The sequence below is a fragment of the Pseudomonas sp. I2 genome (assembly GCF_040984075.1).
GTDB lineage: Bacteria > Pseudomonadota > Gammaproteobacteria > Pseudomonadales > Pseudomonadaceae > Aquipseudomonas > Aquipseudomonas guariconensis_B.
This window is the reverse complement of the sequence record NZ_JBCGFQ010000041.1, coordinates 1-48,794: the sequence shown is the minus strand read 5'-3', so window position 1 is coordinate 48,794 and position 48,794 is coordinate 1. Positions and strand designations below refer to the sequence as shown.

At 65.1% G+C, this 48,794-nt stretch carries 42 protein-coding genes; 19 read left to right on the top strand and 23 right to left on the bottom strand.

What is annotated here, in order from left to right; all coding sequences use genetic code 11:
* Nucleotides 1-481, bottom strand: a 481-nt coding sequence (locus WCE05_RS19675) for a carbon starvation CstA family protein (RefSeq protein WP_368816415.1), incomplete at its 3' end; no start/stop codon positions are given.
* A gap of 168 nt (nt 482-649) precedes the next feature.
* Between WCE05_RS19675 and WCE05_RS19670 the strand changes: the two genes are divergently transcribed.
* Nucleotides 650-1,015, top strand: a complete 366-nt coding sequence (locus WCE05_RS19670; protein WP_225790513.1) for a PilZ domain-containing protein — start codon at nt 650-652, stop codon at nt 1,013-1,015.
* 260 nt (nt 1,016-1,275) lie between these two features.
* The gene (locus WCE05_RS19665) at nt 1,276-2,793 is read left to right on the top strand and encodes a nucleobase:cation symporter-2 family protein (protein WP_225790514.1); all 1,518 of its coding nucleotides are present in this window, start codon (nt 1,276-1,278) and stop codon (nt 2,791-2,793) included.
* A gap of 116 nt (nt 2,794-2,909) precedes the next feature.
* Here the strand turns inward: WCE05_RS19665 and radA are convergent, their stop codons facing one another.
* Nucleotides 2,910-4,277, bottom strand: coding sequence for a DNA repair protein RadA (gene radA / locus WCE05_RS19660; protein ID WP_225790515.1), 1,368 nt, complete (start codon nt 4,275-4,277; stop codon nt 2,910-2,912).
* A 176-nt stretch (nt 4,278-4,453) separates the two neighbouring features.
* Here radA and mscL point away from each other — a divergent pair, with 176 nt between their 5' ends.
* Complete coding sequence (mscL, locus tag WCE05_RS19655; protein ID WP_225790516.1) at nt 4,454-4,861, top strand: large-conductance mechanosensitive channel protein MscL; 408 nt, start codon at nt 4,454-4,456, stop codon at nt 4,859-4,861.
* 81 nt (nt 4,862-4,942) lie between these two features.
* Here the strand turns inward: mscL and WCE05_RS19650 are convergent, their stop codons facing one another.
* Nucleotides 4,943-5,719, bottom strand: a complete 777-nt coding sequence (locus tag WCE05_RS19650) for a ferredoxin--NADP reductase (protein ID WP_225790517.1) — start codon at nt 5,717-5,719, stop codon at nt 4,943-4,945.
* 199 nt (nt 5,720-5,918) lie between these two features.
* On the opposite strand from WCE05_RS19650, the gene WCE05_RS19645 reads away from it, so the two are divergent.
* Entirely contained in the window at nt 5,919-6,623 is a 705-nt protein-coding gene (locus WCE05_RS19645; RefSeq protein ID WP_225790518.1) for an autoinducer binding domain-containing protein, read from the top strand.
* A gap of 83 nt (nt 6,624-6,706) precedes the next feature.
* A complete protein-coding gene (locus WCE05_RS19640; protein WP_225790519.1) occupies nt 6,707-7,834 on the top strand; it encodes a methyltransferase in 1,128 nt (375 codons plus the stop codon).
* A gap of 81 nt (nt 7,835-7,915) precedes the next feature.
* Here the strand turns inward: WCE05_RS19640 and WCE05_RS19635 are convergent, their stop codons facing one another.
* The 3 genes from WCE05_RS19635 to WCE05_RS19625 are packed head-to-tail and all read right to left on the bottom strand — an operon-like array spanning nt 7,916 to nt 10,519.
* Nucleotides 7,916-8,056: a DUF2474 domain-containing protein gene (locus WCE05_RS19635; protein WP_225790520.1), complete on the bottom strand. Its 141-nt coding sequence runs from the start codon at nt 8,054-8,056 to the stop codon at nt 7,916-7,918.
* A 12-nt stretch (nt 8,057-8,068) separates the two neighbouring features.
* Nucleotides 8,069-9,076: a cytochrome d ubiquinol oxidase subunit II gene (gene cydB, locus WCE05_RS19630; RefSeq protein WP_225790521.1), complete on the bottom strand. Its 1,008-nt coding sequence runs from the start codon at nt 9,074-9,076 to the stop codon at nt 8,069-8,071.
* A gap of 3 nt (nt 9,077-9,079) precedes the next feature.
* A complete protein-coding gene (locus tag WCE05_RS19625) occupies nt 9,080-10,519 on the bottom strand; it encodes a cytochrome ubiquinol oxidase subunit I (protein WP_225790522.1) in 1,440 nt (479 codons plus the stop codon).
* A gap of 402 nt (nt 10,520-10,921) precedes the next feature.
* On the opposite strand from WCE05_RS19625, the gene WCE05_RS19620 reads away from it, so the two are divergent.
* The 3 genes from WCE05_RS19620 to trmA all read left to right on the top strand — a co-directional run bounded on the left by WCE05_RS19620 (nt 10,922) and on the right by trmA (nt 14,712).
* A complete protein-coding gene (locus WCE05_RS19620; RefSeq protein ID WP_368816414.1) occupies nt 10,922-12,142 on the top strand; it encodes an MFS transporter in 1,221 nt (406 codons plus the stop codon).
* A 192-nt stretch (nt 12,143-12,334) separates the two neighbouring features.
* Nucleotides 12,335-13,630, top strand: coding sequence for an NCS2 family permease (locus WCE05_RS19615; protein ID WP_368816413.1), 1,296 nt, complete (start codon nt 12,335-12,337; stop codon nt 13,628-13,630).
* Complete coding sequence (trmA, locus tag WCE05_RS19610) at nt 13,627-14,712, top strand: tRNA (uridine(54)-C5)-methyltransferase TrmA (protein ID WP_368816412.1); 1,086 nt, start codon at nt 13,627-13,629, stop codon at nt 14,710-14,712. The genes WCE05_RS19615 and trmA overlap by 4 nt, the downstream gene beginning before the upstream one ends.
* Nucleotides 14,713-14,821: 109 nt before the next feature.
* Here trmA and pcaG read toward each other — a convergent pair whose 3' ends face one another.
* Both pcaG and pcaH read right to left on the bottom strand, forming a co-directional pair.
* Nucleotides 14,822-15,427, bottom strand: coding sequence for a protocatechuate 3,4-dioxygenase subunit alpha (pcaG, locus tag WCE05_RS19605; RefSeq protein ID WP_368816411.1), 606 nt, complete (start codon nt 15,425-15,427; stop codon nt 14,822-14,824).
* A 10-nt stretch (nt 15,428-15,437) separates the two neighbouring features.
* On the bottom strand, nt 15,438-16,157 hold the full coding sequence (pcaH, locus tag WCE05_RS19600; RefSeq protein ID WP_225790527.1) for a protocatechuate 3,4-dioxygenase subunit beta: 720 nt from the start codon (nt 16,155-16,157) through the stop codon (nt 15,438-15,440).
* A gap of 200 nt (nt 16,158-16,357) precedes the next feature.
* On the opposite strand from pcaH, the gene WCE05_RS19595 reads away from it, so the two are divergent.
* Both WCE05_RS19595 and WCE05_RS19590 read left to right on the top strand, forming a co-directional pair.
* Nucleotides 16,358-17,245 (top strand): neutral zinc metallopeptidase, encoded by an 888-nt coding sequence (locus tag WCE05_RS19595; RefSeq protein WP_368816410.1) that lies wholly within the window; start codon nt 16,358-16,360, stop codon nt 17,243-17,245.
* Nucleotides 17,246-17,479: 234 nt separating this feature from the next.
* Entirely contained in the window at nt 17,480-19,399 is a 1,920-nt protein-coding gene (locus WCE05_RS19590; protein WP_368816409.1) for a methyl-accepting chemotaxis protein, read from the top strand.
* A gap of 136 nt (nt 19,400-19,535) precedes the next feature.
* Here WCE05_RS19590 and ggt read toward each other — a convergent pair whose 3' ends face one another.
* The 3 genes from ggt to WCE05_RS19575 form a co-directional block, all read right to left on the bottom strand.
* Nucleotides 19,536-21,203, bottom strand: coding sequence for a gamma-glutamyltransferase (gene ggt, locus WCE05_RS19585; RefSeq protein ID WP_368816408.1), 1,668 nt, complete (start codon nt 21,201-21,203; stop codon nt 19,536-19,538).
* Nucleotides 21,204-21,299: 96 nt separating this feature from the next.
* Nucleotides 21,300-22,205: a LysR family transcriptional regulator gene (locus WCE05_RS19580; protein WP_225790532.1), complete on the bottom strand. Its 906-nt coding sequence runs from the start codon at nt 22,203-22,205 to the stop codon at nt 21,300-21,302.
* 87 nt (nt 22,206-22,292) lie between these two features.
* Nucleotides 22,293-22,883 (bottom strand): NAD(P)H-dependent oxidoreductase, encoded by a 591-nt coding sequence (locus tag WCE05_RS19575; RefSeq protein WP_225790533.1) that lies wholly within the window; start codon nt 22,881-22,883, stop codon nt 22,293-22,295.
* A 194-nt stretch (nt 22,884-23,077) separates the two neighbouring features.
* On the opposite strand from WCE05_RS19575, the gene WCE05_RS19570 reads away from it, so the two are divergent.
* Entirely contained in the window at nt 23,078-23,392 is a 315-nt protein-coding gene (locus WCE05_RS19570; RefSeq protein ID WP_225790534.1) for a putative quinol monooxygenase, read from the top strand.
* Here WCE05_RS19570 and WCE05_RS19565 read toward each other — a convergent pair.
* On the bottom strand, nt 23,382-24,146 hold the full coding sequence (locus tag WCE05_RS19565; protein ID WP_225790535.1) for a sulfite exporter TauE/SafE family protein: 765 nt from the start codon (nt 24,144-24,146) through the stop codon (nt 23,382-23,384). The two genes, WCE05_RS19570 and WCE05_RS19565, sit on opposite strands and share 11 nt — an antisense overlap.
* A 77-nt stretch (nt 24,147-24,223) precedes the next feature.
* Between WCE05_RS19565 and WCE05_RS19560 the strand changes: the two genes are divergently transcribed.
* Nucleotides 24,224-25,108 carry a LysR family transcriptional regulator gene (locus WCE05_RS19560; RefSeq protein WP_225790536.1) on the top strand — a complete coding sequence of 295 codons (885 nt, stop codon included), beginning with the start codon at nt 24,224-24,226 and terminating at the stop codon, nt 25,106-25,108.
* Nucleotides 25,109-25,279: 171 nt separating this feature from the next.
* Here WCE05_RS19560 and WCE05_RS19555 read toward each other — a convergent pair whose 3' ends face one another.
* Together WCE05_RS19555 and WCE05_RS19550 are read right to left on the bottom strand one after the other, a co-directional pair.
* Nucleotides 25,280-25,933: a hypothetical protein gene (locus WCE05_RS19555; protein ID WP_368816407.1), complete on the bottom strand. Its 654-nt coding sequence runs from the start codon at nt 25,931-25,933 to the stop codon at nt 25,280-25,282.
* Entirely contained in the window at nt 25,915-26,931 is a 1,017-nt protein-coding gene (locus tag WCE05_RS19550; protein ID WP_368816406.1) for a hypothetical protein, read from the bottom strand. The genes WCE05_RS19555 and WCE05_RS19550 overlap by 19 nt, the downstream gene beginning before the upstream one ends.
* Nucleotides 26,932-27,126: 195 nt before the next feature.
* Here WCE05_RS19550 and WCE05_RS19545 point away from each other — a divergent pair, with 195 nt between their 5' ends.
* From WCE05_RS19545 to WCE05_RS19530, 4 genes are all read left to right on the top strand, one after another.
* On the top strand, nt 27,127-27,732 hold the full coding sequence (locus WCE05_RS19545; RefSeq protein WP_225790539.1) for a CDP-alcohol phosphatidyltransferase family protein: 606 nt from the start codon (nt 27,127-27,129) through the stop codon (nt 27,730-27,732).
* 24 nt (nt 27,733-27,756) lie between these two features.
* Nucleotides 27,757-29,511: a bifunctional alpha/beta hydrolase/class I SAM-dependent methyltransferase gene (locus WCE05_RS19540; RefSeq protein ID WP_253103468.1), complete on the top strand. Its 1,755-nt coding sequence runs from the start codon at nt 27,757-27,759 to the stop codon at nt 29,509-29,511.
* A 76-nt stretch (nt 29,512-29,587) separates the two neighbouring features.
* Nucleotides 29,588-30,211 (top strand): lysophospholipid acyltransferase family protein, encoded by a 624-nt coding sequence (locus tag WCE05_RS19535; RefSeq protein WP_253103469.1) that lies wholly within the window; start codon nt 29,588-29,590, stop codon nt 30,209-30,211.
* A gap of 1 nt (nt 30,212) precedes the next feature.
* Nucleotides 30,213-31,145 carry a phosphatidate cytidylyltransferase gene (locus WCE05_RS19530; protein WP_368816405.1) on the top strand — a complete coding sequence of 311 codons (933 nt, stop codon included), beginning with the start codon at nt 30,213-30,215 and terminating at the stop codon, nt 31,143-31,145.
* 94 nt (nt 31,146-31,239) lie between these two features.
* Here the strand turns inward: WCE05_RS19530 and WCE05_RS19525 are convergent, their stop codons facing one another.
* Nucleotides 31,240-31,515 (bottom strand): metal/formaldehyde-sensitive transcriptional repressor, encoded by a 276-nt coding sequence (locus tag WCE05_RS19525; RefSeq protein ID WP_225790543.1) that lies wholly within the window; start codon nt 31,513-31,515, stop codon nt 31,240-31,242.
* Between the two features lie 70 nt (nt 31,516-31,585).
* Between WCE05_RS19525 and dmeF the strand changes: the two genes are divergently transcribed.
* Nucleotides 31,586-32,524 (top strand): CDF family Co(II)/Ni(II) efflux transporter DmeF, encoded by a 939-nt coding sequence (dmeF, locus tag WCE05_RS19520; protein ID WP_368816404.1) that lies wholly within the window; start codon nt 31,586-31,588, stop codon nt 32,522-32,524.
* Between the two features lie 96 nt (nt 32,525-32,620).
* The gene (locus WCE05_RS19515) at nt 32,621-32,965 is read left to right on the top strand and encodes a cupin domain-containing protein (RefSeq protein ID WP_023631693.1); all 345 of its coding nucleotides are present in this window, start codon (nt 32,621-32,623) and stop codon (nt 32,963-32,965) included.
* A gap of 191 nt (nt 32,966-33,156) precedes the next feature.
* Here the strand turns inward: WCE05_RS19515 and mmsB are convergent, their stop codons facing one another.
* Both mmsB and WCE05_RS19505 read right to left on the bottom strand, forming a co-directional pair.
* Entirely contained in the window at nt 33,157-34,044 is an 888-nt protein-coding gene (mmsB, locus tag WCE05_RS19510) for a 3-hydroxyisobutyrate dehydrogenase (RefSeq protein ID WP_368816403.1), read from the bottom strand.
* A gap of 10 nt (nt 34,045-34,054) precedes the next feature.
* Nucleotides 34,055-35,581 carry a CoA-acylating methylmalonate-semialdehyde dehydrogenase gene (locus WCE05_RS19505; protein WP_225790546.1) on the bottom strand — a complete coding sequence of 509 codons (1,527 nt, stop codon included), beginning with the start codon at nt 35,579-35,581 and terminating at the stop codon, nt 34,055-34,057.
* A 132-nt stretch (nt 35,582-35,713) separates the two neighbouring features.
* On the opposite strand from WCE05_RS19505, the gene WCE05_RS19500 reads away from it, so the two are divergent.
* The gene (locus WCE05_RS19500) at nt 35,714-36,664 is read left to right on the top strand and encodes a LysR family transcriptional regulator (protein ID WP_225790547.1); all 951 of its coding nucleotides are present in this window, start codon (nt 35,714-35,716) and stop codon (nt 36,662-36,664) included.
* Nucleotides 36,665-36,725: 61 nt separating this feature from the next.
* Here WCE05_RS19500 and WCE05_RS19495 read toward each other — a convergent pair whose 3' ends face one another.
* From WCE05_RS19495 to recC, 6 genes are all read right to left on the bottom strand, one after another.
* Nucleotides 36,726-37,184, bottom strand: a complete 459-nt coding sequence (locus WCE05_RS19495) for an OmpA family protein (RefSeq protein WP_368816416.1) — start codon at nt 37,182-37,184, stop codon at nt 36,726-36,728.
* Nucleotides 37,185-37,256: 72 nt separating this feature from the next.
* The gene (locus WCE05_RS19490; RefSeq protein WP_225790548.1) at nt 37,257-38,498 is read right to left on the bottom strand and encodes a diguanylate cyclase; all 1,242 of its coding nucleotides are present in this window, start codon (nt 38,496-38,498) and stop codon (nt 37,257-37,259) included.
* Nucleotides 38,495-39,070, bottom strand: coding sequence for a YfiR family protein (locus tag WCE05_RS19485; RefSeq protein WP_253081321.1), 576 nt, complete (start codon nt 39,068-39,070; stop codon nt 38,495-38,497). The genes WCE05_RS19490 and WCE05_RS19485 overlap by 4 nt, the downstream gene beginning before the upstream one ends.
* Before the next feature lie 131 nt (nt 39,071-39,201).
* Nucleotides 39,202-41,277, bottom strand: a complete 2,076-nt coding sequence (gene recD / locus WCE05_RS19480) for an exodeoxyribonuclease V subunit alpha (protein WP_368816402.1) — start codon at nt 41,275-41,277, stop codon at nt 39,202-39,204.
* Nucleotides 41,274-44,951, bottom strand: coding sequence for an exodeoxyribonuclease V subunit beta (gene recB / locus WCE05_RS19475; RefSeq protein WP_368816401.1), 3,678 nt, complete (start codon nt 44,949-44,951; stop codon nt 41,274-41,276). Before recB ends, recD begins: the two co-directional genes overlap by 4 nt.
* Complete coding sequence (gene recC, locus WCE05_RS19470; RefSeq protein WP_368816400.1) at nt 44,948-48,430, bottom strand: exodeoxyribonuclease V subunit gamma; 3,483 nt, start codon at nt 48,428-48,430, stop codon at nt 44,948-44,950. Before recC ends, recB begins: the two co-directional genes overlap by 4 nt.
* Between the last annotated feature and the right edge of the window lie 364 nt (nt 48,431-48,794).

Genomic DNA, 48,794 nt, shown 5'->3' with positions numbered 1-48,794 from the left:
TCCGGCCCATTTCCTCGCGGACCATGTCGCCCAGCGAACGGCCGTTGCGGCGGGTGGACAGGAACAGGACCATGAAGTCCTGCACGGCACCAGCCAGCACCACGCCGGCGATCAGCCAGAGCGTGCCAGGCAGGTAGCCCATCTGCGCGGCGAGCACCGGGCCGACCAGGGGGCCGGCGCCGGCGATGGCGGCGAAGTGGTGGCCGAAGAGGATGTGCTTGTTGGTCGGGACGTAGTCCAGGCCATCGTTGTTGAGGACCGCCGGGGTGGCCCGACGCGGGTCGAGCTGCATCACCTTGGTGGCGATGAACAGGCTGTAGTAGCGGTAGGCGACCAGGTAGATGGCCACGGCGGCGACTACGATCCACAAGGCATTGATCGCCTCGCCGCGACGCAGGGCGACCACACCCAGCGCGCAAGCGCCTATGACCGCCAGCGCCAACCACGGAATGTGGCGTAGCAGGCTATTATTGTTGTTCATGGTTCACTTCCAGCTGGTGGATTGGAAAAAGACCGCCCACCGAGTCTAGGGCGTGTCATCGCGCATTGCCATACTTGCTTTGATCTAGAGCCTCCGCGGCCCGTCAGCGGTACCTGATGCACAGACACAATCAACTATAGTCAGGAAGCACCCCCGGAGGGTCTAGCCATGAGCGAACACGACGAACGCCGCCGCTTCCAGCGCATCGACTTCGACGCCCCCACCGAGCTGCGCCAGGGCACACGGCGCTGGCCGGTGAAACTGCTCGACCTGTCGCTCAAGGGCCTGCTGATCGAGCGTCCCGAACCGTGGGATGCCGACCTGACCCAGGATTTCGACGCCATCATCCATCTCGACCCGCAGACCCGTGTACAGATGCAGGTGGAATTGCGTCATGAAGAACCCACCCGGCTCGGCTTCATCTGCCTTTATATCGACATCGATTCGATGACCCATTTGCACCGTCTTGTGGAACTGAACGTCGCCGACAGCACCGAAATGATGCGCGAGCTGCGCGAACTCATCGAATATTGATATCTCTTAGCCAGCTAACATTCTTCCCGCCATGTGTTTCCTGTCTACCCAGACAGCTTTCTGTTGGGTAGCAGCTGTGTTGTACACACCCCTCTAGCATCGCCTCTGCCAGCTTGGAACGCATTCTGCATTCCATTTGCCCGCACCTTGCGAACGCCCTTGTCCGCGCTCCGATCAAAATCTTGTATACAATTCTTGTGGTATTTGTTTGTAGGAATTGTCTACAGTAGCGACACAACAATAAACAGAGAGCCTGCTCCATGACTACGTCCCCTAGCACGTCTCCCGCCAAGCGCCCCGAGGATGAATATCTCGGGCTTGGCGCCAACCTGGCCTATGGTCTGCAGCATGTGCTGACCATGTACGGGGGGATCGTGGCCGTGCCCCTGATCCTCGGCCAGGCCGCGGGTCTGGCGCCCGCGGAGATCGGCCTGCTGATCGCCGCCTCGCTGTTCGCCGGTGGCCTGGCCACGCTGTTGCAGACCCTTGGCCTGCCGTTCTTCGGCTGCCAGTTGCCATTGGTGCAAGGGGTGTCCTTCGCCGGTGTCGCCACCATGGGGGCGATCCTCAGCAGTGAAGGCGGCGGTGGCCTGCAGGGCGTGCTCGGCGCGGTCATGGCGGCCTCACTGATCGGCTTCCTGATCACCCCGGTGTTCTCGCGCATCACCAAGTTCTTCCCGCCGCTGGTCACCGGTATCGTCATCACCACCATCGGCCTGACCCTGATGCCGGTCGCCGCGCGCTGGGTGATGGGCGGCAACAGCGCCTCGCCGGAGTTCGGTAGCATGGCCAACATCGGCCTGGCGGCACTGACCTTCGCCATCGTCCTGCTGCTGAGCAAGCTGGGCAACGCGACCATCTCGCGCCTGTCGATCCTCCTGGCCATGGTGGCAGGTACCCTGATCGCCTGGGCCCTGGGCATGACCGACTTCAGCAAGGTCAGCGAAGGCCCGATGTTCGCCTTCCCCAGCCCGTTCCACTTCGGCATGCCGACCTTCCACATCGCCGCGATCCTGTCGATGTGCATCGTGATCATGGTGACCCTGGTGGAGACCTCGGCCGACATCCTCGCCGTGGGCGAGATCATCGATACCAAGGTCGACTCCAAGCGCCTGGGCAACGGCCTGCGCGCCGACATGGCCTCGAGCATCCTGGCACCGATCTTCGGCTCCTTCACCCAGAGTGCGTTCGCCCAGAACGTCGGCCTGGTGGCGGTGACCGGGGTCAAGAGCCGCTACGTGGTGGCCACCGGCGGGGTGATCCTGGTGGTGCTCGGCCTGCTGCCGATCATGGGCCGGGTGATCGCCGCGGTACCGACGCCGGTACTGGGCGGTGCAGGCATCGTGTTGTTCGGCACCGTGGCCGCCAGCGGTATCCGCACCCTGTCGAAGGTCAACTACAAGAACAACGTCAACCTGATCATCGTCGCCGCCTCGCTGGGCTTCGGCATGATCCCGATTGCCGCGCCGAACTTCTACCACCACTTCCCGAACTGGTTCGAGACCATTTTCCACTCCGGCATCAGCTCGGCGGCGATCATGGCCATCCTGCTGAACCTGATCTTCAACCACTTCACCGTGGGCAACTCGGACCAGCAATCGGTGTTCGCTGCGGGCTACGAGCGTACCATCCAGTATTCCGACCTCTCGGCCCTGCGTGATGGCGACTACTTCAAGGACGGCAAACTGTTCGATGCCGACGGCAACGAGGTGCCGGTGCTCGAACCTGACGAACAGGGCGACGAGGCGCCCAGGCGCAAGGCGCTGGCAGAGCACTGATCGCCACCTGCGGCGGTCACGCAAGGGGAGCCGATGCGCATCGTCGGCTCCCCTTTTTTCATGTCGCGAAACTATCGGCCCCAATGCCACTTCACTGACCAGCCTTGGGGCTTGGATCACTCGAAGAGTGCATCCAAGGCCTGTTCCAGCCGGGTCACGGCAATCACTTGCAAACCGGCCGGGGCTTCCTTCGGCGCATTGCCCTTGGGCACGATGGCGCGCTTGAAACCGTGCTTGGCGGCCTCCTTGAGGCGCTCCTGGCCACTGGGCACCGGGCGTACCTCACCGGACAGGCCGATCTCGCCGAACACCAGCAGGCCATCGGCCAGCGGGCGGTTGCGCAGGCTGGACATGACTGCCGCCATCAATGCCAGGTCCGACGCCGTCTCCAGCACCTTGACGCCCCCCACCACATTGAGGAACACGTCCTGATCATGGGTGGGAATACCACCGTGCCGGTGCAACACCGCCAGCAGCATGGCCAGGCGGTTCTGGTCCAGGCCCAGGGTGACCCGGCGCGGGTTGGCCAGGTGGCTGTCGTCCACCAGCGCCTGGACCTCCACCAGCATCGGCCGGGTACCTTCCCAAGTCGCCATGACCACGCTGCCGGGCACTTCCTCCTGGGCGCGGTTGAGGAAGATCGCCGACGGGTTGGAAACCTCCTTGAGGCCCCGGTCGGTCATGCCGAACACGCCCAGCTCGTTGACCGCGCCGAAGCGATTCTTCACCGCCCGCAGCAGACGCAGTCGGCCATCGGACTCACCCTCGAAGTACAGCACGGTGTCGACCATGTGCTCCAGCACCCGTGGACCGGCCAGGGAGCCCTCCTTGGTCACGTGGCCGACCAGGAACACCGCCGTGCCGCTCTGCTTGGCATAGCGCACCAGCAATGCGGTGCTCTCGCGGACCTGGGCCACGCCGCCGGGCGCGGACTGCAGCTGTTCGGTGAAGATGGTCTGGATCGAGTCGATGACCATGACCCGGGGCTTTTCCTGGCGCGCCGTGGCGATGATCGCCTCGATGCAGGTCTCGGTCATCACCTTGAGCTGGTCCTGGGGCAGGCCCAGGCGCCGCGAGCGCATGGCCACCTGCTGCTGGGACTCCTCGCCGGTGACGTACAGCGCCGGCATGCGCGCGGCGACGTTGCACAGGGTCTGCAGCAGAATGGTCGACTTGCCGATCCCCGGGTCGCCGCCGATCAGCACCACCGAACCGTCGACCAGGCCACCACCGAGCACCCGGTCCAGCTCGGTACTGCCAGTGCCGAAACGTGGGATCTCCTCGACGCTGACCTCGGCCAGGGTCTTGATCTGTGCCTGTTGCCCGGCCCAGCCGGCACGCCCGCTGGGCGCCGCGGCACCGCCGCTCTCGATCAGGGTCTCGACCAGGGTGTTCCAGGCCCCGCATTCACCGCACTGGCCGGCCCATTTGGGGAAGGTCGCGCCACACTCGGTGCAGCCATACAAGCGCTTGGCCTTGGCCATGGGCTCAGTCTCCTGGAAAAAATCGCCATGATAGCCGAGCCGGACGTGCCTCGAACGTGCCGGGAAGCGACAAAACTATTCGATCTAACCGCAGTCTCTAGCATCGGCGTAACGCATGAAGCGCATAGCTGGCTTACACTGCGAATACCTTATCCATTTGTTACAAGGAATAAACCATGGGCATGCTCAGTGAATTCAAGGCCTTTGCGGTAAAGGGAAATGTCGTCGACATGGCCGTCGGTATCATTATCGGCGCGGCCTTCGGCAAGATCGTATCGTCCTTCGTGGGCGACGTGGTCATGCCGCCGCTGGGCCTGTTGATCGGTGGGGTGGACTTCAGTGACCTGGCCATCACCCTCAAGGCCGCCGAGGGCGACATCCCCGCGGTGGTGCTGGCTTATGGCAAGTTCATCCAGACGGTGATCGACTTCCTGATCATCGCCTTCGCGATCTTCATGGGCGTGAAGGTGATCAATCGCCTCAAGCGCGAAGAAGCCGAGGCCCCGAGCGCCCCGCCCGTGCCGACGCCCGAGGAGACCCTGCTGACCGAGATCCGCGACCTGCTCAAGAACCGTCAGCCCTGAGCGACTAGCCACGAGCTGCAAGCTGCAAGAAAAAGTCGATCGGTGTGATAGCTGCTTTTTCTTGCAGCTCGTGGCTTGCAGCTACCAGTAGTTCTCCACCGCCACCTGCCCCGGCCGCCGGCTCAGGCTCAACTGCAGGTCGCGCGCCTTCAGCACCTTGCGGGTGTCGTCGATCATGTCCGGGTTACCGCACAGCATGATCCGCGAATGCTCCGGTGACAGCTCCAGCCCCGCTGCCTTCTCCAGTTCGCCATGCTCGATCAGCGTGGTGATCCGCGCATTCAACGCCCCAGGGTACCGCTCGCGGGTGACCACCGGGATGAACTGCAGCTTGCCGGCGAACTCGGCCAGGTAGTCACGCTGCTCCAGGCCGGCGATCAGGTCCAGGTAGGCCAGTTCCTTGGCCTCGCGCACCGAATACACCAGCTTGATATTGTCGAATCGCTCCCAGGCTTCGAAGTCTTGCAGGATCGACATGAACGGCGCGATACCGGTGCCGGTGGCCAGCAACCACAGGTCACGGCCACCCACGAAACGGTCGAGGGTCAGGTAGCCGAAGGCCTGGCGATCGATGAGCAAGTGATCGCCCTCGCCCAGGCGGCTCAGCTCGCTGGTGAACTCGCCGCCCGGCACGACGATGGAGAAGAAGTCGAGGAACTCGTCATGGGGGGCGCTGACCATCGAGTAAGCCCGCCATACCACGCTGCCATCGGCCTTGGTCACGCCCAGACGGGCGAACTGCCCGGAACGGAAACGAAACCCAGGGTCGCGGGTGACCCGCAGGGTGAACAGATTGGGGGTCAACGGCTGGACGTCGAGCAGGGTCTGGCGGGTGAACTTGTCGGCGCTGGCAGTCATGACGGGCTCCATCGATCAGGAACGCCCAGTGTCGCCCAAAGCGCCGGGGATGAACACCGATGGTTTGTAGGGCCTCGTGCGGCGCTCGTCGGCGAGCACGGTCTATAACAAAATATTCCGAACAAATTGCTAGGTCTTTTCCTACAATCATCCGGTAGCGGAATTTTGGATCCATCTAGAGTCCAGAGGGAGCCGACTCATGCCACAGTGGAAAACCCAACAACTGCAATTGCTGCTCGAGGAGCGGGAGCCACAACGACTGTTCGATCGCGCCCTTGGCCTGGTCCAAGATCTGGACATGACCTACCTGGGCCTGGCGCTGTACCTGCCCATCGCCGCCCATCCTCCGCAGGTGGTGCGCTACAACAACTATCCAGGCGAATGGAACGCCCACTGCCAGGGCGGCGAAGCGCTGCGCGAAGACCCGGTCGTCAACAGATGCCATCGCACCACGATGCCCGTCCTCTGGCACGATGAGTTGTACCACGAGGTTCCCCACCTGCGCGAAACGGCCTGCAGCCATGGTTTGTGTCACGGCTGGACACAATCGGTGCACGACCTGCAGCACAACGAAACCCAACTGAGCGTGGCCAGGCCACAAGGAGCGATCGACACCGCCGAATTCTACGAGAAGGCCGCCCAGGTGCTCTGGCTGTGCAATAGCCTGCATGCCCTGCTCTGCGAGTATCACCTGGCGCGGCTCGCCCCCGAGCCCAGCCTGAGCGACCGGGAGCTGGAGGTCCTCAAGTGGTCCGCCGCCGGCAAGACCGCCTCGGACATCGCCTGCATCCTTTCGCTGTCGACCAGCACCGTGAACTTCCACATCCGCAGCGTGATCACCAAGACCAACGCCGCCAACAAGGCCGGAGCGATCGCCATCGCCGCCACCCGCGGCCTGCTCTGACGCCAGGCACAAAGCCCTGTAGAATCGCGCACCTGAAGCTCGTCGTGGCCTGCGATGGGCAGTTTCGCACCCGAGCCAACGCCATGCCCCTGCTGACCAGCCCCTTCGCCGAACTCGACCTGATCCGCCAGCCGGAACAGGCCAACGATCCCCTGCAAGCCTTCGATGCCGCGGACCACTACCTGCTGGAGCACCTGGCCGGCCAGGCACCGGGGGCCGGTTGCCGGGTACTGGTGCTCAATGACAGCTTCGGGGCCCTGGCCGCCAGCCTGGCCGGGCACCTGGACGTGGTCAGCAGTGGCGACTCGCACCTGGCCCACCTGGCCCTGGAAAAGAATCTGGTACGCAATGGCAAGCCCTACGACAGCGTGCCCTTCGTGCCCGCCAGCGAACGCTGGCAGGGCCCGTTCGATCGGGTACTGGTGCGTGTGCCCAAGGCCCTCGCCCTGCTCGAAGAGCAGTTGATCCGCCTGCAGGGCCACCTGGCGCCAGGCGCCCAGGTGATCGCCGGCGCCATGATCAAGCATCTGCCGCGTGCCGCAGGCGACCTGATGGAAAAGTACATCGGCCCGGTGCAGGCTTCGCTGGCCCAGAAAAAGGCACGCCTGCTCACGGCCAGCGTCGTCGACGAGCGTCCCGCCGCGCGTTCGCCCTACCCCACCCGCTACCGCCTGGAATCCCCCGCCCTGGAGCTGGTCAACCATGCCAATGTGTTCTGCCGCGAAGGGCTGGACATCGGTACCCGTGCCTTCCTGCCGCACCTGCCCCGCGACCTTGGCCAGGCCCGTGTCGCCGACCTGGGCTGCGGCAATGGCGTGCTGGCGATCGCCAGTGCCCTGGCCAACCCCGACGCGCACTACACGCTGGTGGATGAGTCGTACATGGCCGTGCAGTCGGCCCGGGAGAACTGGCGAGCGGCGCTGGGCGAACGCGAGGTAACGATCCGCCCCGCCGATGGCCTGGCCGGGCAGGACAAGCAGTCGCTGGACGTGGTGCTGTGCAACCCGCCGTTCCACCAGCAGCAGGTGGTCGGCGATTTCCTTGCCTGGCGCATGTTCCAGCAGGCCCGTGAAGCGCTGGTGATCGGGGGCGCGCTGTACATCGTCGGCAACCGCCATCTGGGTTATCACAGCAAACTGGCGCGGTTGTTCCGTGGGGTAGAGCAGGTGGCGGCGACGCCGAAGTTCGTGGTGCTCAAGGCGCGCAAGTAGGGCCTATCAATGCAGATCCGTTAGCGTTTCTGCTGCCATTTGGGGCTGCTTCGCAGCCCCTGTTCTGGCCCCCCGAGGGACTCAATGCGTACTGAGCCCCGCCGCACTCATGAACATCCTCATCAGCCAGGCCACCACCCCAAGGGCGGCGACGCTGGCCGCCCAGATCAGCACCAGCCAACCCAGGCGCTGCCACAGTGGCTTTTTCTCTCCAACGTTCATCGCCGCGCCCCCTCAGTGATAGCCCTGATCATGGGTCACCTTGCCACGGAACACGTAGTAGCTCCAGAAGGTGTACCCCAGGATGAACGGCAGGATGAACAACGTGCCCACCAGCATGAAGCCCTGGCTCTGCGGCGGAGCCGCGGCATCCCAGATGGAGATCGACGGCGGGATGATGTTCGGCCACAGGCTGATGCCCAGGCCGCTGTAGCCGAGGAAGATCAGCACCAGGGTCAGCACGAACGGGGTGTAGTGGGCATTGCGTGCCACCGCCCGCAGCAGCCCGTAGAAGGTCACCAGCACCAGGATCGGCACCGGCATGAACCAGATCAGGTTGGGCAGGCTGAACCAGCGCTCGGCGATCTGCGGATAGGCCAGCGGCGTCCACAGGCTGACGATACCGATCACCACCAGTAGCACCAGCGCCAGGGGCCGAGCCAGGTCATGCATCTGCTGCTGCAGCGGGCCTTCGGTCTTCATGATCAGCCAGGTGCAACCGAGCAAGGTGTAGGCGACGATCAGGCCAAGCCCGCTGAACAGGCTGAACGGGGTGAGCCAGTCCAGCGAACCACCGGCATAGTGGCGATCGACCACCTTGAAGCCTTCGATGAAGGCACCCAGGGCCACGCCCTGGAAGAAGGTGGCGACCAGCGAACCCCAGATGAAGGCCTTGTCCCAGATGTGGCGCTTGGCGGCCGTGGCCTTGAAGCGGAACTCGAACGCCACGCCGCGGAAGATCAGCCCCACCAGCATGAGGATCAGCGGCAGGTACAGCGCCTCCAACACCACCGAATAGGCCATGGGGAACGCACCGAACAGTCCGGCGCCGCCCAGCACCAGCCAGGTTTCGTTGCCGTCCCATACCGGGGCGACGGTGTTCATCATCACGTCACGGTCACGCTCGCCCTTGACGAAGGGGAAGAGCATGCCGATCCCTAAGTCGAAGCCATCCATCACCACGTACATCATGACGCCGAAGATGATGATCACGGCCCAGATCAACGGAAGATCGATACCCATGGCTCAGTTCCCCTTGTTCAGGCTGGCGGCGTCGGCATCGATGCCGTCGTCATCGGCGGCGGACAACGGCCGTGCCGGCGTGCGTTTCTGCCCCGGCCCACCGGGTTTGTGCTCGTCGCCCTCGCCGGTCTGCGGCCCCTTGCGCACCAGGCGCATCATGTAGCCCAGGCCCGTGCCGAACAGGGCGAAGTAGACCACCACGAAAATCACCAGGGTCAGGCCGAGCTGGGTGTAGCTGTGGTTGGACACGCCATCGGCGGTCCGCATCAGGCCGTAGACCACCCAGGGCTGGCGGCCGACCTCGGTGGTGAACCAGCCGGCAAGGATGGCGATCAGGCCCGACGGGCCCATCCACAGGGTCAGGTAAAGGAACGGCCGCGAACTGTACAGCGTGCCGCGCTTTCGCAGCCACAGGCTCCACAGGCCGACGAAGATCATCAGCAGGCCCAGGCCGACCATGATGCGGAACGACCAGAACACGATGGTCGAGTTGGGCCGGTCCTCGGGGGGGAACTCCTTCATCGCCGGGACCTGCTTGTCCAGGCTGTGGGTCAAGATCAGGCTGCCCAGGGCCGGGATCTCGATCTTGAAGCGGGTGGTCTCGGCCTGCATGTCGGGAATGCCGAACAGGATCAGCGGCGTCGGCTCGCCGGGCACGTTCTCCCAGTGGCCTTCGATGGCCGCGATCTTCACAGGCTGGTGCTTGAGTGTATTGAGGCCGTGGAAGTCACCGATCACCGCCTGGATCGGGGCAACGATCAGGGCCATCCACATGGCCATCGAGAGCATCTTGCGCACGGCCGGGTTGTCACGCCCGCGCAGCAGGTGCCAGGCGGCCGAGGCGCCGACGAAGAAGGCCGTGGCGACGAACGCAGCGGTGGCCATGTGCATCAGGCGGAAGGGGAAGGACGGGTTGAAGATCACCGCCAGCCAGTCCACCGGCACCACCCGACCATCGATGATCTCGTGGCCCTGGGGGGTCTGCATCCAGCTGTTGGAGGCGAGGATCCAGAAGGTCGACACCAGGGTGCCGAGGGCGACCATCAGCGTGGAGAAGAAGTGCAACCCCCGACCGACACGGTTCCAGCCGAACAGCATGACGCCGAGGAAGCCCGCCTCGAGGAAGAAAGCGGTCAGCACCTCGTAGGTCAGCAAGGGGCCGGTGATGGCGCCGGCGAAATCGGAGAAACGGCTCCAGTTGGTGCCGAACTGGTAGGCCATGACCAGGCCGGAGACCACGCCCATGCCGAAGTTGACGGCGAAGATCTTCGACCAGAAGTGGTAGAGGTCACGGTAGACGTTGTTGCCGGTCTTCAGCCAGAGGCCTTCGAGAACCGCCAGGTAGCTCGCCAGGCCAATGGTGATGGCTGGGAACAGGATGTGGAAGGATACGGTAAACGCAAACTGGATTCGGGCGAGCTCCAAGGCCTCTAAACCGAACATAGTGCTTCCTCTTCAGGTAATCCGGCGTCCAGGCCGATGGCCTTCACGCCCACAGCCCCCACGGTTATCGAGTGCGGCGCGCTGGAATTGTTCTGTTCGATCGCAGGGAGTCCGGCCATCAGGCCGAATCGTTGCATCTGGAACTATTGATCCAGGTCAACGACTGCTGGAAAGCATAGACGCGAATGGCCGGATGGGGCGTGTGGTTGATTGCCGCGTGACCGGTTGCCTCACCCGGTTGCAAACGGGCGGCCTGGATGATCCCGTTGGCTGCCTTGCAGCCCATCGCCGGCAAGCCCCACACAGGGTCCTTCGTCAGCGCATGCCCTCTGAAGAAGTAACTATTTGTTACAGCCAGATGATACCCTGCATCCCCTCTACCACCGAGGTTGCAGATCTGCGATGCCCGACTCCACCCCGCTGCTGTTGCGCCACCACCGCCCCTTCCTCGCCTTCTGGCTGGCCCGTGTGTTCACCGCCAGCGGCTTCCAGATGCTCACCGTGGCCATCGGCTGGCACCTCTACCAGTTGACCGGCAACGTCCTGGACCTGGGCTGGGTCGGCCTGGTGGAGTTCGCGCCGCGGGTGCTGTTCATGCTGCACACCGGCCACGTGGCCGATCGTTACGACCGCCGCCGTGTCGCCGCCCTGTGCCAGACCCTGCAGGCCTCGATCGCCCTGGCCCTGGCAGTGGGCAGCGCCACCGACAATGTCAGCCGCGAGCTGATCTTCATCCTCGCCTTCCTGCTCGGCGCCACTCGCTCCTTCGAAATGCCGGCGACCCAGGCCCTGCTGCCCAATGTCGTACCGCCAGGGCTGTTTCCGCGAGCCGTGGCAGCCTCGGCCTCGGCGACCCAGTCAGCGACCATCGTCGCTCCGGCCGTGGGTGGTTTCCTCTATGCCTTCGGCAGCCTCTGGGTGTATGCGCCGACGGTCGCCCTGTACACCATCGCCTGTCTGCTGACCCTGAGCCTCGACGCTCGCCAGCAGCTCCCCCAGCGCGGCCGCGCCAACCTCGAATCGCTGCTGGCCGGCATCCGTTTCATCCGCAGCCGCCGGGACATCTTCGGGGCCATTTCCCTGGACCTGTTCGCCGTGCTGCTCGGTGGCGCCACGGCGCTGCTGCCGGTATTCGCCAAGGACATCCTGCTCACCGGCGCCTGGGGCCTGGGCCTGCTGCGCTCGGCGCCGGCGGTGGGAGCGCTGATGATGTCGCTGTGGCTGGCGCGCTTCCCGGTGGAGCGCAAGGTGGGCCTGATCATGTTCACCGCCGTCGGCGTGTTCGGCGTGGCGACCATCGCCTTCGGCCTGTCCACCTCGTTCTGGTTCTCCCTGGCCGTGCTGGTGGTGCTCGGTGCGGCCGACATGATCAGCATGGTCATCCGCGGTGCCTTCGTGCAGTTGGAGACACCGGATGAGATGCGCGGGCGGGTCAGTGCGGTGAACGGCTTGTTCATCGGCGCCTCCAACCAACTCGGAGAGTTCGAGTCAGGGGTGACGGCGCACTGGTTCAGCACGGTGCCGGCGGTGGTGCTGGGCGGCGTGGGCACGCTGGTGGTGACCGGGGTGTGGATGAAACTGTTCCCGACCCTGGCCAAGCGCGACCGGTTGCACGAAGGCTAGGCATGTGCCGAGCCTGCGCCGCGGTATGCCACCCACCCCACCCGTCCCGGCGCCCATAGGCCCCCGCCATCCATGCTGGTATGATGCGCGGCTTTTTTCAGCCCCACGCAAATCCACGGCATCCGCTACGGTCTGTGCTTTGCTGATGGGGTCGATACATTCACGGCGCCGGGGGCGCCTTGGGGAGCGGGCATGCTGGAAAGGCTGTTTCAACTAAGAGCACACAACACCAACGTGCGCACCGAGATACTCGCGGGCGTCACCACCTTCCTGGCCATGGCCTACATCCTGTTCGTCAACCCGAGCATCCTCGGCGAGACCGGCATGGACAAGGGTGCGATCTTCGTCGCCACCTGCCTGGCCGCGGCCATCGGCTCAGCGACCATGGGCCTGATCGCCAACTACCCGATCGCCCTGGCGCCCGGCATGGGCCTGAACGCCTTCTTCACCTATACCGTGGTCCTGCACATGGGTCACACCTGGCAGGTCGCGCTGGGTGCGGTGTTCCTCTCGGCGGTGCTGTTCTTCCTGTTGTCGATCTTCCGTATCCGCGAGTGGATCGTGAACAGCATCCCGCTGCCGCTGCGCTCGGCCATCGCGGCGGGCATCGGCCTGTTCCTGGCGCTGATCGCCCTGCACAACGCCGGCATCGTGGTCGACAACCCGGCGACCCTGGTGGGCCTGGGTGACCTCAAGCAACCCGCGCCGATCCTGGCGACCCTTGGCTTCTTCCTGATCGTCGCGCTCGAATCGCTGAAGGTGCGCGGCGCGGTGCTGATCGGCATCCTCGCGATCACCCTGGCCTCGATCCTGCTGGGCGTGACGCCGTTCGGCGGCATCGTCTCCATGCCACCGTCGCTGGCGCCGACCTTCCTGCAGCTGGACATCGCCGGCGCCCTCGACGTGGGCCTGGTCAGCGTGATCTTCGCCTTCCTGTTCGTCGACCTGTTCGACAACTCCGGCACCCTGATCGGCGTGGCCAAGCGCGCGGGGCTGATGGGCAAGGACGGCTACATGCCGAAGATGGGCCGAGCCCTGATCGCCGACAGTACCGCGGCCATGGCCGGCTCCCTGCTGGGCACCTCGACCACCACCAGCTACATCGAATCCGCCGCGGGCGTGAGTGCGGGCGGGCGTACGGGCCTGACCGCCATCGTGGTCGCCATCCTGTTCCTCCTGGCGCTGTTCTTCGCCCCACTGGCCGGCAGCGTACCGGCCTTCGCCACCGCCCCGGCGCTGCTGTTCGTCGCGGTGCTGATGGCCTCGGGCCTGGCGGAAATAAACTGGGACGACGTCACCGAGGCCGCGCCCGTGGTGGTCACCGCCCTGGCCATGCCGCTGACCTACTCGATCGCCAACGGCATCGCCTTCGGTTTCATCGCCTGGACCGCCGTCAAGCTGATCTCCGGTCGCTACCGCGACCTGAACTCGGCCCTGGTGATCCTGTCCATCCTGTTCGTCATCAAGCTGGGCTGGCTCAACGCATGAGTGCTGTCTTCGATCCTTCCACCTATGCCACGCAACTGGACGCCAAGGTCACCCGCCTGCGCGAGCTGCTGGCACCGTTCGACGCGCCGGAACCGGCCGTGTTCGACTCGCCGCGCGAGCACTATCGCCTGCGCGCCGAATTCCGCCTGTGGCGCGAGGACGGCCAGCGCCACTACGCGATGTTCGCCCCGGGCGAGAAGCACACGCCGATCCTGATCGACGACTTCCCCATCGCCAGCCAGCGGATCAATGCCTTGATGCCGCGCCTGAAAGCCGCCTGGCAGGCCAGCGAGGCGCTGAGCAACCGGCTGTTCCAGGTGGAGTTCCTCACCACTCTGGCCGGCGATGCCATGGTCACCCTGTGCTACCACCGCCCGCTGGACGAAGCCTGGGAAATCGCCGCGCGACAGTTGGCCGACGAGCTGGGCGTCAGCATCATCGGCCGTTCCAAGGGCAAGCGCCTGGTCATCGGCCGCGACTATGCCGTGGAAAGACTCGAGGTGGCCGGCCGCGTGTTCAGCTACCGCCAGCCGGAAGGCGCCTTCACCCAGCCCAACGGCGCGGTGAACCAGAAGATGCTGGGCTGGGCCTTCGAGGCCATGGGCGAGCGTGATGACGACCTGCTGGAGCTGTACTGCGGCAACGGCAACTTCACCCTGCCGCTGGCCACCCGCGCGCGCCAGGTGCTGGCCACCGAGATCAGCAAGACCTCGGTCAATGCCGCGCTGAGCAACCTGGATGAGAACGGTGTGGATAACGTTCGGCTGGTGCGCCTGTCGGCCGAAGAGCTGACCCAGGCCCTGAACGAGGTTCGCCCGTTCCGCCGGCTCGAAGGCATCGACCTGAAGGGCTATGCGTTCGGCACGGTGTTCGTCGACCCGCCGCGTGCCGGCATGGACCCGGACACCTGCGAACTGGCCCGGCGCTTCGAGCGCATCCTGTACATCTCGTGCAACCCCGAGACCCTGGCGGCGAACATCGCCCAGTTGCACGACACCCACCGCATCGAGCGCTGCGCGCTGTTCGACCAGTTCCCGTATACCCACCACATGGAAAGCGGCGTGCTGCTGGTACGGCGCTGACCGCACGGGCGCTATCGCCGGCAAGCAGGCTTCCACAGGCAATGCGCTGAGCTTGAGGGCTACGCGGTGCCTGTGGAAACCAGCTTGCCGGCGATGCTTTTCCGGTGCATCAGAAGTCGAAGAACACCGTCTCTCCTTCTCCCTGAATGCGGATATCGAAGCGATACGCCGCCTGGCCTTCCACCTCGCAGCGCCTGGCGATCAGCGTCTCGCGCCGCTGCGGCTGCTCGATCAGGTTGAGCACCGGGCACGTGGCGTTGGCCTCGGCCTCATCGTCGAAATACAACCGCGTATGCAGGTGGATGTTGATGCCACGGGCGAACAGGCTGATGTTGATATGCGGCGCCATGGGTACGCCCGCGGCATTCTTCACCACCCCTGGCTTGACCGTGTGCAGGGTCCACTCGCCGGCGTCGAAGGTGGTGGCGGTGCGGCCGAAGCTGTTGAAGGCGTTTTCCAGGTTGTAGTGGTCCTGGTACTCGCCGCTGGCGTCGGCTTGCCAGAACTCCAGGAACGAATCGCGCACCAGGTGGCCGTTGCCGTCATACACGTGGCCGATCAACAGGATGTGCTCGCCCGGCGCGTGCGGCTTGGCCAGGCGGTTCCAGATCTCCTGGTCGCGGGTCGGGTTGCCGGCCGCCGCCAGGGCGAGGCCGATATGCACGTAGGGGCCGGCGGTCTGCGAAGGGGTTTCCGGCAGCAGTTCGATAGGCATGGCAGGCTCCTCAGCAGTTCTCGAAGTGGCTCTTGCGCTGGCCGCGCAGCACGATGTCGAAGCGATAGGCCAGGCAGTCCATGGGGTTGGCGTTGCTCATGTCGAGCTTGGCGATCAGCCGCTGTACCGCGTCGGGGTTGGCGATCGACTTGACGATCGGGCACAGCGGGATCAGCGGGTCACCTTCGAAATACAGCTGGGTGATCAGCCGGGTGGCGATCGACGGGCCGCTGATCGACACATGGATATGCGCCGGACGCCAATCGTTGGGGCCGTTGCGCCAGGGGTAGGGGCCAGGCTTGATGGTGCGGAAGCTGTAGTAACCGTCGCGGTCGGTCAAGCAGCGGCCAACACCGCCGAAATTCGGGTCCAGCGGCGCCAGGTAGCGATCGTTCTTGTGCCGGTAGCGACCACCGGCGTTGGCCTGCCACATCTCCACCAGGGTGTTGGGCACCGGCGTGCCGTACTGGTCGAGCACACGCCCGGCCACGATGATGCGCTCGCCGATCGGCAGGCCGCCATGGTTGAAATTCAGCAGCAGATCGTTGTCATGGGGACCGAAACCGAGGTGGGAAAAGTCCGGGCCGGTGCTTTCGCTGATCGACTGCGGGATGCTCACCAAGGCTTGGCGCGGGGAGCGTGCCACGGACGTCTTGTAGTCGGGGGTGAAGGCCTTGGGGTGCCAGTTGCGATCACGGATCACGAAGCGGCGGGTGTCCTGGGCGGGCATGCCGTTTTCCTCTCTTGGAATTATGGAGTCGCCTGTGCGTGGCAGGCTGGCCTGCAGTTTCGAACAGGCCGGGCAGCGTGAATATTGAAAACATGCTGACCATCCATAACCTTTTGGTTATGGATGCACACGCCGGCTGACAGGCGCAGCGACACTGAACTAATCTTTGTCTTCATGTTTCACGCTCCGGAGAGCATTTCATGGAATGGCGAAAAGGCCGACGCAGCGACAACGTAGTCGATGCCCGCGGCGCAGGTGGTGGCGGCGGCATGCGTTTTGGCGGCGGCAAGGGGTTGGGGCTTGGCGCGATCCTGCTGATCGTGGGGATCGGCTGGATCACCGGGCAGGATCCGTTGCAGATCCTCGGCCAGATCGCCGGCCAGATGGAGCAGCAACAGCAGCAGGTCCCTGCCGGGGCGGGTGGCAAGGCACCGCCGGCCAACGACGAGCAGGCCGAGTTCGTCGCCTCGATCCTCGGCGACACCGAAGATACCTGGAAAGCCCTGTTCGCCCAGGCCGGCAAACAGTACCGCGACCCCAAGCTGGTGCTGTTCAGCGGCCAGGTCAGCTCGGCCTGCGGTTTCGCCTCCTCGGCGGTCGGACCGTTCTACTGCCCGGCCGACCAACGGGTGTACCTGGACATGACGTTCTTCCGCGAAATGGAAACCCGCTTCGCCGCCGCCGGCGACTTCGCCCAGGCCTATGTGATCGCCCATGAGATCGGCCACCATGTGCAGACCCTGCTGGGGGTCTCTGCCCAGGTCGACGCTGCCCGCCGCAGTGGCCAGCGCATGGAGGGCGACAACGGCCTGCTGGTGCGCCAGGAGCTGCAGGCCGACTGCCTGGCCGGGGTCTGGGCCTACCAGGCGCAGAAACGCCTGAACTGGCTGGAGCCGGGCGATGTCGAGGAAGCCCTCAACGCCGCCAATGCCATCGGCGACGACCGCCTGCAGCAGCGCGGCCAGGGCCGCGTGGTGCCGGACTCGTTCACCCATGGCACCTCGGCCCAGCGTGTGCGCTGGTTCAAGGCCGGCTTTTCCAGCGGCGACGTCAATCGCTGCGATACCTTCAACGCACGCAGCCTCTGAAACCGACCTAAACCCCATTCGCGGCGCTCCGACGTCCCGGCAAGCCCGCGAATGGGGCGCAGAGCGCCCTCCGCGATCTCCCGCACGCAAACGTTTCAAATGTTCTCGAAAAAGCGTTTCAGCTTCGGCCCTGCTTGCCGATAACCCCTCCACGAATCAGCGGGCCCACCTGATAACAACAAACGCCCGGCGGTTGGAGATCAAGAGAGCGAAAATCACTTCGGGAGAGCGTGCATGAACAGCTGGTTTGCCAACATCAGCGTCAACCTTAAACTCGGGCTGGGCTTCGGCCTGGTCCTGCTGCTGACCGGCCTGCTGGCCCTGACCGGCTGGACCAGCCTGGGCAGCCTGATCGACCGCAGCAACTGGATGAGCGACATCACCCAGCTCAACAGCGACCTGACCAACCTGCGCGTCGCGCGCCTGCAATACATGCTGACCAACGGCGACGACACCTCGGCCGCCAACGTGCTGGACAAGCTCGACACCTTCGGCGCCCAGCAGCAACACCTGGTCAACACTTTCAAGAGCCCGGAAAACCTCAAGCTGCTGCGCGAGCAGGGCCAGACCATCAGTGAGTACCGGGTCTCGCTGGACAAGATGCGCAAAGGCTACAGGGCCACCCTCGCCGCTCGTGAGGCCATGGGCCAGACCGCCAGCCAGGCCCACGATGCGATCGAGACGATCGGCCGCGACGTGCTGGCAAGCCCGCAGGACGATGCCGCCCGCCTGGCGCAGTACCTGGTGGTCAGCAAGGTCGAGCAACAGTTGGCCCAGGTGCGCCTGGACGTGCGCAACTACATCACCGACCTCACCCCCGATGCCGAACAGGCCGCCCTGCGCCAGCTCGATGCCGCACTGGCGCAAATCGACGACCTCAAGCGCCAGTTGCCGGGCGAGACCGCGCCTATCCAGCAGTTCGAGCGTGCCATGCTGGCCTATCGCGATGCCGTGCGTCAGTTCCGCGACGCCACCGCCGAGATTGGCGTGGCCCGCGCGGAAATGACCGTACAGGGTGCCGATATCGTCAAGCGCAGCGATGCGCTGTACAAGATCCAGCTCGAGCGCCGCGACAACGAAAGCGCCCAGGCGCGCAGCCTGCAGACCATCGCCACGCTGCTGGCGCTGCTGGTGGGCGTGCTGGCGGCCTTCCTCATCACCCGGCAGATCACCCGCCCGCTGCGCGAGACCCTGGATGTGGTGGAAAAGATCGCCAGCGGCGACCTCACCCAGGACCTGCGCGTCACCCGTCGCGACGAACTGGGCGTGCTGCAGCAGGGCATCGCCCGCATGGGCGTGACCCTGCGCGAGCTGATCACCGGTATTCGCGACGGCGTCACGCAGATCGCCAGTGCCGCCGAGGAACTGTCGGCGGTGACCGAGCAGACCAGCGCAGGCGCCAACAGCCAGAAGGTCGAGACCGACCAGGTCGCCACGGCGATGCACGAGATGGCCGCGACCGTCCAGGAAGTGGCGCGCAATGCCGAGCAGGCCTCCCATGCCGCAACCGGCGCCGATGAGGAAGCCCGTGCCGGCGATCGCGTGGTGGGCGAGGCGGTCAGCCAGATCGAGCGCCTGGCCGCCGAGGTGCATCGCTCCACCGAGGCCATGAGCCTGCTGCAGCAAGAAAGCCAGAAGATCGGCAGCGTCATGGACGTGATCAAGTCGGTGGCCGAGCAGACCAACCTGCTGGCGCTCAACGCCGCCATCGAGGCGGCACGCGCCGGTGAAGCCGGCCGTGGCTTCGCGGTGGTGGCCGACGAGGTACGCGGCCTGGCCCAGCGTACCCAGCAGTCCACCGAGGAGATCGAGGAGCTGGTGGCCAGCCTGCAGAACGGTACCCAGCAGGTGGCCGACGTCATGCTCGGCAGCCGCTCCCTGACCGACAGCAGCGTGGAGCTTGCGCGCAAGGCCGGGCTGTCGCTGGAGAACATCACCCGCACGGTGTCGAACATCCAGTCGATGAACCAGCAGATCGCTGCCGCTGCCGAACAGCAGAGCGCCGTGGCCGAGGAAATCAGCCGCAGCATCCTGAATGTACGGGACGTGTCGGAACAGACCGCCACGGCGAGCGACGAGACGGCGGCCTCCAGCGTCGAACTGGCGCGGCTGGGTGGGCACCTGCAAACGCTGGTCAGCCAGTTCCGCGTTTGACCGACAGGACCAGGGGCTGCTTTGCAGCCCTTTCGCGACACAAGGCCGCGAAAGGGGCGCGAAGCGGCCCCAGCCCAAATGTCTTCATCTTGCGGCCAGAGCGCCGCGAATGCGTCAGGCCAGGCACGCCACCCGGTTACCTGACAACCTTCCCTACACCCCGCCCACGCGGATCGGACGCAGTCTCCAGCGTGTCCCCCGTCACCCGGATCGCCTGGATATCGCCCATTTCCCAGCCCTGGTCCTCCAGCACATAGCCCATCGCCTTCAGCTCCTCGGCCACCGGCCCGGTCAGCGGCGCGTAGCTGTCGAAGTAGATCGTGTCCTTGGGCAGCAGTTGGTGATGCACGCGCTGCGCCGCCACGGCCTTCTCCAACGGCATGCCGTAGTCATACAGGTTGTTCATCACCTGGAAGATCGAGGTGAAGATCCGCGAACCGCCCGGCGTGCCGATCACCAGCGTCACCTTGCCGTCACGGGTGACCAGGCTCGGGCTCATGGACGACAGCATGCGTTTGCCCGGCGCGATGGCATTGGCGTCACCGCCGACTACACCGAAGGCATTGGCCACGCCAGGCTTGGCGCTGAAATCGTCCATCTCGTCGTTGAGCAAAAAGCCCGCGCCCTTGACCACCACACCGCTGCCGTAGTCGAGGTTGAGGGTATAGGTGTTGCTCACCGCGTTGCCCTGCTTGTCGACGATGGAGAAGTGGGTGGTCTGGTGCGACTCCAGGCCCGGGCGCACCTTGTCGGTCTCGGAGATCGCGTCGGGGTTGACCTGTTCAGCGCGCTTGGCCAGGTAGTCCTTGTCGATCAACTGGGCGACCGGCACCTGGGTGAAGGCCGGGTCGCCCAGGTAGTCGGCGCGGTCGGCGAACACGCGCTTCTCGATCTCCGCCAATAGGTGGATGTAGCGCGCCGAGTTGTGCGCCACGCCCTTGAAGTCCGCCGCCCGCACTTCCTTGATGCCCAGCAGCTGGGCCAGTGCAACACCGCCGGAGCTGGGCGGCGGTGCGGTATAGACCACGTTGCCGCGCCAATCGAGGGCCATCGGCTGGCGCCACACGGCCTTGTAGTCCTTGAGGTCGTCCTTGGTGATCAGGCCCTTGTCGGCCTGCATCTGCGCCACCAGCAGGTCGGCGGTCCGGCCCTGGTAGAACTCGCTGACGCCCTTGTCGGCGATGCGCTCGAGGGTCTGCGCCAGCTCCGGCTGCTTGAACAGCTCGCCGACCTTCATGCTGGCGAAGTAGTCGTTGAAGTTGGTGGCCTCCTTGAACAGGCCCTGGGCGTCGTCGCGGTACTGGTACTGTTTTTCGGCGACCTTGAAGCCGTTTTTGGCATAGCCGATGGCCGGGGTCAGCAGCTCGCTCCAAGGCAGCTTGCCGAACTTCTGATGGGCCTCCCACAGCCCCATCACCGTACCCGGCACGCCGGCGGCACGGGCGCCGACCAGGCTCAGGTTCTCGATGACCTCGCCCTTGTCGTCCAGGTACATGTCGCGGCTGGCGGCCTTGGGAGCCACCTCGCGGTAGTCGAGGAAATACGGCTTGCCGTCGACGAACAGGGTCATGAAGCCACCGCCACCGATGTTGCCGGCCTCGGGGTAGGTCACCGCCAGGGTGAAGGCCGTGGCCACTGCGGCATCCACCGCGTTGCCGCCCTTCTTCAGAATATCGGCGGCGACCTGTGCGCCATATTCATCGGGGGCGGCCACGGCACCGCCTTCGAGGGTCACGGCAAATGCCGAGGAACAGCTGAGGATCGCGGCCCCGAAGGCCAGGGACCGGAACATGACGATACGCATGCGCACTTTCCTTGGTGTTGTTCTTGTCGAACAGTCATTAAGGCCCAAGCCTCTGGACTACGCAAACACCCAGGGAATTTCCACCGTCGATGAACGTCAGGGCAGCGAGCAGGCGTACATCGCCAGCTTTTGCTGGATGAAGTCGAGGAAGCACTGGATGCGCAGGGCCAACTGGGTATTGCGGTAGTACACCGCGTGAATCGGTTGGCGATAGCCATTGTTGAACTCGCCTAGCACGACCTGCAGGCGACCGCTGCGGATGTCCTCGTGGGTCATGAAGTGCGACAGGCTGACGATGCCCTCGCCAGCCAGGGCCAACTGACGCAAGGTCTCGCCGCTGGAGGCGACCAGGCTGGGGCGGATGCTCCAGCGATCGCCCTCGGCATGACGCAATGGCCACTGGTTGAGGGTTTCCAACTGGCTGAAGCCGAGCAGGCAATGCTCGTCGAGGTCCTCCACCCGCTGTGGGGTGCCATGGCGGGCCAGGTACTCGGGGCTGGCCAGTACCTGCACCGGGCTGCAGCCCAGGGAGCGGGCGTGCAGGCTGGAGTCGGCCAGCTCGCCGATGCGGATGGCCACGTCGGTGCTCTGCTCCAGCAGGTCGATGATCAGGTCGTCGGTGTTCAGTTCCAGTTCGATCCCTGGGTACTGGCGGCGGAACTCGCCGATCCAGGGCAGGATGGCATGCAGCATGAACGGCGCGGCGGCATTGATGCGCAGGCGCCCGGAGGGGGTCTGGCGGTGCATCGACAGACGTTCTTCCATCTCGTCCATCTGCTCGAGGATCAGCCGCGCGCGTTCGAGGAAGAAGCGGCCTTCCTCGGTCAGGTCCATGCGCCGGGTGGTGCGATTGACCAGCGTGGTGCCGAGCTTGGTTTCCAGCCGCGACAGGGTGCGGCTGACCGCCGAGGGGGTCTGGCCGATCTGCTCGGCGGCGGCGGAGATCGAGCCGCAGTCGATCACGGCGACGAATACCTGGAGCTCTTCGGATCGGGTTTTCACGTATCAGACCTGTGCTGAAGCATGCCGTGATTGATAGCCGGTGATGGGGGTTCCTGCAAGGGGGCCGCTTCGCAGCCCCAGGCCCCATCACTGGGCCTTGCCGAACACCTTGTCCAGGTGCGCCTCATAGGCCGCCACGGTCGCCGGCACATCCGGCCGCTTCATCACATCCACCGCCAGGAAGGTCGGCAGCCCACTCATGCCCAGGAACTGGTTGGCCTTGTGGAACGGGAAGTACACCGCATCCACCCCCTTGCCCTCGAAGAAGTCGGCTGGGTCATCGAAGGCCTGTTGCGGGGCGTTCCAGGTGGCCGAGATCATGTACTGCTTGCCCTGGACCAGCCCACCGCTGCCGTACTTCTGCGAAGCATCGGAGCGGGTGCGGCCGTCGTTGGCGTACAGGCTGCCGTGGCCGGCGGTGAAGACTTCGTCGATGTACTGCTTGACGGTCCAGGGCGCGCCCATCCACCAGCCGGGCATCTGGTAGATCACCACATCGGCCCAGAGGTACTTTTCCACCTCTTCCCGGATGTCGTAGCCGCCGTCGATATAGGTCTGCTTCACGTCGAAACCGGCGCGGTCCAGGTGGGCCAGGGCGACATCGTGCAGGGTCTCGTTCAGGCGACCGTCGGAGTGAGCGAAGCGTTTGCCGCCGTTGAGCAGGAGGATCTTTTTCATGGGGGCCTCGTAAGGTGGTGTCGATCCGAGGCCAGTGAGCCGCCGATCGAGTCAAGTTGGATGGCGGTAGAGTAGGTATCCAGCGGAGGAGGAAAAAGAGACCCCAACGCAAAATACATTTGCGCTCAAATCATGAATGACAACCCTATTGTTGCCTTAGACTCTGACACCTCCCCATTCCCAAGGCCCTCTCCATGACCGAGCAATACGCCTTCATCCTCAAAGCCAAGACCCGCCCGGAAAAGGCCGAAGCCTTCGAACGACTGTTCCGTGCCTACGTCGAGCCCAGCCGCCAGGAGCCGGGTTGCATCGAGTACCACATGCTGCGCGACAAGGAAGACCCGAGCCTGTTCGTGTTCTACGAGGTGTGGGCCAGCAAGGCCGACCTGGACGTGCATTCGGCCCTGCCGCATATGCGCGAGTTCTTCGAACGGCGCATGGACTACCTGGAGCGCGACTTCGATATCCAGCTGATCGAAATGCTCAGCCCGTCCTCCGCTACCCGTTGACCAGCAGGTGCCCCCCCAGCAGCGCCAGGCCGATGAAGAAGCAGCGCCTGAACAGCGGGGCACTGATGCGCTGGCGCAGCCACTGGCCGCCGAGCATCCCCAGCAGGGCGGGTACCAGCACCAGCAGTGATGCGCCCAGTGCCTGGCCACCCAGCGCATCTTGCCCTGCCAGGCCCAAGGCCAGGGCGAAGGTGGAAACCGTGAACGCCAGGCCCAGGGCCTGGACCATCTCGTCGCGCGACAACCCCAGGCTCTGCAGGTAGGGCACCGCCGGCATCACGAACACGCCCGTCGCCGCCGTCACGACACCCGTCGCCAGGCCACACAACGGGCCCAACCACCACTCCCGCCGCGGCACCACCGACACTGTCGGCCCCACCAGCCCGTACAAGGCATACACCAGCAGCGCCCCACCCAGTGCATGCGCCGCCCAGGGGCCGCTGTCGATGCCCAGCCAGGCGCTGCCGAGCAAGGTACCGACGAAGATCATCGACAACATGCCGGCCAATCGGCGCAGCAGCACGCGCAGGTGCCCGCCGGCAGCCAGTTGCCAGAGGTTGGTCACGGTGGAGGGCACGATCAGCAAGGCGGCAGCCTGCGCCGGCGCCATAGCCAGGCCCAGCATGCCCATGGCAATGGTCGGCAGCCCGAGGCCGATCACACCCTTGACCGCGCCGGCCAGGAAGAAGGTCAGGAGCACCAGCAGCGACAGTGCCAGGCCCATGTTCTGGTAGAACTCGAGGACAGTATTCATGGACCCATGGTGCCCGGCCCGGGGGCTTGGGAAAATCTGCCATATACTCAGCCAGACTCTTGCCAGGACAGAGGCTGATGCATTTCGACCTGACCGACCTCACGCTGTTCCAGCACACCCTGGAATGCGGCAACATCACCGCCGGCGCCCGCCGCAGCCACCTGTCGCTGCCCGCCGCCAGCGCCCGTATCCGCGCCATGGAGGCGTCCCTCGGCATTCCCCTGCTCGAGCGCAATCGCCGTGGCGTGCAGCCTACCCCAGCCGGCCAGGCCCTGTTGCAGCATGCCCGGCTGATCGGCCAACAGGTCGAGCGCCTGCAATACGACCTGGCCCAGTACGCCCAAGGCCAACAGGGCCAGGTGCGCTTGTTGTGCAATACCGCCGCGCTGACCGAATACCTGCCGGAACTGCTGGCCGCGTACCTCGTCGAGCACCCTGGGGTCAGCGTGGATGTGCAGGAGTTGCCGAGCCTGCGCATCGTGCAGTCGATCAGCCAAGGCATGGCCGACCTGGGGATCATCTCCACCGCTGCGCCCAACGAGCATTTGCAGACCCGGCCGTTTCGCGCCGATCCGCTCGTGCTGGTGATGCCCCTCGGCCATCCCTTGGCCAAACACGACGCACCCACCTTCGTCGACAGCCTCGCCCATGGCCACGTCGGCCTGGGTGCCAACAGTGCCCTGGCCCTGTACCTGGAGGAACAAGCCCTGCGCGAAGGGCGGCGCATGCAGGTACGGGTGCGGGCCGAGGGGTTCGATGGTGTGCTGCGCATGGTCGCCGGAGGGGCTGGGATCGGCGTGGTGCCATTGGCTGCCGTGCACCGCTGGGAAGGGATACTACCCTTGTGCTGGACGGCCTTGACCGAAGACTGGGCCAATCGCCAGTTGTTGCTGTGTGCCCGGGACTTCGAGGCATTGCCAGGCTATGCGGCGGCGTTGGCAAGGCGACTGGAGACAGAGTGAGACTCGTCTCAGCCGGTCCCGCTGCAACCGCGAGCACGTTGCTAACCACATCAAGGCTGCGTTGCCGTTCTGGTCGTCACGCCGAATATTGCCTTCATTCGCTCGACATAGGTTTCCAGCTCACCTGAAAGCCCCAGATCCTTGAGCCTGACCTGCTCTTTTCCAATGCGCTCAAGAAACCGCCATATCCTGCTGAAGTACCTCTGGCAGCGGTATCGGCTCTTCGGAAAGCAACGAACTCAATTGAAGGACATCATTCCTGTGCTTGCGGATATTCCTGCTATCCACCTGCTCACCGGCGTCCTTTCGCCTCGACAGGTCCAGCCATGCCTTGGCCTTGAACGGGATGAGGCATGACGCACCGATATGCGTGATATCACTGCCAACTTGGCGAGCTTCCAGCAGAAACGCGTAGTACGCGTCGTCGAGAAGAATTGCCGACAAGCTGGAGGCTGCCTCGCCGGAGGGAATGGGCGCCAGTGTTTCACCCTCTTCGTGACCAAGCCCCTCTGGCTTGCGAGAGAACAACTCGATCTGTGCAGGATAGGCTTCCTTCGCAGGATTCTGGAACCGATAGAGGATCGGCCGGTCACCGCTGCGCTGCCTGACGCGATAACCGCCATCGCGAATGAAGTGCCAGAATTGATTGACGAAAGCGGCATCCAATGCCTCGATGATCAGCACGATGTCGAGATCCTTGGTGGCTCGGAACTCACCGCCCGCCTCGTCCATCACCAGCCAAGCCGCCACGCCACCGATCATGACGTACTGATCGCCGTATCCTTTGAAATGCTCAGCGAATAGCTCTAGTCCCCTGATAGCCAATGAATACTCTCCCTGATTTCATCCAATGCCATTTGAATACGTTCATCGGGGTTTTCTTCGAGACTCAACAGCAATGAGGCCTTGTCGGCCAGATTGGCCTCGTTCGGCAGTCCAGCGTATGACCAGACTTCAACCTCTGCCCTGATCTGGTCGACATCCTCAGTGACCCTGAAAACCTCTCCCTCCAGACGCGAGAAAACCTTCCGGGTCATGCCATAAACAGGCCGGCCAGGTGCGGCGAGCAATGTGTACTCGGCCAATGCCGCTTCCCCGACAAGGAACACACCGTTACCCAATTGCAACGTCGAATCGATGAAAACCCTTCGCTTTACAGGCGAACGGAAATACTGCCTGGCCTGGCTGAAAATTTCCGGCGCAGAAGCCTTGAATTCGTAACGATTGATGTTCACCCGATCGGCCACCGGTACAAGCAACCCAAGGGCCTGGAGTTGCTCAAGCACCTTGCCCAAGGTGACCCGGCTGTAGGTGTATTCCCCAAGGATGTCGACCGAAGAGAAGACGTCATGGCTAGCCCAACCCCCATAGAGGGATTGCAAGAGAACCGCCTGGGTCGCAGGCAACAGGCCAGCTCCGGACAGCACGGGTTTGCGCTGGCGAAAGCGCTCGCGCAGGTCAATGGCTATCTCGGGGATGAACATCTGATAGCGTGGCTGGATGAAATTGATCCGATGACCGATAAGGCTGCGTCGCTCATGGGCGGAAAGAGAGGCGAAAGCCAGCACGATAGTCGCGTCCGTCGCCTTGCGGATCTGGTCGAGATGCTTGTTCAGGGCTATCACGCCTGGATAGCGGCTCTCTCGCGGTACCAGCAAGAGCAGTTCCAGATCCGCTAACGAGCCGAGCCCCAATCTCACCTCGACTGGCTGGTACGCATCCTTGATATGAAACGGGAGTTTCAGCAGGGAAATCCTGGTCTGGACGCTGGCACCCAGCATCGACTCCAGATAAGCCCCGACTTCCTTTCGCAGATTGTCCATACCAGCCCCTGTAAACTCTATTTTTAAACTGTAAACCAGCATTGTTTACAATTCAAAAATCACGTTTACACAAAGCCGCTGACTCCGTTCCCGCTTGATCGATCCTTTCACACCGTTGGAATATCGCGCTTGCCGTTACACAAAATAATCCTCTAGGTTTGCGCCTTGAAGCCGCACCATGACAGGGAGCTCACCGTGCCATCCATCTACCAGCTAAAACCCCGCTTCCAAGCCTTGCTGCGCCCTGCGGTAAAGCGCTTGTACGAGCGTGGCGTCACCGCCAACCAGGTCACCGTCGCCGCCGCGCTCGTATCGGTACTGCTCGGCCTGCTGCTGGCCTGGCAAAGCCACATGGCCTGGCTGTTCATCCTGGTTCCGATCTGGATGCTGCTGCGCATGGCGCTCAATGCGGTCGATGGCATGCTCGCCCGGGAGTTCGGCCTGCAGTCGAAGCTGGGCGCCTACCTCAACGAACTGTGCGACCTGATCGCCGATGCCGCGCTGTACCTGCCATTCGCCCTGCTGCCGGGTGTGTCGTCTACCCTGGTGGTGCTGGTCGTGCTGGCATCGCTGATCAGCGAATACGCCGGGGTGATGGGGCCGCTGGCCGGAGCCTCGCGGCGCTACGACGGGCCGATGGGCAAGAGCGACCGGGCGTTTGCCTTCGGCGTGCTGGGGGCCGGAGTCGCCTTCGGGGTATTGAATGCGGCATGGATCGACGGCCTGTTGCTGGTCATCCTGGCGCTCTCGCTCTATACCCTCTACAACCGGGTTCGCCAAGGGCTGGCCGAAACCCGCTGACCTCGCCGGACAAGGACCTTCGCCATGCGCCAAGCGCAATCGCTGCACTTCTCGACTCATGACGGTGTCGAGCTGCATTACCGCCACTGGCCCGCTACCCGCAACGAACACCAGCCGCGCCGGGCGGTAGTGATGTTCCACCGCGGCCACGAGCATGGCGGGCGCATGGCCCATCTGGCCGACGAACTGGACATGCCCGGCTACGACTTCTTCGCCTGGGACGCCCGCGGCCACGGCCAGTCGCCGGGCGCACGTGGTGACAGCCCGAGCTTCGCCACCAGCGTGCGCGACGTGCAGACCTTCATCGAGCATATCCAGGCCCAGCACGGCATCGCGGAGCAGGACATGGTGGTGCTGGCGCAGAGCGTCGGCGCCGTGCTGGTGGCCACCTGGGCCCATGACTATGCGCCCAGGGTACGCTGCCTGGTGCTCGCCTCGCCGGCCTTCAAGGTCAAGCTCTACGTGCCCTTCGCCCGCCCAGGGCTGAAACTGCTGAAGGCCTTGCGTGGCAACTTCTTCGTCAACAGCTACGTCAAGCCGCGCCTGCTCACCCATGACCCGGAGCGAGTCATGTCGTACGTGGCCGACCCGCTGATCAGCCGACCGATCTCGGTGACCATGCTGCTGGGCCTGTACGAGGCGGCCGAGCGGGTGCTCGCCGATGCCCAGGCGATCCAGGTACCGACTCAGTTGCTGGTCTCCGGCACCGACCTGGTGGTCGAACGCAAGCCGCAGGAGCGCTTCTTCGAGCGCCTGGGCAGCACGCGCAAGGAACTGCACATCCTCCCGGGCTTCTTCCACGACACCCTCGGCGAACGTGATCGCGGCCACGCCCTGGCGCGTATCCAGCGCTTCGTCGAACACTGCTTCGACGCCCCCGCCCCGCGGCCTTCGCTGCTCGATGCCGACAAGGTCGGCGCCAGCTGCGCCGAGGCCGAGTGCCTGGCCGCACCGCTGCCGCGTCACTCGCCCCGCGACCTCTACTGGCGTGCCACCCGTGCCGGCCTGCGCCTGGGCAAGGGCTTCTCGGACGGCGTGAAGCTGGGCTTCGAAACCGGCTTCGACTCCGGCAGCACCCTCGACTACGTCTACCGCAACCAGCCCTGCGGCAAGGGCAAGCTGGGCGAATGGATCGACCGCAACTACCTCGATGCCATCGGCTGGCGCGGCATCCGCCAGCGCAAGCAGCATGCGGAGGAACTGCTGCGCCTGGCCATCCAGCACCTGCGCGCGCAGCAATGCAGGGTGCATATCGTCGATATCGCCGCCGGCCATGGCCGCTACATCCTCGAGGCCCTGCAAGGCCTGGAACAGTTACCCGACTCGATCCTGCTGCGCGACTACAGCGAACTGAACGTGCAGCAAGGCAGCGCACTGATCGCCGAGAAAGGCCTGGACGAGATCGCCCGCTTCGTCCAAGGCGACGCCTTCGACCGCCAAGGCCTGGCCGCCCTCGACCCACGTCCGACCCTGGCGGTGGTCTCGGGCCTCTACGAGCTGTTCGCCAGCAATCAGTTGGTGGGCAACTCCCTGGCAGGCCTGGCCGATGCCGTCGAGCCTGGCGGCTACCTGGTCTACACCGGCCAGCCCTGGCACCCGCAACTGGAGATGATCGCCCGCGCCCTGACCAGCCACCGCGACGGCCAGGCCTGGGTGATGCGCCGCCGCAGCCAGGCAGAGATGGACCAGTTGGTGGAGGCGGCAGGCTTTCGCAAGATCGCCCAGCGCATCGACGAATGGGGCATCTTCAGTGTCAGCCTGGCGCAGCGGGCAGGCTGATGGTGTACGAAGCGGCCACGGCCTACTGGCCCTCGCTACTCTGCTGACACTCCCTTTCACTGGATGAGAACGTGCCATGCTCGCCGCCCTGACCGCCTTCGCCATCACCTGCGCCGCGCGCCTGATCACTGGCGCACGCGCCCTGTGGCTGGGCTGCACACCCCAACCGGTGCAGCGCCTGTACTTCGCCAACCACAGTAGCCACGGCGACTTCGTGCTGCTCTGGGCCTCGCTGCCAGAGCCCTTGCGCCGCCGCACGCGTCCAGTGGCCGGTGCCGACTACTGGAGCAAGCCCGGTATCCGCGACTTCCTCATCCGCAAGGTCTTCAACGGCGTGCTCATCGACCGCCAGGGCGGCAGCCCCCACGACAACCCACTGCAACCGGTGCTGGATGCCCTGGCCCAGGGAGACTCGTTGATCTTTTTCCCCGAGGGCACCCGCAACCTGGGCGAGGAGCCCCTGCTGCCGTTCAAGAGTGGCCTGTTCCACCTGGCAGCGGCCAACCCCGACATCGAACTGGTCCCGGTGTGGCTTGCCAACCTCAACCGGGTGATGCCCAAGGGCCGTGCCCTGCCGTTGCCGCTGCTGTGTACCTTGAGTTTCGGCGAACCGATCCGCCTGCAGGCCGACGAAAGCAAGCAGGCCTTTCTCGAGCGGGCCAGCCAGGCCCTGCTGAACCTGGCCCCGAAGGATGCCTGAAATGGACGACAACACCCTTTCCCTGTTCGCCGGCATCGGCGCCCTGCTGCTGCTCGCCAGCGTGATCGGCCGCCTGCTCAAGTGGCGTGCCGGCCCTGCGCCGCATGCGGTGATCGACAACCTCAACGCACGTATCAACGCCTGGTGGGTGATGGTGCTGGTGATCGGCCTCGCCTTCGTGTTCGGCAAGTACGGCGTGATCCTGCTGTTCTACTTCGTCTCGTTCTACGCCCTGCGCGAGTTCATGACCCTCACCCCGACCCGGCGCAGCGACTACCCGGCGCTGCTGGCAGCGTTCTACCTGGCGCTACCGGTGCAGTACCTGCTGATCGCCATGGATTGGTACGGCCTGTTCAGCATCTTCATCCCGGTGTACCTGTTCCTCTTCCTGCCGATCCTGGCGAGCTTCGGCGGCGACACCACGCGCTTTCTCGAGCGTGCCTCGAAGGTGCAGTGGGGGCTGATGATCGCGGTGTACTGCCTGTCCTCGGTGCCGGCGCTGATGACCCTGGACATCCCCGGCTATGAAGGCCGCAACCTGCTGCTGATCGCCTGGCTGATCCTCGTGGTGCAGATCAGCGACGTGTTGCAGTACGTCTGCGGCAAGCTGTTCGGCAAGCACAAGGTCGCACCCAACCTGTCGCCATCGAAGACCGTCGAAGGCCTGGCCGGCGGCGTCGCCCTGGCCACCCTGGTCGGTGCGCTGCTGTGCTGGATCACCCCGTTCAGCTTCTGGCAGGCCGCGCTGATGGCCCTGACGGTGAACACGATGGGCTTCTTCGGCGGGCTGGTGATGTCGGCGATCAAGCGCGACCGTGGGGTGAAGGATTGGGGGCACATGATCGAGGGCCATGGCGGCATGCTCGATCGCATGGACTCGGTGTGCTTCGCGGCGCCGGTGTTCTTCCATTTCGTGCGCTATTGGTGGGCGTGAGGTAGTTGATACCCCTTGGGGGTATTGATGCGTGAACACCACTGCCCATTGTGTAGCGTGCCGGCGATGGGCTGCACAGCAGCCCTCGACCTCATTACTTGAGGTAAGACCGCAACAACGACGCCACTTTGTCCACCTCTTCCTGCCGCGCCTCAGCACTCAGCCCGTCCGCCACCAAGTGCTCGCGGATATGCCCTTCCATTACCTCAGCCATCAACCCGTTCACCGCCCCCCGTACAGCAGCGATCTGCTGCAGGATGGCTAGACAGTCCTTGTCCTGCTCCAGCGCAGTTTCCAGAGCCGCCGCTTGGCCTTTGATCTTGCGCACGCGGGTCAGCAATTGCTTCTTGCCATTGACAGTATGTGCCATTCAGTCTCGCACCATGGTAGGTATACTGGGGTATAGTATATTTTCGATCATTTGCGGAGCATGATAAACCATGGTGGAGCAAACCTCGGACAAGTGGCTGCACAGTCACCAGTTCCACACCAGCAACCTGGGCGCAGAACGCAAGACACGCCTGGCGGTATGGCTCACCGCCGTAATGATGGTGGTGGAAATCGCCGGGGGCTGGTTCTTCAACTCCATGGCCCTGCTCGCCGACGGCTGGCACATGAGCTCCCACGCCCTGGCCCTGGGGCTTTCACTGCTGGCCTATGCCGCCGCACGGCGTTATGCAGGCGATCGGCGCTTCGCCTTCGGTACCTGGAAGATCGAGATCCTCGGCGGCTACTCCAGCGCGCTGCTACTCCTGGGCGTTGCGGGGTTGATGGCTTTCCAGTCGGTCGAGCGACTCCTGGCACCGGGCCCGATCCACTATGACCAGGCAATCGCCATCGCAACCTCGGGCCTTGCGGTGAACCTCATCTGCGTCTGGCTGCTGCGCGACGATCACTCACACCATCACCACCGCCACGACCCTCATCACGACCATGGTCATCACCACGACCTGAACCTGCGTTCAGCGTACTTGCATGTGATCGCCGATGCTGCCACCTCGGTACTGGCGATCATCGCCCTGCTGGCGGGCAAGTTCTGGAGCGCGGGTTGGCTCGACCCGGTGATGGGCCTGGTGGGTGCAGTATTGGTGGCATGGTGGGCCCGAGGCTTGCTACGCGACACTGGGCGGGTGTTGCTGGACGCCGAGATGGATGCGCCGGTGGTCGAGGAGATCCGCGAATCGGTGGCACAACTGCCGATGCCCGCCACCATTACCGACCTGCACGTGTGGCGCGTCGGCAAGGACCAGTACGCCTGCATCCTCAGCCTAGCGACCCGCGCGCCACTGGATGCGGACGACGTTCGCCGGGTACTTGATGTCCATGAGGAGCTGGCCCATGTCACCGTGGAAGTGAATGCGCTGGCGAGCCCCCGATAGCGCGTCCAGGCACTTGGGCGTCGAGCCCAGGCAACTCCCCCTCGGCCACAGCCCCTATGGTGATGCGTCATTCAGCCATTCACCTGGAGCCCTGCCATGTCCGACTTTATCACCGTCCTACGCGAAACCTGCCCGACCCCCGTGGTCGATGCCACCAAGTGGAAGCGCATCGGCGGCGATCCGCACACGGTCAACCTCAACGCCTACCTGTCGGCCGATGGCAGTAAGATCATGGGCACCTGGATCTGCACCCCTGGCAAGTTCGAGGTCAACTACGAGAAGTGGGAGTACTGCCACTTCCTCGACGGCTACTGCATCGTCACCCCGGAAGGTGAAGAGCCCAAGCACCTGAAGGCCGGTGATGTGTTCGTCATCGAGCCAGGGATGAAGGGGACCTGGGAAGTGGTCGAGACCGTACGCAAGTACTTCGTCTTCGCCTGATTGCTCTTGGGCCCTGCAGGGCCTCTGGATGGGCTTGCCGGCAATGGGCTGCAAAGCAGCCCACTTGCAGCGGTCCATCAATCGAATGCATTTCCCGGACGGCAAAAAGATCGCGGAGCAGATGCCCTTCCCCAAGGTGCGCAGTTACATGGGGAAGGCCACCTGGCCCGCGATGAAGTCCACCTCGCGCATCAATCCTTCTTGCGATAGCTCTCGATGATCGCCGAGAAATCCTTGCCACCCTCGCCACGCAGGCTCATGGCCTGGTACAGCTGCTGGGCCACGGCGCCGAGGATCACTGGCTGGTGGGCCAGGCGCGCCGCTTCGGTGGCCAGGCCCAGGTCCTTGAGCATCAGCTCGGCACCAAAGCCGCCGGTGTAGCCCCGCGACGCCGGGGCGGTCTCGACGATGCCCGGCCATGGGTTGTAGGTGTCCGAACTCCAGCAACGGCCCGTGGAACTGTTGATGATGCCGGCCAGCACCTGGGTGTCGATGCCCAGGGCATTGCCCAGGGCCATGGCCTCGGACACGCCGATCATCGAAATGCCCAGCAGCAGGTTGTTGCAGATCTTGGCGATCTGACCCGTGCCGACCTCACCACAATGCACGATGTTGCGGCCCATCTGCTCCAGCACCGGCTTGAGGGTGGCGAACAGCTCGTTGCTGGCCCCGACCATGAAGGTCAGGGTGCCGGCCGCGGCGCCCCCGGTACCGCCGGACACCGGCGCATCGCCCATGTCCACCCCCTTGGCCGCCGCGGCCTTCGACACCTCCCGAGCGGTCTGCGGGTCGATGGTGCTGCAATCCACGGTCGGCGTGCCGGGACGCACGCCGGCCAGCACGCCGTCGTCACCGAGATAGACGCTGCGCACATGGGCCGCAGCCGGCAGCATGGTGATCACCAGGTCACTGTTGGCGGCAGCGTCCTTGGGCGAGGCGCTGACCTGCCCGCCCAGCTCGGCGAGTTCGGCGAGCACGGCCTTGTTCAGGTCGAACAGGTTCAATGCGTGCCCGGCCTTGATCAGGTTGCGGGCCATGGGCGCGCCCATGTTGCCCAAACCGATGAATGCGATGCGCATGGCGATCTCCTTAGCGCAGGCTGATGGTGGTGTTCACGCCGTCGCCCAGGCTGTCGTCGTCGAACCAGCGGGCGGTGACGGTCTTGGTCTGAGTGTAGAACTGCACCACCTGCTTGCCGTACGGGCCCAGGTCGCCCAGCTTGGAGCCACGGGACCCGGTGAAGCTGAAGTACGGCACCGGCACCGGGATCGGGATGTTGATGCCGACCTGGCCGATGTCGATCTCGCTCTGGAACTTGCGCGCCGCCGCGCCGCTCTGGGTGAACAGGCCGGTACCGTTGCCGAACGGGTTGCGGTTGACCAGGGCGATGGCCTCGTCGAGGGTATCGACCTCCAGGGTCACCAGCACCGGGCCGAAGATCTCCTGGGTGTAGATCTGCATGTCGGTGGTCACGCCAGAGAACAGGGTCGGGCCGACGAAGTTGCCCTGCTCGTAGCCCGGCACCTTGACGTCGCGGCCATCGAGTTCGAGCGTGGCGCCTTCCTCGATGCCGCTTTCGATCAAGCCCAGCACACGTTCCTTCGCGCGCTTGGAAACCAGCGGGCCGACATCGGTGCCCGGCTCGCAACCGGCGTTGACCTTGAGCTGGCTGGCCGCAGCCTTGATGTCCGGCAGCCATTCACGGGCCTTGCCCACCAGCACCGCCACCGAGGTGGCCATGCAGCGCTGGCCGGCCGCGCCGAAGGCGGCTCCGACCAGGGCATTGATGGTCTGGGTGCGGTTGGCGTCGGGCAGCACCACGGCGTGGTTCTTCGCGCCCATCATCGACTGCACGCGCTTGCCATGCTGGCTGGCCAGGTTGTAGACGTGGGTGCCGACCTCGGTGGAGCCAACGAAGGAGATCGCCTTGATGTCCGGGTGGGTGCAAATGGCGTCCACCACCTGCTTGCCACCATGCACCACGTTGAGCACACCGGCCGGCACGCCGGCTTCCAGCGCCAGCTCCACCAGTAGCATGGTCGACAGCGGGTCCTGCTCGGACGGTTTGAGGACGAAGGTGTTGCCGCAGACGATGGCCATGGGGAACATCCACAGCGGAATCATCGCCGGGAAGTTGAACGGGGTGATGCCAGCGCACACGCCGATCGGCTGACGCAGGGTGTAGGTGTCCACGCCGCCGGCGACATTCTCGGCGAACTCGCCCATCTGCAGGGTGCCGATGGACGCAGCGTGCTCGACCACTTCCAGGCCGCGGAAGATGTCGCCTTCGGCGTCGGCCAGGGTCTTGCCCTGCTCGGCACTCAAGGTCTGGGCGATGCGCTTGGTGTGCTCGCGGATCAGCGCCTGCAGCTTGAGCATGATGCGCATGCGGGCGCCGATCGGGGTTTCGCGCCAGGTGGCGAAGGCGCGCTGGGCAGCCGCCACGGCGGCATCGACTTCCTCCACGGTGGCGAACGGCACCCGTGCCAGCACCTGCTGGGTGGCCGGGTTGACGATATCGCGCCACTCGGTGGTCTTGGACTCGACCCACTGGCCGTCGATCAGCAGCTTGACCTGCTCGACCTTGGCCTGGTCGGGGGTGTGGGGTGCGTTCATCTGCGCTCTCCTTGGAATTATTGTCGGGACGAGATCGCCAGCGCCGGGCAAACGCGAGGTGGCGCTCTTGGGTCTGTTTCGAGTATAGATGTGCAAACATCCAACAAGAACGCACAAAAAAACCGGATCATCATGCAAAAAGACCTCACCTCCCTGAGTTCGCTGAACTGGGACGACCTGAAGTTCTTCCTGGAAGTGGCGCGCACCCGCAAGGCCAGTAGCGCAGCCAAGCGCCTGGGTGTGGACTACACCACGGTGTCGCGGCGCATCGGCTCGCTGGAGGGGGCGCTGGGCACGCTGCTGTTCGAGAAATCGCGGACCAACGGCTTCGTCCTCACCGCCGAGGGCCAGCGCCTGCTGGGCTATGCCGAGTCGATCGAAAGCACCCTGCACATGGCTTGCGAACAGGTGTCCGGCTCAGGTGTGGCCTTGTCGGGGCATGTTCGCATGGGCTGTACCGAGGGCTTTGGCAGTTTCTTCGTCACCCCGCAGTTGAGCCACTTCGTCGACGCCTACCCAGCCATCTCGGTGGACATCCTGCCGCTGCCGCACTTCATCAGCCTGTCCAAGCGCGAGGCGGACATCGTCATCGCCCTGGAGCGTCCCGAGCATGGGCCCTACGTGTGCTGCAAGCTGTGCGACTACCGCCTGCGGCTGTATGCCACCCAGGCGTACCTGGACAGCCACGAGCCGATCCGCCAGGTCGCCGACCTGGTGCGCCATCCGTTCATCAGCTATGTCGACGACCTGGCCTTCAGCTCCGAGCTGCTGTACCTGGCCAACCTGATCCCCAACGCCAATGCCCACCTGCGCAGCACCAGCGTGATCGCCCAGTACACGGCTGCGCTGCAGGGGCGTGGGCTGGCCATCCTGCCGTGCTTCCTGGCGGCCCAGGACCCTCGGCTGATCAACGTGCTGCCGGTGGAGGTGGATATCACCCGGCAGTTCTGGATGTACTGCCGGGAGGACTTGCGCAAGCTCAAGCGCATCACCTTGCTGTGGGACTACATTCGCGAGGTGACCGAGGCCAATGCGCCGTTGTTGATGGGGGAAACCCGAGAGATGCGGTTTGCCCACACGTGAGCCTGGGGCTGCCGTCTCAGGCTTTACAACCCTGTTGGGGCCGCTTCGCGCCCCAGGCCACTCAGTCCGACGCCACCACGATCGACACCCGGCGATTCTCGGTTCGCCCCAAGCGGGTGCGGTTGTCAGCCACCGGCTGGCTGCTGCCAAGGCCGCGGGTCTCGATATTCTGCGGCTGCATGCCGATACCGACCAGCACCCGCGCCACGCTCTGCGCCCGGCGCTCGGACAACTGCTGGTTGTAGGCGGCGCGGCCCGACGCATCGGCATGGCCGTCGATGCGTACGTGCGGGATACCCACCGCCACCAGTGTCTTGCCGATGCGTTCGACGATGGCCTGGCTCTGGCTGTTGAGCCTGTCCAGGTCACTGCCGAACAGCACCTTGCCCGACAGGTCGAACGCCCAGCCTTCATCGGTCGGCAAGAAGCCCTCGCGCTTGAGCGCGGCAATCTGCTCGGCAGTCAGGCCCTTGGGTGGCACACTCTGGCAGCCAGCCAGCGCCAGCAGCACCAGCAACATGGCCAAGCAAGGAAAACGCAATGACGGAAAACGGTGAATCACGATTAAGCTCCTGTGTTTAACATCAGCGGCTCAGCGCTCCGGCTGGGCCACTTGCCAATGGCCACGGCGCATGCGCTTGGCCTGGTACATCGCCGCGTCGGCGGCATTGAGCAGACTGGCGGGGTCGTCGCCATCGTCCGGGTAATAGGCGATGCCGACACTCAGCGAGGTGGTGATGCTGCCGTTCTCCAGCTGGATCGGCAGCGTCATGCTGTCGACGATTTTCTCCGCGATACCCTGCGCGTCCTCCCGCGAATGCAGCGGAGTCAGCAGCACAGCGAACTCGTCACCGCCCAGGCGGGCCACCAGGTCGTGCTCGCGCAACTGCGCCCGCACCCGGCTGGCGACACTGACCAGCACCTCGTCGCCCACGGCATGGCCAAGGCTGTCGTTGATCTGCTTGAAGTGGTCGCTGTCGAGGAACAGCACCGCCAGGTGTTCCTGCTGCCGGGCCGCGTTGCGCAGGCTACGGCTCAGGCGCCCTTCGAAGAAAGCACGGTTGGGCAGGCCGGTCAGGCTGTCGTGGCTGGCCTGATGGGCCAAGGTCTCGTTCTCGCTCTGCAGGTGGCTCTGCCAAACCTCCAGTTCATCGAGCAGGGCGTTGAAGTCGTTGCCCAACTCGTTGAGCTCGGCGATCTGCGCCTCGGGCACGCGCCGGTCGAAACTGCGCTCGCGGCGGGCGGCATGAGCCACGCTGGCCAGGCTGCGCAGCGGGCCGATGATATTGCCGAACAAGCGACGCGACAGATGGATGGCAAGGACGGCGCTGAGGACCGTGCAAAAGAGGATCCCGGCCAGGCCACTGAGCAGGAAGCGCAGCAGGTTGCGCCCCTGGCCGACCAACTCCATATGCCCGACCTGTTGCTGGCCATGCATGATCGGCAGGTTGATCGGCTCGTCCAGCAGCGCGCTGGCCACCTTGGCTTCCAGGTGACTGAGCATCCCATCCTCGGCACGCTGCCAGTGCGCCAGGAGCTCGCCCTCCCTGTCGAAGACCTTGGCGTCGGCCACCTCCTCGGTGGCGGCGATCACGGCCAGGGCCTCGTTGGCCGCGGGGCTGTCATCGAACACCACGGCGGCTTCCACCGTGTAGTTGATCGAGCGCGCGATCAGGTGCAGGTTGTGATTGGCATAGACACGCAGGGCGAGCACGCCCAGCAGGGTCAGGGAGACCCCGACCAGGCCCACCGCCAGCAGGGCCACTCCCAGGTGGCCGCGGCCGAGTACGGAACGCAGGGTCGGGCGAGTGGCCCGCTTGGTCGTCGACTTCATGGCTGCACCGCCCGCCGTCGAGACAGCTGCAACACGCTGGGGTGGATACGTACGCCACTGCGCGCCACCGAGTCGAGGTTCACCTCGAAGGCCACCTGCGCGTCAGCGACCCGCAGGCAGAACAGGCTACCCACGGTACAGGGATCGTCGGCCTCGCTGATGCTCAAGACCGGATGGCCGCTGATCGCCTGGAACAGGCGATCACGCTCGCCCCTGTCGAGCTTGCCGATATAGACGGCATCGCAGGCGCCGGCAATGCGCCCATCGTCGGCCAGCAGGCGCCGGACCTGCAATGGCTGGCCGGAGTTCTGCACGTTGCCCTTGATCAGGTCGTCGGCGTATTCGGTGGGGCCGACCAGGCACAAGCGCAGGGGCACAGGTTCCACCGGCCAACGCGCATAGCTGAGAATGCCCAGTACTACCTGGGTCACGGCCTTGGCTCGTTGCTGCGCCTGGATGGCGGTCGCGGGGGTGTCTGCCCGGGCGGGGCCAGCGAATAGCAGCAGGACGCCCATCAGCAACGAAAGTACACGGCCCGTCACTCGTCCCCAGGGCGGGACAGCCACGATCATGTGAGAAATCTCTCAAAATCCTTTCAGATATTGCCGCAACGATAGCATAAGGCTGTCATGAGATTAATGCTGAGGGGCATACCATCTGGGGCCACGTCGCGTCCCAGCGATCTCCAGATGGGTCGGGCCCCTCAGACCTGCTCGAGCATCAACCCGGAAATCCTCCGCACCCGGCGCCCCACTGCTTCCTCGAACACGCCCATCCGCGGCTCGACCAGGCTGAAGCAATGCTTGGCCCGAGTGATCCCGGTGTAGACCAGCTCCTTGGTCAGCACCGGGTTGAGCGCATCCGGCAATACCAGGGCGGTATGGCTGAACTCCGAACCCTGGGACTTGTGCACCGTCATGGCGAACACCGTCTCCACCTCGTTGAGCCGGCTGGGCAGGACGAAACGCACCCCGCCACTGCCATCGTTGCGTGGGAAGGCCACGCGCAGGACCGGCTCGCCCTGCTCGTCCGGCAGACGCAAGGCGATACCGATATCACCGTTCATCAGGCCCAGGCCATAGTCGTTGCGGGTCACCAGCACTGGGCGGCCTTCGTACCAGGGCTGCTGGCTGTCGATCAGACCGGCGTTGCCCAGTACCCGTGCCACCCGCTCATTGAGCCCTTCGACACCCCAGGGGCCCTTGCGCACCGCACACAACAGCTGGAAATCCTCGAAACTGCGCAGGACCTGGCCGGCCCACCGCTCCCAACGGGGATCATCGGCTGGCGTGCCGTGGGGCGGACGGTGACGGCCGATGGCCCGCAGGTAGCTGCGATAACCCTGCGGCCCCGTTTCGTCACGGCCCAGGCCATCGAGCAGCAGGCGGTCGAAAGCACGATCATGCTCACCACGCAGGGCCAGGCCGAACACATCGGCCGGTGGCATCGTCAACAAGTCGCGAGCTGCCTGCACCTGCTGGCGATTGACCAGGCGCGCCAGCTGGCCGATACCGCTGCCCTCGCCGAAACGCCGAGAATGGCGCAGCATCACCACCTGCTGGGCCAGCGGGTTGCGCTGCGCATCGCCGGCCTGCAGGCCGCTGCCCTCAAGCGACTGGCCACCGACCTGCTCCAGCCAGGCGCGGGTGGCGGGAGAATAGCAGCCGTCCTCGGCATCGCGGCACAAGTCGCCCAATACCGCGCCAGCTTCCACCGAGGCCAACTGGTCCTTGTCCCCCAGCAGCACCAGCCGCGCACGCGGCGGCAGGGCGTCGAGCAGGTTGGCCATCATCTCCAGGTCGATCATCGAGGCTTCATCGACCACCAGCACGTCCAGCGGCAGCGGGTTGCCAGCATGGTGGCGGAAATGCCGTGAACCGGGGCGGCTGCCGAGCAGGCGGTGGACGGTGCTGACATCGGTGGGGATCTGCTCGCGAACCGCGACATCCACCGGCAGGCGTTCCACTTGCTGGCCGATGGACTCGGTCAGGCGCGCGGCAGCCTTGCCGGTCGGTGCCGCCAGGCGTATCCGCAGCGGCCGGCCCTGCTCCACCGCCGGCGCCTGCAACAATGCCAGCAGGCGCACCACGGTGGTGGTCTTGCCGGTGCCTGGGCCGCCGGTGATGATGCTGAACGCGGCGCGGGTGGCCAGGGCGCAGGCGAGCTTCTGCCAGTCCACTTGCCCGGCCGGAGCCGAGCCTTCGAACAATGGTGCTAAGCGTGCGGGCAGGTCCGCCGGTACGGCTTCATCCTGGCTCAGGCGCTGGCGCAAGGCCTCGTCGATACGACGCTCGTAGCTCCAGTAGCGGCGCAAGTACAGGCGCCGGCCGCTGAGCACCAGTGGGCGCGAGCCCTGCCCTGGCGTGGCGCCGGCAGCCACCAGGGGGCTGCGGGCGATGCGCTGCTGCCAGGTGTCCAGCCCAAGGCTGGCGAGCAACTGCGACGGCAACAGCAGGGGGCCTGCCAGGGCATCGCCTTCCGGTGGCAGCGACAAGGCGAAGTCCGGTTCGGCCAGGGTCTGCTCCAGGTCCAGGCAAACATGCCCATGGCCCAACTGATGGCTGGCCAGGGCTGCCGCCAGCAGCAGCAAGGGATCGCTACCGGGGGCAAGCTCTTCGAGAAAGCTCACGAAGGCCCGGTCCAGGGCCCGCAGCCAACCGCGCTCGACCCAACGGTCGAGCAGTACCAGCAGGTCGCGACTGTCGCGCAATGGCGCCAGGGCGGCCAGTTGCTCGGCCTGCAATGGGGTGGGCAACAGGTCGTCGAGACGTCGGCTCATGGTGTGGCTCCGGCAAACAGGTCTGGCTGCTCGGGCTCATGGACGCCACGGAACAGCGCGTCCAACGCCTCGATCAAGGTGCGCGGTGGCTTGGTGAAATACAGGCCATGGCCGCTGCTGTCGGCACCGCGCAGGAAGATGAACAGGGCGCCACCGACATGGCGGTCGTAGTCGTAATCGGGCAGGCGGGCGCGCAACTGGCGGTGCAAGGCCAGCAGGTAGAGCACGTACTGCAGGTCGTAGCGATGCTCGAGGATCGTCTGCTCCATGGCCAGAGCGTTGTAGGACGCGGTGTCCGGGCCGAGCCAGTTGGACTTGTAGTCGGTCACGTAGTAGCGCCCGTCCAGTTCGAAGACCAGGTCGATGAAGCCCTTGAACATGCCGTTGAGCTGGGTCGGCTGGGCGGCTGGCCGCGCCGCGCCGCCGTGGGTCTGGCGGGCCACCAGGCGGTCCAGGCGCACGGCGTCGACCTGGTGGCTGGCGAACCAGAACTCCATCTCGACCTGATACTGGCGTAGCCCGGCCAACGTCAGGCTCGGCCCCTCGGGTTGCAACGGTAGCGGCTGGGCCAGCAGTTGCCGCAGCCATTGATCCAAGGCCGGGATCCAGCCGCTCCAGTCGCGGCGGTTGCAGCGCTGGCCGACGGTACGCGTGATCAGTTCGGGCTTGCCGCTGACCTCGGCGAAACCTTCGCGCCCCGCCCATTCGAGCAAGCCATGGAGGAAGGTGCCCGGGTTCGGCCCCCGGGGAAAGCGATGGATATCACCGCCCTCGGCAGGCACTTCGCGCAGCAGTTGGGCGTCGACCTGTTCGTCATCCAGCAATTGCTGGGCCTGGGAGCTGTCGGCGCCAAGGGTCTGGTCGCCGACACGCAGGGCACTGTAGGAGGCGATCCACCAATGCTCCGCAGCGGGGCGACGCGGCTTGCGCGCAGGCAGCAGCTCACGCTCGTCGTGGGGAGCCCGGTAGTGCTGTTCGTCGGCCTCGGGCAAGGCAATACAGGCCATCTCCGGGCAGCCCTGCTGCACGGCCTGCAACCAGCCGGCCAGCTGGCTCGACGCTGGCAACGGCAAGCCGCCGCCGAGCAGGTAGCCCAGGGCCGAGCGATGCAGCTGCGAGGTCTTCTGGTTGCCACGCTTGAGGTCGGCGACGCCGAGCCAGCAGGCGTGCTGGGCACGGGTCAAGGCAACGTAGAGCAGGCGCAGGTCCTCGGCCAGGCGCTCATCGTCGGCGCGGGCGACCTGCTCGTCATCGGGGGTCAGGGTCAGGTGGGCCTGGCCGTCGCTGTCGTGCCAGACCAAAGGCAGGCGCTGGCCGTCCACCGGCTTGCTGGTGCAGATGAACGGCAGGTAGACCAGTGGGTACTCAAGGCCCTTGGACTTGTGGATGGTCACCACCTTGACCAGTTGCTCGTCGCTCTCCAGGCGCAGGATCTGCTCCTCGCCGACTTGCCCGGCACTGGCCAGGTGCTCGGCCAGGTGACGGATCAACGCCTGCTCGCCGTCCAGCTCGCCGGCCGCCTGCTGCAACAGCTCGGCCAGGTGCAACAGGTTGGTCAGCACTCGCTCGCCGTCGCTGCGCCCCATCAGCGTGCGCGGTAGCTGGAAGTCGTGCAGCAGGCGGCGCAACATGGGCAACACGCCCTGGCGCTGCCAGGTATCGCGGTACAGGCGAAAACGCATGACCCAGGCTTCCCAGACCCGTTCGTCCTGGTTCAGTCGCTCCAGTTCGGCCAGGGGCAGGTCGAGGGTGAGGCTCGCCAACGCGGCCTTGAGCTGGCGTTCGGAGTCCGGCTCGGCGCACGCCTTGAGCCAGGCCAGCAGGTCGTGGGCTTCCTGGGCGGCGAACACCGAATCCTTGTCGGACAGGTACACGCTGCGTACATCACGCGCCGCCAGTTCGGCGCGGATCAACTGCGCCTCGCGGCCGTCGCGCACGAGGATGGCAATGTCCGAGGGCAGGCAAGGACGTAGCGCACCTGTGCCATCGGCAAAACCGGCGTGCCCCTGCTGACCACCATTGAGCAGCCCGACGATATGGCTGGCGCAACTGGCCGCCAGGCGCTGGCGGTACAGCATGCTGGCGACCGGTTCATCGCTCTCCAGCAGCCAGCATTGCAGCGCGGCGCACGGCTGGCCCTGGACCAGAAACTGCTCGCTGCGGCCCTTGGCACGGACCTCGACGAAGGGCAAGGGGTTGCCCTGCGCCTCACGGAACAGGAAGGCACCGCGGCCTTCGCCACGCGCCTCCGCCTGGAGGAACATACGGTTGACCGCGGCGACCATGGCCTGGCTGGAGCGGTAGTTGGTGTCCAGGCTGTGCAAGCGGTCGGCGGTGGCACGACGGGCAGCCAGGTAGGTGAAGATGTCGGCGCCACGGAAGGCGTAGATCGCCTGCTTGGGGTCGCCGATCATGAACAGGCCGGTTTCCGGGCGGTTCTCGCTGATCCGGTAGATGCGCTCGAAAATGCCGTACTGGATCGGGTCGGTGTCCTGGAATTCGTCGATCAGCGCCACTGGGAACTGCTCGCGGATCAGCCCGGCCAGGCGTTCGCCGGCTTCGCTGGCAAGGGCATGCTCCAGACGCAGGAGCATGTCGTCGAAACCCATCTCGGCACGCCGGCGTTTCTCCACCTCGAAGCGCGCCGATACCCAGGCGGCGGCGTGCTCGAGCAGGCGCGCATCGGGGCTGGCCAGGCCCTGGAGCTGCTGGCTCAGGTTTTCCATGGCATGCAGCGCGGGATGCTCTGGTGGTTCGCCGCTCTTCCAGACTTCGGCCAGGCCGGCGGGGGTCAGGCGAGTGAAACCGGTGCCCAGCTCGAGTTGCGCTTCCTGGCCGTCAGCGGCCCAGGCGCGCAGCTTGTCGAACCACGGATCGAAGTAGCGTGCCTGCATCTTGCGGCCGTCCACCTGCTTGGCCGCCACGGCCTCGCGGCAGATCCGCTGCAACTCATCGGCCCACTGGCCCCAGGGCGCCTTGAGCTGACAGAGTTGCTCGGCGCGCTGCCGCAGCGCCGCCTCGATGAGCCCTTGCAGCGACTCATCGCCCTGTTCCTCGCGCACCCGGCCGAACAGCGGGCGGATCCTGGGCAGCAGCGCATCGGGGCTGCCCCAGTGCCGACGGACCCAGGCCAGGGCTTCGCCATGCATGCCATAGCAGAAGCGCCGCCAATAGTCGCGCATGACCTGGCCGAGCAGTTCGCTGTGATCGGTCTCCAGGCTCTGGGTGAACAGGCTGCCACTGTCGAAGGCATGTTCGCGCAGCATGCGCTGGCACCAACCGTGGATGGTCGATACCGCGGCCTCGTCCATCCACTGCACGGCGATCTCCAGGCGGCTGGCACAGCGCGGCCAGTGCTCGCTGGGGTAGTCGTCGCGCAACTGCTCGAGCAGTGGGTCGGCCTCGGCCAGTTCGCCACGGAAAAAACGCGCGGCTTCGGCCAGGCGGGCGCGGATGCGCTCGCGCAGTTCCTTGGTGGCAGCATCGGTGAAGGTCACCACGAGGATCTGCGGTGGCAGCAGCTCACGGGCGAAACCTTGCTCACCGCCATGGCCGAGGATCAGGCGCAGGTACAGCGCCGAGATGGTGAACGTCTTGCCGGTGCCGGCGCTGGCTTCGATCAACTGGCTGCCATGCAGGGGAAAACTCAATGCCAGGGGGCGTGCCTGGGTCATGCGGCGCTCTCCGGGTTGCCCAAGGTTTGCCAGGGGGCGGTGAACAGGGGGCGGTACAGGGTTTCGCACCAGCCTTCGAAGGTCTCCTCGGCGCACAGCGCGGCGAAGTCGCGAAACTGCCGCGCCAGGGCCAGGCTTTCGCTACGTTCGCCGAAGTTGTTCTGGCCATCGCCTTCGTAGGCACGGGCGGCAGCGGCCAGGGCCTTGTCCGGATCGCCCTGGGCGAGCCAGGCGAATGCCGTCTTGGCCGCCACCGGCAGCGGCGCATTCATCGCCGCCTGGCGGGCTACCAGCAAGTGGCCCAGCAGTTCGGCCGCCTGGCCTTGCGGCAGCGGCTCGAGCAACAGCGTCAGGTCGCTGGCCACCAGGGCACTGTGCAATGGATAACCGGCGGCGCAGGCGGCCAAGTGCATCACCCAGGCGGGTATCAGCCGGTGCCATTTGAGGCTGTTGCGCCCGGCGCCAAGGGTATTGGGCACGGTCGTGATGCTCAGCAGGCTCTGGTCCTGAGCCTGGTAGACCCGGCCCAGCCAGCCTTCCAGGCGCTGTGCGCCCTGTTCGAAGTGCACAGGCAAGGCACCCTCCACCACCGTCGGCCAGCGCTGCAGCAATTGACGGTGACGTTGCAGCAGGTCGGGCAAGGGCTGGATCAGTTCTTCCTGGAGGATTTCGCCGAAGCCGGCCAGGGGCAGCAGACCGCAGGCCTGCAGACGCCGGGCCTGGGCCTGCAGGGTACGCTCGGCATTGTCCGGATCGGCCAGCGCGGCCCCCAGCAGGTTTTCGCTGAGGCTGTAGCGCTGCAAGGCATCGAGGACGAAGGGTTCTTCATCCGGAGTTGGCACCTCCAGGGCTTCGAAAAATACGTTCAGACGCTGGCTGAAGAAATGCCGTACAGGATGACGAAGGAAATCCTGCAACAGGCTCAGGCTCAGGGGCTCATCGCTGGTATAGGGCGACAAGGGCTCATCGAACGCCGTGGATACCTCCCTGGCGTGGTGCAGCACCTGCCATTCATGGGCATAGCTGAACAGCGCGCTGCCTTTCTGGAAGTAACGCTGGCTGAACGGCTGCAGCGGATGTTCCACGGTCAGGGCGTGCAGCAACTGCTCACCCGGGTCCTGGCGCAGCCCCTCCTTGGCCCCGGCCAGACGCCAGCCTGCGGCCAGGTGGTCGCGTAGCTGGCCGATCAATACCGAGGCAGGGCGCTCGCTGTTGTCGCGAATGCTGCGTCCGACCCAGCTGACATAGAGCTGGTCACGTGCCGAGAGCAAGGCCTCGAGCAACAGGTAGCGGTCGTCCTCGCGGCGGGAGCGATCGCCGGGGCGATAGTCGCTGGCCATCAGGTCGAAGTCCAGCGGCGGTTGGGCGCGGGGGTAGTCGCCGTCGTTCATGCCCAGCAGGCAGACCACCCGGAACGGGATGGCACGCATGGGCATCAGGGTGCAGAAGTTCACCGAGCCGGCGAGAAACCGCTGGGACAGCTTGCCCTGGTCCAGCCCCGACAGCCAGGCCTCGCGCACCACGGTGAGCGGCAACGGGTCCTGCAGGCCCACGGCCTCGCAGGTCGCCAGCCAGCTATCGCGCAGCTCCTGCAACTGCATCAGGAGAAACTCGTCGTGCTCGCTTCCGGCCAGGAAGAACACCTGCAGCAAGGCATGCAGGCGCTCCCCCCACTGGGCTGCCGTGGCGGGCTGCGCCAGGGCCTTGCAGGCCACGTCGAGGGCATCGAGCAACGCCACCAGCGGACCGATCAGCGCAGCATCGAGGCCGCCGATTTCGTCATAGGGCTCGATGCCATCGCATCCTTCGCCCATACCGACCGCATAGCCGAGCAGCATGCGTCGCAAACCGAACCGCCAGCTGTTCTGCTCCAGGCCCTCGGGCAGGCCCAGGGTGGCCCGCTGCTCGGCATCCAGGCCCCAGCGGATGCCCGCGCCTTCGATCCAGCGGTGCAAGGTCGGCAGGTCGCTTTCCTGGATGGCGAAGCGGGCACGCACGGCCGGCACGTCCAGCAGGTCCAGGACTTCGCTCACGGCGAAGCGGCTGTCCGGCAGCTTGAGCAGGTGCTCCAGGGCGATCAGCAGCGGATCACGGCCGCGCTGGCCCTGGTCGGTCAGGGTGAAGGGAATGTAGCGTGGGTCGTTGCGATCGAGCTGGCCGAACACGGCGCGGATATGCGGTGCATAACTGTCGATCGCTGGCAGCATGACGATGACGTCACGCGGGCGTAGCGTGGGGTCGGCGCTGAAGCGGGCGAGCAGTTGGTCATGGAGGATCTCCACCTCGCGCTGTGGGCTGTGGGCCACATGAAAGCGCACGGAGCGGTCCTGGCCGGGATCGACCGCCGGCCAAAGGGCGCGGGTCTCTGCCAGGGGACGCAGCTCGAGGATGTCGTCCTGCAACTGCTCGAGCAAGGTGGTCGGCTGGCCTTCGCTGAACAGGTCGATGCGACCGTCGCTGAAGACCCCACGATAGCTGGCCGGGTCGTCGTAGCTGTCGAGCAGGTTGATGTAGTCACGGCCCTGCTTGCCCCAGGCGGCCAGCAGCGGGTGGGCATGCTGGTGCAGGGATTCGTCGTCCAGTTGCAGGGGCATGCCCTGCTTGCGTTGCTGGCGCTTGTATTGATGCTGCAGCAGGTCCTTGTCGGCAACGATGTCGGCCCAGTGATGGCGGCAAGGGTTGTGCACGCACAGCACTACCTGGCTGAAGCGCGCCAGGCCGGCCAGAGCCTCGAGCGCCTGGGCCGGCAAGGATGAGATGCCGAAGACGATCACCCGTGGCGGCAGCCCCGCGGGCGCCTGCTCCAGGCTGTCGATACGCGCCATGAAACGCTGGTGCACGCCGGCACGGCTCTGGGCCATGCCCGCCTCGCCGACGTCTTCGAGCAGTGCCCGCCATAGCTCGGCCTGCCAGCGGTTCCCCGCCGCCATGGGCTTGCGCTCGCCACGGGCGGTATTGAGCACATGCTCGCCAGCAGCCCAGTCCTTGAGCCAGTCGGCGCGGTAGACCTGGTACTGGTCGAACAGGTCAGCCAGGCGCTCGGCCAGTTGGTAGCGCTTGCGCAGGTCGCTGTCGTCGGTGAGAAAGCGGCGCAAAGGCTCGAAGTGCGGGCGTTCGATCAATTCGGGGAGCAGGCGCATCAGACGCCAGGTAAGGGGGGCCTTGTCCAGCAGCGAGACTTCCGGAATCTCGTCGCGCCCCAGGACCCGACGGTACAGCTGCCACATGAAACTGCCCGGCAGTTGTACCTCGATGGCTGCGGCGATGCCACAACCGCCCAGTTCATCGTCCTGCGGATCCTCGGCCAGGGCCAGCTTGAGCCACTGGGCGATACCGTTGCTCTGGACCAGGGCGATCTCGTTCTCCAGGGGGGCCAGGGGGTAATGGCGCATCACGTTCACTACCAGATTGCGCAGGTCGTCCAGGCGGTTGCCCTGGATGATCATGAAGCCGGGATGCAGTGAGGTGGTGTCGGTCATCGAGGATCTCTGGGGAGGAGCGATTCTGGTAGGGAACCATATCACTCTCTACCGGGTACAGGCAGTGAGACAGCAACGGCGTACTCTGTGGGAGAAAGGATGGAAGCGTGAGGCTTTGGGCTGGCCTTCGGGGCCTCTTCGCGCCCCATCGCCGGCAAGCCGGCTCCCACAGGGATGGCGCTGGCTTGCAGGTCTGCGCTGTACCTGTGGGAGCTGGCTTGCCAGCGATGGGGCCACCGCCAATCCCCAGCCAGACGCCAGAAAGACAAAACCCCTACCTGCTCGCGCAGATAGGGGTTTTGCGAAATGAATCTTGACGATGACCTACTCTCACATGGGGAAACCCCACACTACCATCGGCGAT

Coding starts and splice junctions, on each gene's coding strand:
- WCE05_RS19670 (WP_225790513.1), top strand. CDS start 650: ATGAGCGAACACGACGAACGCCGCCGCTTCCAGCGCATCGACTTCGAC.
- WCE05_RS19665 (WP_225790514.1), top strand. CDS start 1,276: ATGACTACGTCCCCTAGCACGTCTCCCGCCAAGCGCCCCGAGGATGAA.
- radA (WP_225790515.1), bottom strand. CDS start 4,277: ATGGCCAAGGCCAAGCGCTTGTATGGCTGCACCGAGTGTGGCGCGACC.
- mscL (WP_225790516.1), top strand. CDS start 4,454: ATGGGCATGCTCAGTGAATTCAAGGCCTTTGCGGTAAAGGGAAATGTC.
- WCE05_RS19650 (WP_225790517.1), bottom strand. CDS start 5,719: ATGACTGCCAGCGCCGACAAGTTCACCCGCCAGACCCTGCTCGACGTC.
- WCE05_RS19645 (WP_225790518.1), top strand. CDS start 5,919: ATGCCACAGTGGAAAACCCAACAACTGCAATTGCTGCTCGAGGAGCGG.
- WCE05_RS19640 (WP_225790519.1), top strand. CDS start 6,707: ATGCCCCTGCTGACCAGCCCCTTCGCCGAACTCGACCTGATCCGCCAG.
- WCE05_RS19635 (WP_225790520.1), bottom strand. CDS start 8,056: ATGAACGTTGGAGAGAAAAAGCCACTGTGGCAGCGCCTGGGTTGGCTG.
- cydB (WP_225790521.1), bottom strand. CDS start 9,076: ATGGGTATCGATCTTCCGTTGATCTGGGCCGTGATCATCATCTTCGGC.
- WCE05_RS19625 (WP_225790522.1), bottom strand. CDS start 10,519: ATGTTCGGTTTAGAGGCCTTGGAGCTCGCCCGAATCCAGTTTGCGTTT.
- WCE05_RS19620 (WP_368816414.1), top strand. CDS start 10,922: ATGCCCGACTCCACCCCGCTGCTGTTGCGCCACCACCGCCCCTTCCTC.
- WCE05_RS19615 (WP_368816413.1), top strand. CDS start 12,335: ATGCTGGAAAGGCTGTTTCAACTAAGAGCACACAACACCAACGTGCGC.
- trmA (WP_368816412.1), top strand. CDS start 13,627: ATGAGTGCTGTCTTCGATCCTTCCACCTATGCCACGCAACTGGACGCC.
- pcaG (WP_368816411.1), bottom strand. CDS start 15,427: ATGCCTATCGAACTGCTGCCGGAAACCCCTTCGCAGACCGCCGGCCCC.
- pcaH (WP_225790527.1), bottom strand. CDS start 16,157: ATGCCCGCCCAGGACACCCGCCGCTTCGTGATCCGTGATCGCAACTGG.
- WCE05_RS19595 (WP_368816410.1), top strand. CDS start 16,358: ATGGAATGGCGAAAAGGCCGACGCAGCGACAACGTAGTCGATGCCCGC.
- WCE05_RS19590 (WP_368816409.1), top strand. CDS start 17,480: ATGAACAGCTGGTTTGCCAACATCAGCGTCAACCTTAAACTCGGGCTG.
- ggt (WP_368816408.1), bottom strand. CDS start 21,203: ATGCGTATCGTCATGTTCCGGTCCCTGGCCTTCGGGGCCGCGATCCTC.
- WCE05_RS19575 (WP_225790533.1), bottom strand. CDS start 22,883: ATGAAAAAGATCCTCCTGCTCAACGGCGGCAAACGCTTCGCTCACTCC.
- WCE05_RS19570 (WP_225790534.1), top strand. CDS start 23,078: ATGACCGAGCAATACGCCTTCATCCTCAAAGCCAAGACCCGCCCGGAA.
- WCE05_RS19565 (WP_225790535.1), bottom strand. CDS start 24,146: ATGAATACTGTCCTCGAGTTCTACCAGAACATGGGCCTGGCACTGTCG.
- WCE05_RS19560 (WP_225790536.1), top strand. CDS start 24,224: ATGCATTTCGACCTGACCGACCTCACGCTGTTCCAGCACACCCTGGAA.
- WCE05_RS19550 (WP_368816406.1), bottom strand. CDS start 26,931: ATGGACAATCTGCGAAAGGAAGTCGGGGCTTATCTGGAGTCGATGCTG.
- WCE05_RS19540 (WP_253103468.1), top strand. CDS start 27,757: ATGCGCCAAGCGCAATCGCTGCACTTCTCGACTCATGACGGTGTCGAG.
- WCE05_RS19535 (WP_253103469.1), top strand. CDS start 29,588: ATGCTCGCCGCCCTGACCGCCTTCGCCATCACCTGCGCCGCGCGCCTG.
- WCE05_RS19530 (WP_368816405.1), top strand. CDS start 30,213: ATGGACGACAACACCCTTTCCCTGTTCGCCGGCATCGGCGCCCTGCTG.
- WCE05_RS19525 (WP_225790543.1), bottom strand. CDS start 31,515: ATGGCACATACTGTCAATGGCAAGAAGCAATTGCTGACCCGCGTGCGC.
- dmeF (WP_368816404.1), top strand. CDS start 31,586: ATGGTGGAGCAAACCTCGGACAAGTGGCTGCACAGTCACCAGTTCCAC.
- WCE05_RS19515 (WP_023631693.1), top strand. CDS start 32,621: ATGTCCGACTTTATCACCGTCCTACGCGAAACCTGCCCGACCCCCGTG.
- mmsB (WP_368816403.1), bottom strand. CDS start 34,044: ATGCGCATCGCATTCATCGGTTTGGGCAACATGGGCGCGCCCATGGCC.
- WCE05_RS19505 (WP_225790546.1), bottom strand. CDS start 35,581: ATGAACGCACCCCACACCCCCGACCAGGCCAAGGTCGAGCAGGTCAAG.
- WCE05_RS19500 (WP_225790547.1), top strand. CDS start 35,714: ATGCAAAAAGACCTCACCTCCCTGAGTTCGCTGAACTGGGACGACCTG.
- WCE05_RS19495 (WP_368816416.1), bottom strand. CDS start 37,184: ATGTTGCTGGTGCTGCTGGCGCTGGCTGGCTGCCAGAGTGTGCCACCC.
- WCE05_RS19490 (WP_225790548.1), bottom strand. CDS start 38,498: ATGAAGTCGACGACCAAGCGGGCCACTCGCCCGACCCTGCGTTCCGTA.
- WCE05_RS19485 (WP_253081321.1), bottom strand. CDS start 39,070: ATGATCGTGGCTGTCCCGCCCTGGGGACGAGTGACGGGCCGTGTACTT.
- recD (WP_368816402.1), bottom strand. CDS start 41,277: ATGAGCCGACGTCTCGACGACCTGTTGCCCACCCCATTGCAGGCCGAG.
- recB (WP_368816401.1), bottom strand. CDS start 44,951: ATGACCCAGGCACGCCCCCTGGCATTGAGTTTTCCCCTGCATGGCAGC.
- recC (WP_368816400.1), bottom strand. CDS start 48,430: ATGACCGACACCACCTCACTGCATCCCGGCTTCATGATCATCCAGGGC.